This window comes from bacterium SCSIO 12827 (assembly GCA_024397995.1).
Classification (GTDB): Bacteria; Pseudomonadota; Alphaproteobacteria; order Rhodospirillales; family Casp-alpha2; genus UBA1479.
Window position 1 is genome coordinate 972686 of the sequence record CP073746.1, and the last position, 55323, is coordinate 1028008.

Here is a 55323-nt window from a genome sequence, read left to right on the forward strand (position 1 = left end):
TTGATTGGTTGGACATCGCTCGCACGTACCAAGGTTCATTCGGGCAAGAGAATATCCACGTCATTCCCTATAACGCCGAATGCTACCAGTTGGGCACGCCGCCCTATCCTGGGTTCCTCAGCGCCCTTCAAGGGGCGATGGGCATTTCTGATCCTGTCGAAGTGCCGAGAAATCATCTGTTCAATCCAAGTATCAAGACCAACCTTCTGCCCCTGCAACTTGCGGCGAATAAGGTCCTCGCGCCGCCGCTGGCACGCGACGTCAGCAGCCTTCTGCGATCCGGGGTGACGGAGCCTGTCCGTGTCATTCAGTCCGTGCGGCAGAACCGCGGGCGCGAAGACGCCGCGTCGATTCGGGCGGCGCTTGCCGTTGAGGCGGTAAAACAGGCCACCGAGGAAGCGACGCCGTTCAGCGCCGAGGAACAGCGGGCTTATCTGGCAAATTTCAACGCCGGTAACAGAGATCTGTTTGCGCAATTCATGGCGGACTACGACGCCTCGGCATTTCTGGCGACCTAGGGAACGCGGCCGGGGAAGTCGTCCGATCAGGCGGGATTTATGGGCGGCCGGACCGGGCCTGTGCTGGTGGGCAGGGCACGCTTGCGTAGGAACAAAATACGCAGCAGTCGCCCGGTTCCGGCGTCAACAGGCTGCCGCATTCCATGCATTGGTAATAGTAGATGCACTGATCCGTCGGCATGACTTCCGTCGCCGTATGCTCGCACATGGGGCAGGTCAGGGTCGTGATCTGGGAAATGGGGCCGTCGATGCTCATGCCCATGATCCTACGGCAGATAGCCCAGGAAGCGCCACCACAGGTAGCTCAGCGGCAGCAGAAACACGATGGTCAGGGCCGCCAGCAGCAGCGTGAACCGCCCGGCCTGGCGCAGGCTGACGCCGCCCAGCTGTATCGCCACCACCAGGGGCGGGACCTGGTAGGGCAGAAACATGGTCGAATATCCCAGCACGAAGGTCATCAGTACGGTGACCAGGGGAAAGCCCGTGGCCGTGGCCAGATCCTGGGCGAACGGCGGCAGCACGGCGGGCACGCTTGGGGCCGTGGCTAAAATGCCGGTGACCGAACCCAGTCCGATCAGGGTGGCGAAGTTGGTCGCGGGCGTCGTGGGGTCGAGCGGCAGCAGCGGCAGGATGCGGGCCGCCAGTTCCCGGCCGACGCCGGAATCGACGATGATCGCGGCCACGGACAGCACGGCGGCGATATAGATGACCGAGGCCGTGTTGAAGCGGGTCATGAAATCGTCCTTGCTGACCAGATCAACGCCGGGCAGAAGACAGACGACGCCCGCCGACAGGGCGACCCAGGCCGGCGAAATGCCGTGCCAGAAATCGAGCGCCCAAAGGGCCAGGGTGATCACCAGAACATAGGACAAAACCTTTTCGTCCCGGGTCATAGGCGTCGTATGTGCGGTTTGGGCGGTGGATCCTTCCGCGCGGTCGGGAAACAGCATCAGGACGGCGAAATAGATGGCGATGGCCTTGAACACCCCAATGATCGGAAAGTGCAACAGCAGATAAGCGCCGTAAGTGAAATGCAGGCCGTAGAGCGTTTCCGCCGTGCCGGCCAGGACCATGTTGGGCACGTTGGCGGGCAGGATGGCGACAGCGGGCATCCAGGTGCCGCAGGCGACGGCCATGACCAGGCCGAGGCGCCCGTTACGGCCTTCGGTAAAGCCCAGGCGGTCGGCCAGGGCCAGGGCGATCGGCACCAGCAGGATCACCCGCCCCATGGTCGACGGCATGACGAACGACAGCGCCACCCCGACCAGGATCATGGCCGCGACCTGGGCCTTGTAGGTTTCGCCGAACAGGCCCGTCAGACGCGCCGCCAGACGCCCGCCCAGGCCCGTGCGGGTGACCGCGATGCCGACGATCAGGCCGCCGAAGGTCAGCCATAGGGCGGTCGATGACCAGCCGGCAAAGATGATGTCCGCCGGTGCGACGGCGATCAGCGAGGCCACGGCGAAGAAGGCAAGCCCGGTCACGAATTCCGGGATGACGCCGGTGGCGAAGAACCCCATGGCGAACAGGATGAGCGCGGCGCCCCGCAAAACCTTGGGCTCCCAGCCTTCGGGGGTCGGTGCCAACAGAAGGATGACGGCAATGGCGAGTACGGCAAGCGCCGTCCACCGGGGCAGGGTCATTATTCGGCTTGATGCTGGCATGGGTCCTCCGCTGCTCCGAATGAGCGCCCCCGCCATGCTTTTAACGGTCAGGCCGGTGCGGGAAAAGCGCTCAATGCCGGGCAATTGACAGAGCCGACCCGTGGCGCGGATCGACAAAGAGCGATACACTTGTTTCAAACGTCGCCGTCCATTGCTGGAAGCTGACCGCATGACCAAGACATCCAAGAAATCACCGCCCCGCATCGAGGCCAAGGAAGGTGATCAGGCTTCGCCGTTCCCCGACCCGGAAGAGGCGCAGCGCGCGGCCCAGGCGCTGAACGAACGCTGCCAACGCATCATGCGGCGGTTCTGGGACCGCCAGGCGGAACAGCATGGTTTTCAGATTCCGGATCCGTTGGTGGTCGGCAAGGCGTTTTTCGAACTGGGGGCCGCCATGCTGCAGGACCCGGCCAAGCTGGCCGAAGCGCAATCGAAATTGTGGCAGGGCTACGCCGACCTGTTCGATTCTGCGTCCAAGCGCCTGAATGGGGAGGAAGCCGCCCCGGTGGCCGCGCCCGCCCCGGACGACAAGCGGTTCAAGGATGAGGCCTGGTCGGAAAACGTCCTGTTCGACACCCTAAAGCAGTCCTACTTGTTGACGTCGAACTGGATTCGCGAGGCGGTCAGCGACGTTGACGGCCTGGACCCCAAGACGCGGGAGAAGGTCACCTTCTATACCCGGCAATGGGTCAATGCCCTGGCGCCCACCAATTTCGCTGCGACCAATCCCAAGGTCATCCAGCGCACCCTCGACACCAAGGGTGAGAACTTGGTCAAGGGCCTGGACCATTTGTTGACGGATCTGGAGCGCGGCGAGGGCCAGCTGCGTATTTCCATGACCGACGAAACGGCTTTCACCTTGGGGCAAAACATTGCGGTCAGTCCGGGCAAGGTCGTCTACCAGAACGATCTGATGCAGCTGATCCAATACGCGCCGTCGACGGAAAAGGTGTTCAAACGGCCGCTTCTGATCGTGCCGCCCTGGATCAACAAGTTCTATATCCTGGATTTGCAGCCCAAGAATTCGTTCATCAAATGGGCCGTCGACCAGGGCCATACGGTGTTCGTCGTGTCCTGGGTCAATCCCGATGAAAGCCTGGCTGACAAGTCCTTCGAGGACTACATGCTCGAAGGCCCCCTGGCCGCCCTGGACGCAATCCGCGGCGCCACGGGCGAGGACAGCGTCAATGTCATTGGCTATTGCATCGGCGGCACTTTGACGGCGTCGACCCTGGCTTATCTGGCGGCGCAGCCGGAAGGCGCCAAATACACCGCCGACCGTGTCGCCTCCGCCACTTTTTTCACGACCATGACGGATTTTTCGGAACCCGGCGAACTGGGTGTGTTCATCGACGAGGAGCAGTTGGACCTGCTTGAGGAACATATGGCGGAAAAGGGCTACCTCGAAGGCAGCTACATGAGCCAGGTGTTCAACATGATGCGGGACAACGACCTGATCTGGTCTTTTGTCGTCAACAATTACCTGCTGGGCCGCGAGCCGATGGCCTTCGACCTGCTGTACTGGAATTCCGACAACACGCGCATGCCCGCCATGATGCACGGCATGTACCTGCGCAAGATGTATCTGGAAAACCGGCTGGTGAAACCGGGTGGGATCGAACTTGCCGGAACGCCGATCGACCTGACGAAAATCAAGACGCCGGTCTACATGCTGTCGACCTCTGATGACCACATCGCGCCGTGGAAATCGACCTATGCGGCGACCCAGCTTTATGCCGGGCCGGTGCGCTTCGTGCTGTCCGCTTCGGGCCATATCGCGGGTGTGATCAACCCGCCGGCGGCGAACAAGTACTGCCACTGGATCAACACCAAGTCGCCCAAGGATCCGGACGTCTGGTTCAATGCGGCGACCCGACATGAGGGCTCGTGGTGGCCCGATTGGCAAAAGTGGATCGGAAAAAAATCAGGCGGCCAGGTCGCCGCCCGCAGGCCGGGCGACGGTAAGCTGGCGACCATCGAAGATGCGCCCGGGTCTTATGCGGCGGTGCGCCTGGGCTAAGGCGGATCAACCCACGATGCCGATGGAAATCCCGTCATCGGCACGTTTCGATTCCTTCTTCGTGACTGCGATCTGCTGCGCCAGATCATCGGGGGTGATGCCCCCTCGACCCGGTTTCAGGTGCATGACGGCGATGGACACGGATAGCAAGGGGAAGGTCCGCTCGACACCGCTGCGGTCTTTGGCGACGATTCCGCCAGCATCGCGGGCGGCCTTGTCGTAGAAGGTCTCGACCTGATGGCGGAACGACTCGCGCAGGTCCGTCAGACGTTCCCGCGCCTGGTTCAGGCCGATGCCGCGCCAGCCGGCAAAGAAATCGTCGCCGCCGATATGGCCCAGAAAGGCCCCGTCGGCGATGAAGGATTTCTTCAATAACTCCGCGAACAGAAGGATCGCCCGGTCGCCCTGACGGAATCCGTAGGTGTCGTTGAACGGCTTGAAGTTGTCGAAATCGAAATAGGCGATGACCGCTTCGGTTTCGTCGTCGGCGACCAGATCGGTTACGTATTCGACAACCATGTGATTGCCCGGAAGCTTGCTCAAAGGGTTGGCGTCCCGCGCCATGGCCAGATGCTTTTCGTTGACGACCTGAAGCAGCGACGCGGCGGTCAGGAAGCCGACGTAACGCAGGTTCTCGACCACGATGATCCCCTCCTGCGTGCCGGACAGGGAATATTTCTCCAGCACCCGTTCCGCATTGTCATGAATATCGGCCACGGGGCAGGGGCGGATGAATTCGTTGAGATGGCGCTTGTACGACACGTTGGCCAAGAGGTCCTTGCCATAGCGCGAATAGGTGAAGTCCTTCAGGTCTTCCTCGCGGGTGATGCCAAGCGGTTCATCCATGTCGTCGACCACGGGAAAGAAGGTCATGTTCTTGTTTTCGCGAAAATGCTCGAAGGTCGCCATAATGTCGCTGCTGTTGCGGATGGGGGCCGGCATGGACAGTTCCTGGTCGATGAAACGGCGGTCCGTCTCGCCCTTGCGCAGGTCGCGCACGCGTGGATAGGCGTCCCGCAGGTTGGTGCCCATGATCAGTGGCCGTTCGATGAAATAGCCCTGGATCAGGTTGCAGCCCATCTCCTTGCAGGTCAGCAGTTCCTTTTCCGTCTCCACGCCCTCGGCGATCACCGTGATGCCCAGGGTCTGGGCCAGGCTGACGACCTGCGACACGAACAGCTTTTTCATGCGGTCGGTCTCGATCCCGGAAATGAAGAAACGGTCGATCTTGATGTAATCGGGGTTTTGGTCGTACAGCAGCTTCAGCCCCGCGAAGCCGGTCCCAAAATCGTCGATGGCGATGCGGAACTGCCGGCGCCGGTAGATCTGTGCCAGGGTTTCGGTGTTGGAGACGTCACGGTCGATTTGATGGCGTTCGGACACTTCCAGGGTCACGCGCGCGGGTGCCAGGTTTGCTGCCCGGGCGGCCTCGACCGTGTCGACGGCACGATGGTCGTCGGTCAGCAGCACGCGATTGTCGATGTTCAGGAACAGGCGCACGGACGGCCCCAAGTCGAGGGCCGAAAACTGTTTCATGGCGCGTCCGCGCAGCAGGACCTCGACCTCCTGCAGAATGCCCATGCGGAAGGAGAAATCGAAAAAGGCGTGGATCGACGTGAAGTCCAGGTCCTCCTGCCCACGCATCAGAGCCTCGACGCCGTAGAGATACCCCGTGTAGGGATTGATGATCGGCTGAAAGGCGAAGTGGACTTCCTCCCGCGCCCAGGTCAGAAACCGGGCGGTGGGATCTCTGGAGAGGCGGCGGGGTTCGGCAGTGGGGGCGTCGATGGTGGGGTCGGCGGGGTTCATGGCGCTTCCGGTTGGTTGACGGCCCATGATGGTCGGGCGGGATATGGTTGAATGCGTCCCGATTTGTCGATGATTTTCGGCATAGGTCGGGAAATGTCCATGGTAATCACCACCTGAAATCAAAACTTCATACTCCGTTCATGGGGGGGCAGCCCGCATTGCCGTCGATGACCGTGAGGATGGATCCGGAGGGGGAATGCGGCGTCACGACGCAAAAGCATTCACATATTCTGGCATTCGAATATTATAGATTGTATCCGCGTCGCAGGGGATCACCCGCGCTTTGCGTGACGTGGTGAGGCGGTATTTGTATTCATTGGGGGCTCAATGACCAAATTGATCGACTTCAAGAAATTGAGTACGAAGTTCTTTGGGGCGACCGTGCTTCTGTTCGCCATCGCGGGGATCGTGATCGTCGTCATGAGCACGCGCAGCCTTGACCGGCTGAGCGCGATCATTGGCGAGGTCGATACGCTTCTGAGCCGCGAAAGTGCCGCCCTGCAATCTGCCCATGCTGAGCGGTTGAAGGCGGAACAGGCCCGCGACCGAGCGGTGATAACCGCCGAGAACGCGAAAGAATTGGCCGCACGCCAGCAGCAGATCGCCGTCCGCGAAGCGGAACTACAGGGCTATTATCAGGGGGCTTTGCGCATCGTCGCGTCGCAGTTGGAATCCATCCTGTCCCCCATGAGCAAATCCGATCGGGAATTCTTTATTCTCGACGGATCGGTGTTCCTTACAGTGCTTGAGGGCGCCAATTCGATCGGGTTCTATCCGATCAGCGATCTCGACGGCCTGGCCGACCTTGCCGACACGGAAGGGTTCGCGCCCGCGCGGGTCAAGACGTTCGAAAAGGTGATCAGCGACAATCTGGGCGTTGAAACCCCCTTTCTGGCCATCGACCGGGAGGCCGGCCTGATTCGCATCGCAGCCCTCATCGGTCCGACGGCGGAGCGCTTCGGCTTGATCGAAGTCATTCTTCAGGACCGCCTGACCCCCATGAAGACAGAGGCCCGCGAACTGGCTACGTCCTATGCGGCTAAGCTGTCGGAGCAATCGGCGGAACAGGACCGGCAGTTCCAAGCCCGGCTGGCGGAATTGGAAGCGCTGCGCAAGGCCGGTGAGGAAGAGCGTGCCCGGCAGGAGGCCCGGACCGCCGAAGAGGAACGCTCGGCCCGGCGCCTGTTGATCACGGCGGTGGTTCTGTCGTCCCTGTTCGGCGCGGTCGCCATCAGCGTGCTGGTCGTCAGGCTGATCACCCGGCCGCTTGGACGAAACGTCGCGATCATGTCGCGTCTGGCCGGCAATGACACGGATGTAGAGGTATCCGACGCCCACCGTACGGACGAAATCGGCGAAATGGCACAGGCGGTTCAGGTCTTCAAGGACAGTCTGATCGCGGCCGAACAACAGGCGGAGGAGCGGCGGGCCGAACGCGCGGCCCGCGAGGCCCGAGTCCAGAAGATCGAGGCCATGGCTAAGGAATTCGACGCCCAGGTGTCAGGGTCTCTCGACAACGTCAGTACCGCAACACGGGACATGCGGGCAACATCGGAGCAGATGTCTGGGGTCGCCCAGCAGACTGCTGATCAGACTAAATTGGTCACCCAGGCGTCGGAAACGGCGGCGGAAAGTGTGCAGACCGTGGCCACGGCGGCGGACGAGTTGAGCAAATCGATCACCGAGATCGCCGAACAGGCGGCGACATCAAGTCAGGTATCCGAAGCGGCCGCCGGTCAGGCGCGCATGACGGACGAGAGGGTCCGGCGTCTGAACGATGCGGCGCTGAAGATTGGTGAGGTCATTCGCCTGATCACCGACATCGCCGAGCAGACCAACCTTTTGGCCCTCAACGCGACCATCGAGGCGGCGCGTGCCGGAGAGGCTGGCAAGGGCTTCGCCGTGGTGGCGTCCGAGGTCAAGAACCTGGCCAATCAGACAGCCAAGGCGACCGAGGAAATCGCAGCCCAAGTCGCCAACATTCAAACGGAAACCGGCGACACGGTCCGCGCGATTGCGAAAATTTCAGAAAGTGTCGACCGAATGTGCGAAATCGCCGCCGGTATTTCCGCTGCGGTCGAGCAGCAGTCGGCGGCAACCCAGGAAATCGCCCGCAACACGGACGAGGCGACCACCGGTACCCGCCGCGCCAGCGACAGTACGGCCCAGGTCGCCAAGGCGGCGGCCGAAACGGAACAATCAGCCGCCGAAGTGTTGAAATCCGTCGATACCCTCGACCGGGAAGGGGACCGCCTGCGCCGTTATGTTACCGACTTCCTGGATCAGGTGCGCGCTGCCTGATCCTGCCAACGCCAAAAATAGGCTGAAATGCGACCGGACTATTTACCGATGTGATTGAATACGGGCATAGTTCCGGCATGTCTAATGCTCCCGCCCTGAACATCCGCGATGCCGCCGCGGAGGATGCCCGCCGGTTCCAGGCCAACCTGGAGCTGCTGGCCGAGATGTCGCAGGATTTCGCTGCCTCGCGTGATCTGGATGCGGCCTTGCTCAAGGCTGTCGGGCATATCACGGATTCGGTCAATGCGGAGGGCGGGGCTCTGTTCCTGCTCGACGAGAAGGGAGAAAACCTGCGCTGCCATGCCTGCGTCGGGGCGACGGAAATCACAGGCCTGGTAATCGCCGCCGACAAGGGCATCGTCGGGCGTTCCGTGCAGAACAACCTGGGCGAGATCGTCCGCGACGTGTCGAAGGACCCGAATTTCTTCGGCGGCGTCGACGAAAAGACCGGCTATACGACCAAATCCATCCTCTGCGCGCCGCTGACGGTAAAGGGCGAACGGATCGGCGCCATTGAGCTGATCAACAAGCGCGGCGGCGATGGGCTGTTCAGCCCCGACGACCTGCATTTTCTCGAAGCCTTGGCCGCATCGGCGGCGTTGGCCATTCTCAATGCCCGCCAGGCGGACGCGCTGCTGGAACAGGAGCGCATCAAGCGCGAACTGGAACTGGCCCGCGAAATTCAAAGCTCTCTGCTGCCCCGGCAGCCCGGCGATGACGCGCCCATCGGTGGCGTCAATCAGCCCGCGCGCGAGGTTTCCGGTGACTTTTTCGACCACTTCCCGCTTGAAGACGGGCGCATCTGTTTTTGCCTGGGCGACGTCTCGGGCAAGGGTGTGAACGCGGCCCTGCTGATGGCCAAGACCGCCAGCCTCTATCGCTGTCTGGGCAAGGCCATCTTGTCGCCGGGCCGTCTGCTGGCCCTGGTCAACCGCGAGATTTGTGAAACCGCGGCGCGCGGCATGTTCGTGACCATGGTCGGCGGCATCTATGATCCGCGCACGGGTGTGGTGACGTTGTCCAACGCCGGGCACGAGCCGGCACTGCTGCTGACGCCGGAAGGCGATTTTCAGGCTTTCGAGGCCGAGGGCCCACCGCTCGGCATTCTCGCCGATCCGCCGACCAAGGACGGTTATCCGGAAACGGCGGTCGACCTGAAGGGCGGCAGCCTGTGGGTGTTCACCGACGGGGTGACGGAAGGCTATGTTGATGACGCCGGTACGGAACTGGGCGTCGACGGCGTGAAAAGGATTCTTTTGGAAACTCGGGGCCAGACGCTGCGGGCACGGCTGGATGCCGTGGTCGGGGTTATCCAGCCGGGCGACGGCGGCATGCGCGACGACGTCACCCTGTTGGGTGTCAGCGATACGGCGGCCGAGCGGCCGGCGGCCCTGGCCGCCGCCGAGCGGGTGGCCGGCGGGTCGGAATCGATCATGTCCATGCGCCTGCCGGCGCGGGCGGATCGGCTGCGGGTCATCCGCCAGGCCGTGCGCGCGGCCTTGGATTTCCTGACCTGTGAGGATGAAATGACCGAACAGGTCATCCTGGCCGTGGACGAAGCCTGCCAGAACGTGGTGCGCCATGCCTATGGCGGACGCGCCGACGGCGAGATCGCGATCGAACTCCGCCGAGAAGGTGATGATTTCGTGGTCGAACTGCAGGATTTCGCGGCCCCCGTCGATACGGACCAGGTCAAGGGGCGCGATCTCGATGATATCAAGCCAGGCGGGCTCGGCGTTCATTTGATCCGTGAGATCATGGACGACGTTCAGTTCGTGACGCCTCCCGCCGGGGTGGGTAATCTGTTACAACTGCGAAAGCGGCTTCAAACAAAAGCCGGCGCATCTTGAGGGGACTGGACATGAAGCACGAAGTCAAAGACGTGGGCGAATCCGTCGTGATCGCCTTCGAAGGTGACGTCGATCTGCAAACGTCGCCGAAGGCGCGCGAAGCCCTGCTGGCCACCGTCGGCCAAGGCAAGCCCGTGGTCGTCGATCTTGCCAAGGTCGGCTATATCGATTCGTCGGGCGTGGCCTCGCTGGTGGAAGCCTTGCAGACCGCTAAGAAGGGCGGCCAGACCTTGGCCCTGGCGGCGGTCAGCGAAGGGGCGCTTCGGGTGCTCAAGCTGGCGCGCCTCGACGCCGTATTCGCCATCCATGAGAACGTCGACGACGCCGTATAGAGCCTGCCCTAGCCCAGCCGACCGGAGAACCCGCGCGTGACGCCAACCGATGCCCGAAACCCGATCGTTGTAACGACCGAAAAGGTCGGCCGCGCCGCCGTCGCCGGGATCGAGGAAATCGGCCTGGGCGCCATGATGGTGGTGGAAAGCTTCTATTGGTTGATCTTCGGGCGGCGCGAAAAACAGGCCGTGCGCCTGGGCGCCATCGCGGAGCAATGCATGGCCATCGGCATCCAGGCAGTGCCGATCATCGCCCTTCTTGCCGCGACCATCGGCATGATGCTGGCGATTCAAGGTATCCATACGCTGCGTATTTTCGGGGCGGAAAGCCGGGTCACCGTCGGCATTTCTTTTTCCGTGGTGCGTGAATTCGCGCCGCTGATCACCGGCATCGTCATCGCCGGGCGGTCGGGATCGGCGCTGGCCGCGCGCATCGGCACCATGAAGATCAATCAGGAAGTCGATGCCCTTTATGTCATGGGCATCAATCCGGTGCGCTTCCTGGTCGTGCCGGCCATGGTGGCCATGGTGATCATGGTTCCGGCGCTGACGCTGTTTTCCGATTTCGTCGGCCTGTTCTTCGCCGGGGTCTACGTCAATCTGGACCTTGGTATCTCGCTTGCCGCCTATATGGATCAGACCATCGACCTGCTCAGCGTCGATGACCTGATGCACGGGCTCGGCAAAAGCGTCATCTTCTCGGTGCTTATCGCCGTGATCGGCGTGGTCAACGGGGCTTCGGTCCAGGGCGGGGCCGAAGGCGTGGGCAAGGCGACGACGCGCGCCGTGGTGCAATCCATTTCGGCGATTATCGTGACGGACATGCTGTTCGCTTTCGTGGTTACGCGATAAGGACGGGGCCATGACCGACAGCACCGCATCGACGCCCCGCAACGTGATCGAGGTTCGCGATCTGGTCACCCATTACGGCGACCGCATGATCCTCAAGGGCATTTCGATGGACGTCCATGCCGATGAGGTGATGGTTATCATGGGCGGGTCCGGGTCCGGGAAAAGCACACTTTTGCGCCATCTGATGGCGTTGGAACACCATACCTCCGGAACCATGCGCATCCTGGGCGAAGACATCGACAAGCTGTCGGGGGTCGAATTGGTCGAACTGCGCCAGAAGCTTGGCGTGGCGTTTCAGGGCGGGGCCCTGTTCTCGTCCATGACCGTGGGCGAAAACGTCATGTTGCCGCTGTTCGAACATACGGGCCTTGACCGAAAGACCATGGAAATCATGGCCCGCATGAAATTGGAAGTGGTCAGCCTGGGCGGGTTCGAAAACCTGATGCCGTCGGAACTGTCCGGCGGCATGATCAAGCGCGCGGCCTTTGCCCGCGCCATCGTCATGGACCCCAAAATCCTGTTCTGCGACGAACCGTCGGCGGGGCTGGATCCGGTCGTCGCCTCGGCGCTGGACGATCTGATCCTGCTGCTGCGCGACGCCCTGGGTATGACCGTGGTCGTGGTTACCCATGAACTGGAAAGCGCGTTCAAGATCGCTGATCGCATCACCATTCTGGATCGCGGCGAAATTCTGTTCATCGGCACGCCGGACGAGCTGCGTGCCGACCCGTCGCAACGCATCCAGAACCTGTTGAACCGGGTGGCCGAGGACGACACCATGGACGCGGATGCCTACCTGAATCGACTGACGGGCGAACAGCCCGCCTACCGACCCCTTTGAAAACCGACACGGTGAGAGCGAAGACGTGAGAAGCAACAAGATAAACTATCTGCTGGTCGGCACCTTCGTTCTGGCCATGATCGCCGGGTTGATCGTCGCATTGTCCGTGCTGACGGGCCGCACGGGGGCGACGGACGCCTACCACGCTTATTATTCGAACGTCACCGGCGTGAAATTCGGAACCCAGGTCGTTTACGAAGGCTACCCCATCGGTCAGGTCGAGACGGTGACACCGGAGCCGTCCAAGGGCGGCATGCGATTCCGTGTCGATTTCGAGATCAACGAAGGCTGGAAAATCCCCAAGGACAGCAAGGTGGCGATTGCGGCACCTGGCCTGCTCGCGGCGGTGACGCTGAGCATTTCCGCCGGTGCCAGCCCCGATGCCTTGGCGCCGGGATCGGAAGTCGCGGCGGTTGAAGGCGGCGATCTGTTCGCCGTCGTGTCGGGTGTCGCGGAAAAGCTGGGCGGGCTCAGCGACAACAGCATCGAGCCCCTTCTGGCCAGCGTTCAACGGGCGGTGAACAACGCCAACAAGCTTCTGGACAATCACGGCGAGGCCCTGGCCGGCGACCTCAAGGAAATGATCAACGAGGCATCGCAGTTGGTCGCCGACGTCAGCCGCCGCGTTCCCGTGGTCATCGACAACATGGAACTGATCGCGTCGGACGTGAAGTCGTTCAGCGGCGAGCTGAAGGCCGCCGCCACCCCGGCGAACCGCAAGCTGATCGAGGAGACGATCGCCAATCTGAACGGTGCGACCAAGGACGCCCGTGCCGCCATGGCCAACGGCGACAAGCTGATGACGACCCTGACCGACATGGTCGGCAAGAACGACGGTGACCTGCGGCGTACCATCAAGGACGCCCGCTATGTGGTCGAAAGCGTCGCCCGTCGCATTGACGCCATCAACGAAAACCTGGAAGGCATGTCGCGCAATATGTTGGAATTCTCACGCCAGATCAGACAAAGCCCCGGTCTGCTGCTGAACAGCAAGCCGGTCACCGATGAGGCACAGGCGAAATGAGGATGGCCATGATCCGACGATTATCCGCGCTGGCATTGGTTGCCGTCCTGACGGCTTGCGGCGGCAACGCCACGGTGCCGGAAAACCATTTCTACCGGCTTGAGGTCACGCCGCCGGAAGCACCGGGCAAGCGATTGATGGCGGGCGTGCTTGAGGTTGACCGTCTGCTTGCCGCCGGCGAATTGACGCAGCGTTCCATCGTCTATCGCCGCGCCGACAACCCGCATCAGCTTCAGGCCTATCACTATCATTTCTGGAACGAAGCGCCGGGGGTTTTGCTGCAGGCCGAACTGGTCAGCTACCTGCGCGCCGCCGGCATCGCCGGCACGGTAGTGACGCCGGAAATGCGGGCTCGGCCCGACTTCGCGGTCACCGGCCGGGTGGAGAAGCTGGAGAGGGTGATCGACGGATCGAACGCCGGCGTCATCGAGATGAACCTTGTGTTGCGCCGGGTCAACGACGGCACGGTGCTGGTCGCCAAGACCTATACCCGTGAATTCACACCCAAGGACGATGGCTTGACGGCCCTGGTCAAGGGATTCAGCGCGGCCGCCCGCGAGATCTTCAAGGCCTTCGTTAACGACATTGCCGCGCAAATCTGACGCCCATCGGACCCGCCGGGGACGCGCCGGCGGGCGTTCCGGCAGCCGCCGCGGCCATGCCCGCGCGGTTCAGTTCAAGGAACCGGCCCGTGTGACCATCACCGCCCTGGCGGCACAGGGCGACGGCGTGGCGGACACCGCCGACGGACGCCGCCTGTTCATTCCTTTCACCGTTCCGGGTGACGAGATCGACGTTGAGATCGGTCCGCCTCGGGGCGATGGATTCGAGGCCCGCGTGCGGTCCTTCGTCACCAAGGCGCCCCGGGGGGAGGCATTCTGCCGCCATTTCGAAATCTGCGGCGGCTGCGCGGTGCAACACCTGACGGATGCGCATTACATTGAATGGAAAAGCGGCATCCTGATTCAGGCCTTGTCCCGGCGGGGCCTGATGCTCGATGTCCTGGACCTTGCATCCGTGCCCAGGGATGCCCGCCGCCGTGTCACGTTCCAGGCGGAACGCACGGACAAGGGCGTGGTTATCGGTTTCGCCGAACGGCGGGGGCACCGGATCGTCGATATCGACGCCTGTCCTCTGCTATTGCCGGACATCAACGCGCTGCTGCCCCTGCTGCGCGATCTGGTGGTGGCGATGCTGCAAACGGGGGAACGGGCGCGTCTGGCCGTCGCCCGTACGGAAGGCCCCGAGGGTGGGGCGCTTGATCTGGTGGTCGAACGCGATCGCGAACCCGATCTGGCGGCGCGCGAGGCCCTGGCCGATTTCGCGCGCCGGTCGAACGCGGCACGTATTTCCTGGCGCGACGGGGCGGGGATCGTCGAGCCGATCGCGCATATCACGCCAGTCGCCGCCGAATTCGGTCCCGCCGTGGTGGAACTGCCGCCGGGCGGCTTCATGCAGCCGACGACGGCCGGCGAGGAAATCCTGCGCAATGCGATTCTGGCTGGCGCCGAAGGGGCCACGCGCATCGCCGAGCTTTATGCCGGCGCCGGCACGTTCACCTTCGGTCTGGCCAAGATGTGCCGGGTTCATGCGGTCGATGGTGATGCCGCGCTGATGCGTGCGCTCAGCACCGGCGCGGGCCGGTCCGGCCTGGGCGGGCGGGTGACCACGGAAACGCGGGACCTGGCGGCGCGGCCGCTGCTACCCGGTGAATTGAAGGATATCGATACGGTGATCCTGGACCCGCCCCGGGCGGGGGCGTTGCGCCAAGTCGAACAGATCGTCCTGGCGCCGGGCGTGCGCCGCGTGATCATGGTGTCCTGCAACCCACAGACCTTCGCGCGGGATGTCCGGGTGCTGGTTGACGGCGGGTTCGATCCGGGGCCGGTTCTGCCCGTGGATCAATTCCCCTATTCTCACCACCTGGAATGCGTGGCGGTGCTGACGCGCGGCGGCTGACGCCCCCGGTTCCTACATGCCGACGGCGCGCATGTAGATGGTCAGGACTTCTTCCATTTCGTTGCGGTCGCTTTCATCCATTTTACGCAGGCGGATGAGCTGACGCATCACCTTGACGTCGAACCCGGCGGACTTGGCTTCGGAATAGACTTCCTTGATGTCTTCCGCGAGGGCTTTCTTTTCCTCTTCCAGACGTTCGATCCGGTCGATAAGGGCTTTCAGGCGCTCGCTGGCGGCGCCGCCGATTTCGCTTTCGCTCATGCTTGGGTGTCCTTGGGCTGTCCTTGGGATTTGGGGATCATGGAATGTGCGCGCACCATAAGTACCCGGCTCTGTCCGGGCAAGCGGTTGAAAAGCGGGGATAACGGGGTGATGCTTTTTTAACACCAGATATGTTCAGATTTTCCTTTATGCATGTATGATTAAGGGAACATCCTAGTAAGGGGTCAAAAAAAGTGGCGGTTTATAAATTCGACCGCGTATCCGTAATGGTGTGTGAGGATAATGCTTTTGTCCGGCGCACCCTGGAGGATGTGCTGCGGCAATTCGGATTCGAGCGCATCACGCTCCTTAAAAACGGTCAGGAAGCCATCGAAAGCCTGAAGTTGCTGAAGCAGGCGAAGAATCCTGGCCCGGACCTGATCATCGCCGATCTGGTGATGGCGCCGATCAATGGGTTGCTGTTGTGCCGCTGGTGCCGGTCGGCCAAGGAAACGCCGAACCGCATGGTGCCCTTCATCATGCTGTCGGGGGCGGCCGACCAGGATTATGTGGGGTCGGCCCGCGATCTGGGGGCAACGGAATTCCTCGCCAAGCCGTTTTCCGGCGAAACCATCTACAAGAAACTGCTGGAGGTCATCGACTTCCCGCGCCAATTCGTGATGACCCAGAACTATTTCGGGCCAGACCGCCGGCGCAAGAAGGACCCGCCGCCGGACGATAATGAACGGCGTGAAAAGACGGAAGAGGATTGCACGGTCGTCTATTCGGCGGAAAAAATGACCAAACCGAAGTCCGACAGCGACGTCTTCCTGTTCAAGCCGACCAATTACCTGCGGGAGAAATGCGCCGGCGGTAAGATCAACCCGATGGAGCGCGGTGAGATGCCGACGGCGCTCATCGAAGAGGCGGAAAAGAAGCTGGAGCGCGCGACCCTCGACTTTACCAAATGGGCGCAGGATTACCTGGGCCGCCTGTCGGACCTGTGTACTCAGGCATTGCTGGAACCGGGCCGACGCACCCAGCAGTTCGTGGAAATCAACCAGGTCGCGCTGGAACTGCGCGGACAGGGCGGAACCTTCGGTTATCCGCTGATTTCGGTGTTCGGCAAAATGCTGTTTGATTCGACCCGTGACGGTTGCCGGGAGGACGACGCCCAGGTGGAAATCGTCAAGGCCCATGTCGACGCCATGCGGGCGGTGCTGCGTGAAAAGATCGCGGGCGATGGCGGTGAGATCGGCAAGCAGTTGATCGCGGCGCTGCGCGAAGGCATCGAAAAGCAGGAAAAGGCCCGCAAGGCGGCCATCGAGGAAATGAAGCAGCAGGCCGGCGGCTGACGCCCGGCTTGCCGCGCATTACTGTGGATTGTCGGCCCGAGGGCTTGTTTCCGTCAAATGGCGGATGGCGTCCTGTACCGCTGTTTCCGTAATCCGGGACAGGGCGTCCTCCGCGCCGACCCATTCGCGCTTGCGGAAGTGCTTCTCGTCCCAGTTATCAAGCTGCTCGGTGACGAAGAAGGGAAAGATCTCCACCCGATAGATCCGCCCGAACTTGGAATAGAAATATTCCCCCAGGGGCTGGTCGCCCGTTTTCCCCAAAAGTCCCGCTTCCTCAAGCGCTTCCTTGGCCGCCGAGGCGGCAGCGGTCATGTTCGGCTCAACCGTGCCCTTGGGTACGATCCAGCGTCCCGTGTTGCGCGATGTGATGAGAGCGAATTCGATCCTGGTTCCAATCGTCCGATAGGGGACGACGCAGGATTGTTCGACGGGGCGGGGCGTCAGCATGGGTCAGGCTTCCGGCACTTGGGTGGTCTCGAGGATCAGACGGTCGACCACGGCGGCCAGGGCCGCGTCAGGGGTTGCGCCGGCGGCGAGGGCTTCGGCATGGACGGCAAGCTGGCGATGGGCGCCGGTGCCGCGCTCACGGATGGTTTTCAGATGGGTAATCTGGGCGGTGCAGCCCAGGGCCTCCGCATCCTCGGCGATCAGACCCGTGATCTCGTCAAGCAGCAGGCCGAAGGGCACGACGGCGCCCTTGCCGAAATCGACCAGGCCTTCGTCCAGCCCGTAACGCTGGGCGCGCCAGCGGTTTTCCTCCAGCAGCATGGGCGAATAGATGCGCCAGCGCTGATTCTGCAATTTCAGGCGGTACAGCATGCGCAGGATGCAGGTGAACAGGGCCGCGATGGCCAAGGCGTCCTCCATCAGGGGGCAGACGTCGGCGATGCGCATTTCCAGGGTCGGGAATCGGCCGCTCGGCCGCACATCCCACCACAGCTTGGTCGCATCCTCGATCAGGCCGGCATCGATCAAAACCTGGACGTGACGCTGATATTCGCTGAACGACTGGAACTGATTGGGCAGGCCCGTGCGCGGCAATTCATCAAAGATGCTGAGCCGGTAGGATTTCAGCCCCGTATCCTGCCCCCGCCAGAACGGCGACGAGGTCGACAACGCCAGCAGATGCGGCAGGAAGTAACTGATCTGGTTCAAGAGATCGATGCGCAGTTCATCGTCATCGCCCAGCCCGACATGGACATGCATGCCGCAGATCATCAGCCGGTGCGCCGGGGCCTGGATATCGCGGGCGATCTCGTTGTAGCGCGCGCGGTCCGTGTGGTGCTGGGATTCCCATAGGGAGAACGGGTGGGTCGAGGCCGCGATCGGCGCCAGGCCGTAGCCGTCCGCGACGTCGGCGACGGTCGCGCGCAGTTCCGTCAATTCCGCCCGCGCCTGGGTGATATCGGTGCAGACGCTGGTGTTGACCTCAATTTGGGACGACAGGAATTCGTGGGCGACGCGGCCCTTCAGGCGTTTCTCGCATTCCTCGAACAGGCTTTCGGGGGCTTTGTCCGTGACCGCCCGCGTTTCTTTGTCGACGAGAAGGTATTCCTCCTCGATTCCCAGGGTGAAGGGTGGGGCGGCAGTCGCCACCTTAGAAGTACTCCACCTTGAACAGGTCGTCCTCGCGCAGGATGTCGGTCAAGACGTCCGTGAGAATGCCGGCCCAGCGCTGGACCCCGGCGTCGTCCGCGACCTGATCCTGATTGATTTCAAGGACGCAGTTGGCAAGGCCGCAGGCCCCGGCATGGGCATCGATGGTATAGGCCACGTCCTTGCCCGAATAGGGCAGGTTGTCGCCGACATCCAGGCCATGGTCGTGCAGGGCCTTGATCAGCGGCCGGGCGAGGCGTTGGTCGTGGTTCCACAGCACGCCCACGTCCCAGGGCCGGGGGCTGCCGCCGAAGCGGGGCGAAAAACTGTGCACGGCAAACAGCACCGGTGGCCGGTGATGCAGCCAGACATCGGTCATCGTGCGCCGCAGCAGTTGGTGATAGGGCTCGAACAAGGCTTCCAGGCGGGCCGTTATCTGGGCCGGGGTCAGTGCTTGGTTGGCGGGAATCAGGGTTTCGTCCGAAACCTCGGGCATGCTGGTGGGATGGCCCGGCGGGCGGTTGAGGTCGACGACCAGGCGCGAATAGCCCGCCAACACGGCGGTCGCGTCCAGGGATTCGGCCAGCAGGCGGGTCACGCCTTCGGCGCCGATGTCATAGGCGATGTGGCGGTCAAAATGTTCCGGGTTGAGGCCCAGGTCACCCAGCGCGCGGGGCACACGCCGGCTGGCATGGTCGCAGGACAGAACAAGGGCGCTGCTTGCCCCGGCATTGATCCGTTCCGCGGCGGGGGCTTCGTCGGCGGCCAGCAGTGGTTGGCCCGCTTCGATGGGGTCGGGTGCATCCATGCCCCCAATATAGCGTTCTGCCCCGGTTGGGGGAGTCTCTTGTACGGCCCGCGCGGCATCCCTGGACAGACCGCGCCGTCACGGCAATAGTGCCGGCACCTCACCCGCGACCGCGAAGGAACATCCTGCGTGACCGATTCCCGGCAAACCATGAAAGTCCCTGCTGGTTGGATCCTGGCCGCGCTGGTCATCGGTGCCCTGTTCGCAGGATCGTCGACCCTGTTCGTGCGCCTGAACGAACTTGGCCCCATAACCTCGGCGTTCTACCGGGTGTTTCTGGCTTTGCCGGTGTTGTGGTTCGCCATGGGCTGGGAAACGCGAACCGACGCCGCAGCGCCACGCGTCCTGGCGCGGCGCGATTACGGGATGCTCGCCCTGGCCGGACTGTTCTTCGCGGGCGATCTGTTTTTCTGGCACTTGGCGATCATGAACACGGCGGTCGCCAACGCGACCCTGCTGGCGACCCTGTCACCGGTCTATGTCACGGCGATCCTGTTCGTGCTGTTTCGTGAACGGGTGCGGCCCCTGTTCCTGGCCGGCACGGCCCTGGCGGTGGCGGGGGCGGCGTTGTTGATGGGTGACAGTTTCGCGTTCCGGCCCGACCGCCTGTTGGGCGATGTCTATGGCCTGATCACGGGTCTGTTCCTGGCGGGCTACATGGTGACGGTGGGGCGGCTGCGGCGCACGGCCGGGATCGGCACAGGTACCTTGATGTTCTGGTCGACTCTGGCCACGGCGGCGGCGTTGCTGCCTCTTGCCCTGCTGTTGGAAGACCGCATGCTGGCGGCCACGGTCTTCGGTTGGGTGATGCTGGTGGCTCTGGCGTTGATCAGCCATGTTGCAGGCCAAGGTCTGGTCGCCATGGCCATGGCTCATCTGCCGACGGCCTTCGCCTCGGTCGGCCTGATCATGGAGGTCATCGCCGCCGCCGTGCTTGGCTGGGTGTTTCTGAATGAACCGCTCGCCCCCCTGCAATGGCTGGGGGCGGCGGTGGTGGTTGCCGGGGTCGTCGTCGCCCGGGGCGGCAGCCGCAATTGACGGTGCCCTTGACGGTCCCCGGGGGCGATGTGCGAGAAAGGGGGCGCAGGAGACAAAACCGTGACCGAAGCCCCCGTCGATAAAGCCCTATTGGAACAGTTGATCTGTTCCCCCTGTATCAGCGTCTGCGTGGTGGATGAACCCACGGGATTCTGCCAGGGCTGCTGGCGCACCGTGGACGAAATCGCCCAATGGCCCCGCCTGATGCGCCATCAGCGCCTGGAAATTCTCGCGCGATTGGCCGAGCGCCGCGGCGCCACGTCCCTGACCGACCGCGGCCGGGGGCCGATGCTGGCGGCGGACTGAACCGCCGGTCCGGCGTATCGGCCGTGTTCCGGTTTCACGCAAATCTCCGTCGCGAACCGGCTGGTTCGCTCGGGATTTGCGGCTACCAGCTTCCCGTATTCTCCATGGACGCCCAGGGTTCGGCCGGGGCCAGGGCTTCGCCTTCCTGCAGCAGCTCGATGGAGATGCCGTCCGGTGAGCGGACGAAGGCCATGCGCCCGTCGCGCGGCGGACGGTTGATGGTCACGCCGCCGTCCTGCAGGCGCTGGCAGGTCGCGTAGATGTCTTTCACGTTGAAGGCAAGGTGGCCGAAATTGCGTCCGCCCGAATATTCCTCGGGGTCGTAGTTGTAGGTCAGCTCGATCTGGGAATCGGGGTTTTCTTCGGCCGCGACGAAGATCAGCATATAGCCGTGTTCGGGCCGGTCCGAGCGGCGCACTTCCTTGAGGCCCAGAAGGTCGCAGTAAAAGCGCAAGCTGGCGTCCACGTCGGATATCCGCACCATCGTATGCAGGTATCTCATTTGCCTGTTTCTCCCTGAATGTCCTGGCGGTGTAGAGTTGGTCTAACAGATTCCAACACGCAAATCCAAGAGCCCCAGCCGTGACCCCGACGGATTCCGATCCCCCCCATCCGCTGCACCGTCTTCTGCCCTGGTTTATCTGGGGTCTGGGCACCTTCCTGTTCAGCTTTGTGCATTTTCAGCGGGTCGCGCCCGGCGTCATGGTCGATACCCTGATGCGGGAATTCGCCGTGGGCGGCGCCCTGCTGGGCAACCTGTCGGCGATCTATTTCTATTCCTATGCCGTCTTTCAGGTGCCCGCGGGGCTGATCGTCGACGCCTACGGCTCGCGCCGGATCATGGTGTTGTCGGCGTTGCTGATCGCCGCCGGATGTTTCGTGTTCTCCCAGGCCGAGACCGTGCCGGGTGCCTTCGCCGGAAGGCTGCTGATCGGCATCGGCGGCGGCGCGACCTTCGTCGTCGCGCTCAATCTCGCGGCCGTATGGTTTCCGCCAAGCCGGTTTGCCCTGCTTAGCGGCCTGACCGTGGGCGCGGGGGTCGCCGGCGCCGTCGTCGGTCAGGTGCCGCTGGCCTGGGCGGTCGAGGCCGCCGGATGGCGGCCCGCCATGCTGGTGACCGGGGCGGTGGCGCTGGCGGCGGGGATCGGCGCCATTCTGGCCTTGCGCCTGCCCCGGCCAAGGGCGCCGGGGCTGCGTCCGCTCAGCCCCGGCCGGGGCGGCCTGCTTGTCGGGTTTCGCGCCGTATTGGCGCAGCGCGATCTTTGGATCCTGACGGGCGCCGGGTCGGGCAACATGTCGGTGATGCTGGCGTTCGGCGGCCTGTGGGCCGTGCCCTGGCTGGTTCAGGTCCACGGCATGACCCGCGGACAGGCGGCGGTGGCGGTGTCCCTCAACGCCGTCGGCTGGGTTGTCGGCTCGCCGCTGCTCGGCTGGATCGGGCAACGCCTGGGCGGGCGGAAAGTGCCCTTCGTCTGCGCCAATCTGGTGTCACTCGCCTGTTTCGCCGTCCTCATCCTGGTGCCCGGCCATGGTTCGGCGGTGCTGCATGGACTGCTGTTTCTTCAGGGTCTTGCCACGGGGGCCGTGGTGCTGGTGTTCACCACCACCCACGAACGGTTCGCGGGCCAGGAAAGCGTGACCCTCGGCATCGTCAACACAGGGATCATGTTCGCCATCGCCGTGTTCCAGCCCCTGGTCGGCTGGGCCCTGGATCTGAATTGGCACGGCAACATGGTGGACGGGGCCCGGGTCTATGACGCCGCCGCCTATCAAAGCGGGCTCAGCCTGTTGTTGATCGGGGGCGTCGTCGCCGTGCTGTCGGGATTGATGCTGCCGGAGACGGCGAAGGCATCCGGCGGGGCGGATTAGGCGCCTATTCGGCGGGAACGATCTTGGGCGCCCGGCCGCCGACGATGCGGGTCTTCACATGATGGCCGACGGCGCCGCCGGTGACGATCGACGCCAGGGCGATCAGGCTGCCGAGGGACAGGGTGCTCATGCCCGACAGGCCGGCGCCGATGGTGCAGCCCAGGGCCAGCACGCCGCCGAAACCCATCATGGCGGCGCCCAGCACGTAGCGGCCCATATGGCCCGGAGAATCGAAACCCTCTGCCTTGAGCGACCGGGTCGCCGCGGCCCAGGCGAAGGCCCCGGCCAGGGTCCCCGCGATGGCGGTAATGCCGAAGTCGGCGGCCGTGCCCGTATAGGTCATGAGGAATTGCAGCGCGTCGCCCATGGGGGCGGTGAAGGTCAGGCTGACCGGGCGGGTCGGATTGAAGTCGTCGAAGCCGAGCACGCCCGAGACGTACCAGGATGCCGGAATCAGCAGGCCGACGACGAGACCGGCGGCGATCCCGCCAAAGGCGCCCGGCTGATGGCGCAGGCGGAAGGCGGCGAACAGACCGGCGGCCATCAGGCCGGCGGCGATCACCAGGGCGGTCGCCCCCGCACCCTCCGCGCCCGAGATCAGCACCGGCAGGGCCTGCGGCGTGTCGCCCAGGCTGATCGTGCCCGCACCCTCGATCCAGGTGCGGGGCAGGGCCAGGATGCCGCGCAGGGTGGCATAGGCGGTCAGGCCCAGGACCGTGATGACGACCCAGGCCCGCAGGTTGCCGCCCGCCGCCAGAACCAGATGGCGGCCGCCGCAGCCCCGTGTGATGACCATGCCGAACCCGAACAAAAGGCCGCCGACGATCAGCGCCAGCCACGTCACCGAAGTGCCGAGATAGATGCTGTCCTTCAGGTCGATCACGCCGAAATGCGCCAGCACCTGCGTGCCCAGAATGGCCAGCGGCAGGGCGATGGCCCAGGCGGCGGCCTGACGGGCCGGGCGCCGGTCGATGACCTCGATCACGGCCGAGCGCAGGCAGAACCCGGAGGCGCGCGCCACGGTGCCGTAGATGAAGCCGACCGCAAGCGCGCCGGCGAGAAGAAGAAACCTGGGTTCGAGCGAGTCCATATCGTGCCGTTCCTGAGTGTTCCCGGCGAATATCGGTCCTTGGGCCGCGTCCGGTCCCTGTATTTAAACAGCGTTTAGGGGGGAATCAATAATTATATTCACAAAAATATATGTGATTTAATTATATTTCACACAATTTGTGTACAATTGCTGGATCGTGCCGATCCCGGGAATCCGGGGTTTTCCCCTGGGCACATCATGGTACAACCGCGGGTCGCCGGATTTCAGGTTCGGCAGGCCGATCCAGGGGACGTCCATGACCGCCTTCGCCTTTACCGCCGCCGTGTTTCTGACCGCCGCCGGGGCCCTGGTCCTGGAAATCGTGGCCGCGCGCCTGATCGCCCCCTATGTGGGCATGTCGCTATACACCTGGACCGCGATCATCGCCATCGTTCTGGCCGGGCTTTCGATCGGGCATTGGCTGGGCGGGCGTCTGGCCGGGCCGGACGTCGGGCGGGCCGAGGGCGTGCGCCGCACGGCCCTGGCCCTGGCCGCCGCCGCCGTCACCACCCTGGCGTCGCTGCCGCTGCTGCGTCTCGTCTCGGGGCCGTTGTTGTCGGGCGGGTTGGGCGCCGTCACGGCGGTGGTCGTGCTGACGGCGGTTCTGTTCCTGCTGCCGTCCCTGTTCGTCGGCATCGTCTCGCCCCTGGCGACCAAGCTGGCCATCGATGCGGAACCGGACCAGGCGGGGCGGGTGCTGGGCCGCATGTTCGCGGCCGGCGCCGGCGGCAGCATCTTCGGCACCCTGGCCGCCGGATATCTGTTCATTTCCTGGGTCGGGGCGACGGGGACGGTGATCGCCGTCGCCGTGCTGTATGCCACCCTGGCCGCGGCCTTCGGCCTGTGGTCGCGGCGCTGGGCGGCGGTTCTGGCGCTGCTTGTGCTGCCGGGGGGCGGGCTCGCGGCCTGGGGCAACGCGCTCGCGGCCTACCGCTCGCCCTGTCAGGTGGAAAGCGACTATTTCTGCATCCGCTTCGACGACTTCTCCGCGATGAGCGGGCGGCCCAGCCGCCTGATGGTGCTCGACCATCTGGTCCATTCCATCAACGACCGCGACGACCCGACGTTGCTGTACAGCCCCTATGTTCATTTCGTGGACGAGATCGCGGATCTGCGCCTGGCCGGGCACCGCGCGACGCGGGCCTATTTCATCGGCGGCGGCGGCTATACCCTGCCGCGCGCCTGGACTCGCCTGCACCCGGACATGAAGATGACGGTGGCCGAATTGGACCCGGCGGTGACACAGGCGGCGGCGGAGCAAATGTGGCTCAACCCGACCGATCCCAACCTGCACATTCTGCATCAGGACGCGCGCCAAGCGCTCAACCGGCTGGACCCGGCGGAACGCTTTGACGTGGTGTTCGGCGATGCCTTTCACGATATCGCCGTGCCGGCCCATCTGGTGACCCGGGAATTCCATGGTGAATTGGCGGCACGCCTGAGCGAAGGCGGGTTCTATGCGGTCAACGTGGTCGATTTGGGCAGCGATCCGCGATTTCTGTTCGCCCTGGTCAAGACGCTGCGCTTGGACTTTCCCGCCGTCGAGGTTTGGAAGACCCTGGATGAAATGGACGAGACCGGGCGTGTGACCTTCATCGTTCTTGCCTCGGCGCGGCCAACCCGGGAAACGCGCATCGCTTCCCTGCGCGGCTTGGCGCGGGCCTGGGCGCGTTGGCCTGAAAACGACCTGGACCGCCGGCTTGCGGCGGTCGACCCTCCCGTGCTGACCGACGACCACGCGCCGGTTGAACGGTTGTTGTCACGGTTGTTGCGCGCGCCCGACATTTGACCACCCCAAGAGACCTAAAAAAGGGGGCCACAGCTTTTTCTGCGGCCCCCGCTCAGGTCTTGGGGGAGGGAGAGTCTTCAGGAAGAATGTTGGTTACGGCTTGATATAGGTGTAGCCCATCTGCTGCAGATGGGAGAGTTCGGCCACGCCCGACGGGACGATGTCTTCCGGGAAGACTTCCAGAAGGTCGGTCTCGTAGTTGATCTTGCGGCCCTTCAGCGTGTTGTTGCAGACGTTGAATTTGACGTTCTGCGATTTCAGGCTGACGACCTGACCCTTCAGCTTGTCGTTGGACTTGGCGTTCTTCAGCACGCCCAAACCGTTGCCGTGCAGGACGACCTTGATGTCCATGTTTTCCGCGCCGACCGCGTTGATGTGGTTCTGAATGTTGCGCAGGGCGCCGCGGTATTTCTTGTCTGCTTCGCCGCCTTCATAGTTGATGTGATAGACGACCTTCTGCTTGCCGTAAGGATCGGCGGCTTCAGCCTTGGTGAGCCCGACGAGAACGACCCCAAAGACGGCAAGCGCCGTCAACATACTGGTGAGTACCTTCATTATTTCCTCCATGTTTTTGTAGTTTAAGGCGCAACCCTATTCTGGGCATCGACAATGATAGGATTCCACACCTTTCAAACATATTCAATAAATCTTATGTGTTTGAGCGCGTGCTGCGTCAGCCCCAAACGCGACCCATGATGCCGCGCAGCCAAAGCTCCGCCTTATCGGCGCCGGCTTGTAGGTCCTCGGCCGAGGCCCCCCCGGGCGTGCGCTGCATGGTCTTTCCGTCGACGACGACATGCCCGTTTTCCAGGTGGAAATCGGTGCTGGCCTCGAACCCGTGGCCGGGGGCGGCCAGGGAATAACAGCCCGCGTGCCACTGGGGAGCGGCCATGTCGGCCTGGGTCAGGTCGCGAACGATCGCCTGAGCGCAGGTCTCCGCGACGCTGACTGCGGCGGCGGCGGCCTTTGGCAAGGGTGGGGCGAAGGCGGCGTCGCCGATGACATGGACATGGGGAACACGGGTTGAGGCGAAAGTCGCCGGATCGACCGGGCACCAGCCCGTTTCATCGGCGGCACCGGCGGCCAACGCGATGTCGCCGGCACGTTGGCGGGGGATGAAGTTGATCACATCGGCGGGTACGTCGTCGAAGTCCGTGGCCACGGTGCGCGTTTCCGGGTCGATGGCGCGGACGATGCCGTCGCTTTCCGCCAGCCGGTAATCGATCATGCCGGGATAAAGCGCGGCCCAAGCTTCCTCGAACAGGGGCTGCAGGGCGAACTTGGATTTGGCGTCGAATACGATGATCTTGGATTTCGGTTTGGCGGTCTTGAAGTAATGGGCGACCAGACTGACCCGCTCGCCGACCGCGGGCGGGCAGCGCAACGGCCCGACAGGGGCGACCAGGGCGAACACACCGCCGTCGGGCATGGCCTCAAGCTGGCGGCGCAATAGGACCGTCTGCTCACCCGCCTGCCAGGCATGAGGAATCCGGCCCGCCGTGGCAGCGGAAACGCCCTCGACCTCATCCCAAAAAAATCCGATGCCGGGCGACAGCACCAGTTTGTCGTATGGCAGAACCGAGCCGTCGGCGAGGCGCAGAGTCCGCGCGTCCGTATCCACGGCATCGGCCCGGCCGGTGATGATTGTCACGCCGTCCTTGGCCAGGGCGTCATAGCCGACTGTCTGGTCCTCGATGCGACCGAACCCGCTGATCACGGTGTTGCTCCCTGGACAGCAGACAAAGGTCGTATCCCGCGCGACCAGGGTGACATCGATCCCTGGCGCCAACCGCTTGATCGTTCGGGCGGCGGCGCTGCCGCCGAACCCGCCGCCGACGACCACGACGCGCCCGCCCTTGGCCCGCGCAATCCCGGGCAGGGCCAGCGTTGGGGCTGTGGCGATCAGGCCGAGGACGGTGCGCCGGGACCAGCCGGGAGTCATGGAGGATGTCCTTTCAATGCTCACCTCGGCTTGACGCCGGGCCCTGCATCATGGCTCTAATCCCGGCCCATGAAAAGCACCTCACCCGATGGCGCGCGCGCCCCGATTGTCAAATCCGTCGTCCTGGGCGTTCTGGCGACGTTGCTGTTGGCGGGTCTGTTTGCGGGCTCGAAGGCCGCGGCGGCGGAACTGGTGTTGTTCGAAAGCGACACCTGCGAGTGGTGCGAACGGTTCCACAAAGAGATCGGACCCGCCTATCCAAACACGGCCGAGTCCAAATGCGCGCCGTTGCGCCGTATCGACATCGACGACCCGCGGCCGGACGATCTCGCCCATATCAAGGGCATCGTCTTCACGCCGACCTTCGTGTTGATTGAGGACGGCGAGGAAGTCAGCCGCCTGACCGGCTATCCGGGCGAGGATTTTTTCTGGAGCCTGCTCGACCGCGACCTGAAGAAGCTGCGTCATCCCTGTCCTGGTTGAGGGTAGGGTTGGAAATCGCAGATTCCCGCCATCTCTCAGGTGAAGCGTGACCGCCGGCCGATTTTTGGTATTTATAGAGGGCGGGCGGTATTCAAACTTGATACATATATTTTTTTATGAATATGATTGCCGATGAAGAAGGCGAAAACGCCCGTAGAAAGCTAACAGCCGTGATCGGGGCGGCGCAAAACCGCCCCCTGAACCGGCGACAACGTTGGGGAACAGGTATGTCCAAGAAATATACGACACCATTCGTGGCGGCGGTGGTCGGTGGCGCGGTTCTGTCACTGGCGGCGGTCTGTGCCCAGCCGGTATCTGCGGGCACGGTCGAAGTCGCGGCCATGACCGAAATGAAAGACCCGCTGACCAAACAACCCGGCGATGCGGCCAAGGGCAAAGGGATCTTCTCGAACCGCAAGCTCGGCAACTGCCTGGCCTGCCACAAGCTGGAAGCCATGAAGGAACAGCCGTTCCACGGCGAAGTCGGCCCGCCCCTTGATGGCGTCGCCTCGCGCTATTCCGTGGCCGAGCTGCGTCTGCGTTTGGTTGATCCCAAGGCAGTGAACCCGGAAACCATCATGCCCTCCTTCTATAAGTCCGAGGGGTTCCACCGGGTGCTCAAGAAATTTGCCGGCAAGTCGATCCTGGAAGCACAGCAGATCGAAGATCTGCTCGCCTATCTGGCGACCCTTAAGGAATAGGCCGCGCTTGGCGGCACGGCGCCGATATCTTGGTTTTCTGTAACAAGGACTGAAGAAAAATGACTGAAACGCAACTCACCCTCTCGCGGCGGCAGGCACTCAAGGGCGCGTCCGCCTTTGCGCTGACCCTGATGGCCGCGGGGCTTCTGGCCCCGGGCGCGCATGCCGATGCCGCGGCGGTCGACGAAGCCATCAAGAAACTGGTCAAGGGCACGCCGGAAGAAGGAAAGATCAAGCTCGATCTGCCGCAGATCGCCGAGAACGGCAATACCGTTCCCGTCGCTTTCGAGGTCGAAAGCCCGATGACCAAGGACGACTACGTGAAGAACGTCCATCTGTTCGCCGAAGGCAATCCGACGCCGAGCGTGGCCAGCTTCCACTTCACGCCGCAGTCCGGCATCGCGCGGGCGTCCACCCGCATGCGCATGGCGGGCACGCAGAACGTGGTCGTGGTCGCGGAAATGAGCAACGGCAAGGTCTATATGGCCAAGCAGCAGGTCAAGGTCACCATCGGCGGCTGCGGCGGCTGATCAGAGCATCGGAGAAAGAAAATGTCAGACGTTAAACCGCGCGTGCGAATCCCGAAATCGGCCAAAAAGGGCGAGGTCGTGGAGATCAAGTCTCTGATTGAGCACAAGATGGAAACCGGCCAGCGCAAGGGCAAGGACGGCAACAAGATTCCACGCAAGATCATCAATCGATTCGAATGCAAGTTCAACGGCGCGACGGTGTTCGCCTCGGACTGGCATCCGGCGGTTTCGGCCAACCCCTACCTGGCGTTCCATTTCCGCGCCGAGGAAAGCGGTGAGTTCGAATTCAAATGGATTGAAGACGGCGGCGCCGAATACACGAAGAAGGCAAAGATCACGGTCTCCTGACGCATCAATAACAACAATGTCAGGAGCGCGGAGAAAGGGATCCGAGTAATGGGAATCAATCTAAGCAGATACGCGCTCTTCGGTCTGGCGCTTGCCTTGACCGCCGGCGTGGCGGCGAATGCCGTTGCCGACGAGAAAAAGAACTGGGGGGCCTATCAGGTCGAGGACCGGCGGTCCGGCTATACCTACGCGGCGCCGGAAACGCGCGCCATGCAGGACGACAACTTCCAGAACCCCGGTATGCTCTGGGCCGAAATCGGCGAGGAACTGTGGAACAAGGTTGACGGAGAGGCGGGCAAGTCCTGCGCGTCCTGCCACAAGGGCCCGGAAAGTATGAAGGGTGTTGCCGTCAGCTATCCGAAGTATGTGGCCGAGAAGAAGAATCTGGAAAACCTGGAGCAGCGCATCAACCGCTGCCGCACGGACAACATGAAGGCCAAGGAGTGGAAGTACGAATCCAAGGAACTCCTGGGCATGACCGTGTTCGTGCGCCATCAGTCCCTGGGCATGCCCATGAACGTCAAGGTCGACGGCGAAGCCGCCCCCTTCTTCAAGAAGGGTGAGGAGTTCTACAACCAGCGCCGCGGCCAGCTCGACATGGCCTGCAAGCACTGCCACGAGGACTTCCCCGGCGCCCAGCTGCGCGCCAACGTCCTCAGCGAAGGGCAGGGCAACGGGTTCCCCGTGTATCGCCTGAAATGGAACGGCGTCGGCTCGCTGCACCGTCGTTTCCGCGGCTGTAACAAGCAGGTGCGCTCGTCTGCCTATGGTTATGGCAGCGATGAGTATCTGGCACTCGAACTTTACGTCATGTGGCGGGGCCGGGGTTTGCCGGTCGAAACGCCCGCCGTGCGTAACTGATATCACGCAGGTTCAACGTCCGGAGGAACGGTGTCCCCCGATCCTCCGGGCGTTTTTTTTCTTTAATCGATTTTCGACCCCTATCTGAACATCAGTAAGCGGAGACGAACGTGTTAAGTCGGCGTGAATTCTTTCATCTGGCCGCCGCGACGGCGGCCCTGCCCGCAACGGCGCTGAACTTCCGGTCGGCCATGGCCAAGCAGAAGGTCATGCAACAGGACCTGTTGCAGTTCGACAGCCTTGGCCAAGTTACTTTGCTGCATTTCACCGACATGCACGCGCAGCTCGTCCCCATCTATTTTCGCGAGCCGACCGTCAACCTGGGCGTCGGCGAGGTCCGTGGCCTGCCGCCGCACATCACGGGCAAGGATTTCCTGCACAAGTACGGCATCGGGCCCGGCACGCCGGAAGCCTATGCCCTGACCGATCAGGACTTCACCTCGATGGCCAAGTCCTACGGCAAGGTCGGCGGGGTCGACCGCATGGCGACCCTGGTCAAGGCGATCCGCGCTGAACGCCCCGATAACACCCTGTTGCTGGACGGCGGCGATACCTGGCAGGGCTCCTATACGTCGTTGAAGACCGGCGGCGCCGACATGGTCGACGTGCAGAACGCACTGGGCATCGACGCGATGACCGCGCATTGGGAATTCACCTATGGCGTGGATCGGGTGAAGGAACTGCAGGACAGCCTGAATTTCCCGTTCCTGGCGTCCAACGTGCGCGACACGGAATGGCAGGAAGACGTGTTCGAGGCGATCAAGTATTTCGATAAGGGCGGGGTGAAAGTCGCCGTGATCGGCCAAGCCTTCCCCTATACGCCGATCGCCAACCCGCGGTACCTCATGCCCAATTGGTCCTTCGGCATTAACGAGGACAACATGAAAAAACGGGTCGCCGACGCCCAGGCGGCGGGGGCGGACCTGATCGTTCTGCTGTCCCACAACGGTTTCGACGTGGACCGCAAGCTGGCATCCCGCGTGACCGGCATCGACGTGATCCTGACCGGTCATACCCACGATGCCCTGCCGGCGCCGGTGAAGGTCGGCAATACCCTGTTGATCGCCTCGGGCAGCCACGGCAAGTTCCTGTCGCGCCTGGACCTCAAGGTCGAGGGCAAGAAGGTGACGGATTACAATTTCCGTCTGATCCCCGTGTTCTCCGACGTCATCGATCCGGACAAGGACATGGCGGCGTTGGTGCAGAAGATCCGCGAACCTCACATGGCGGAAATCAGCCGCGAACTGGGCCATACGGAAGACCTTCTGTACCGCCGCGGCAATTTCAACGGCACCTTCGACGACGTCATCTGTCAGGCGTTGTTGGCCGAACGGGACGCGGAAATCGCGTTGTCCCCGGGCTTCCGCTGGGGGGCTTCGTTGCTGCCGGGACAGGCGATCACGGTCGATGACGTGCATCACCACACGTCCATCACCTATCCCAATGTCTATCGCACGGAGATGACGGGCGAGTTCTTGAAGACGATCCTGGAAGATGTCGCCGACAACCTGTTCAATGCCGATCCCTATTATCAGCAGGGTGGCGACATGGTGCGCGTTGGCGGCATGTCCTACACCATCGACATCAACAAGAAGATCGGCTCGCGCATTTCCAACATGACCTCGCTGAAAACCGCCACGGCCATTGATCCGTCGAAAAAGTACGTGGTCGCCGGCTGGGCCTCGGTCAACGAAGGCACGGAAGGCCCGCCTGCCTACGATCTGGTCGCGGGCTACATTCAGAACCAGAAGGTCGTCAAGGTGCCCGACAACCAGACGGTCAAGGTCGTCGGCGCCTGACCAGCGGCAGACGGATGACCAACAAGGATTGAACGACGGCCATGGACGTTTCCTACGGTGGCGCCTTTCTGGCGGGATTGCTGAGTTTCCTGTCGCCCTGCGTGTTGCCGCTGGTGCCGCCTTATCTGTGTTTCCTGGCCGGGACCACGTTCCAGGCTCTGGAGGCCCAGGGGGCGGGGGCCGACCGCGCGGCGCTGGCCCGCGTGCGTTGGACCGCGCTGGCTTTCGTTCTGGGGTTCTCGACCGTGTTCGTCGGCATGGGGGCGACGGCGTCTGCCGTCGGCCAACTGATCGCCGAGTATCACGCGACCTTTTCCAAGATCGCGGGCGGAATCATCATCCTTCTGGGGCTGCAGTTTCTGGGGGTGTTCCGCCTTGGTTTCCTGCAGCGCGACGCCAGGTTCGAAGGCCCCAAGAAACCCATGGGCGTGGTCGGCGCCTATCTGGTGGGGCTTGCCTTCGCCTTCGGCTGGACGCCCTGTGTCGGACCCGTTCTGGCGGCGATTTTGATGGTTGCTGCGGGCGGTGACGGGCCGTGGTCGGGGGCATCGTTGCTGGCCATCTATTCGGCGGGCATCGGCCTGCCGTTCCTGGCGGCCGCCTTTGCGGTCGGGCCGTTCCTGGGTTTCATGAAACGCTTCCGTCGCCATATGGGCATGGTGGAAAAGGCCATGGGCCTGTTCCTGGTGGTGACCGGGGTGCTGTTCCTGACGGGCAGTGTGTCGGAAATCGCCAACTGGCTTCTCAACACCTTCCCCAGCCTGGGCAAGATCGGCTAGCCGCCATCGCCCGGCCGCTTACCCCAGCTTGAAGAACAGAATACGGTCGAAGGACCGCAGTTCGCGCAGGATGTTGACCACGCCGAGCGGGTCCTTCCTTTCGACCGCTGCCGGCATCGACGAGATTGAGGCGTCGGCGCCGTCGTAAATGCGTTTGAAGTCGGCGGCTTTTTGGTAGTGGGCGGGGGCCATGGCGCGGCAGGTGCGCAGGATGTCGCGGTATTTCAGAGCGGCCTGCATGACGGTGTCGGCGGTCCCGGGAACCGTGAAGTCCGGCCGGTCGTGGCGCCATTTAAACAGAAAATCCATGTGCCGGTTCAGGTCGGTGACGCATTCGGAATAGCCCTTGCGCCCGGCCCGGTCCCGCAACCCATAGATCAGGTCGCGCACGGGGGCCAGTTCCTGGCGGGCTTCCTTGCCCTTTTCCTCATCCAGCAGATCGGCGCCTTTGGAAATGCGGGCTGTGATGTTCTTCAGATCGTCCGCGAACCGGCTGTCCTTGGCATAGGGCGGGGGCGGAGTGGTGCCGTATTTGGCGAAAATCTCATCCCACACGGCTTGGGCCTGGCGCAGTTCGATCCCGGCCAGGGCTGCGTTGCCGGTGCGGGCATAGAACAGCGCGGCGCGGTAGCCGCCTTGGGCTTCGTCGATCAGGGAATCGAATTCCCCGGCATCCGCCGCCAGGGCCGGCCTGGGCGCGGCCAGCAACAGGCAGAACGCCGCGACGATAAAACTTATTCTTGAAATCACGGTTATGGTTTCCTTCCTATAGCGTCTTGCCAGACCACGGCCCATGCGGTCAATATGCATTCAACAAAACGAATGTGAGGTGCCGCCTTGGCATCAAGACAAGAGGACATCCGATCAGTGACTACCCGGCGACGTTTCAACGGATGGACCATGGGCGTTATCGGCGCCTTGGCCCTGACCTGTCTGACCTTGGGTGGGGCGCGTCCGGCCGCCGCCGCGACCATCGGCGCCGACGGCCTGATGACCGAGCCCTGGTTCCTCAATTCCTTCATGATCCTGAAGGAAGACCTGGAAGAAGCGGCCCAGGCGGGCAAGCGGTTCGCCGTCATCTTTTCTCTCGAAGGCTGTCCCTATTGCCGGGAAATGCACGAGGTCAATTTCGCCCGCAAGGACATCAGCGATTTCGTGCGCGCCAATTTCAACATCCTGCAGATCAACATCATCGGCTCGCGCATGGTGACCGATTTCGACGGCGAGGAGTTGTCGGAAAAGAAACTGGCCGAGAAATGGGGCGTGCGTTTCACACCGACCACCATCTTTTTTCCTACGCTCGACAAATTGCCGGCGGGGGTGTCGGGCAAGAAGGCCGAGATCGCCCGCATGCCCGGTTACATGAAACCGTTCCACTTTATGTCCATGTACCAGTTCGTCCAGGAACAGGCCTATCTGAACGGTAAGTTCGGGCCCTATGTGCGGAAAAAGATCAACGTCCTGAAAAGCGCCGGGAAATCGCCGGAAAATTGGTGATTTTCCCAAAGTTTTTCACCGCCTCGCCCTGGACAACATATTCATAAAATATATAATGTGAATTCCATCATTGAGCAGGTGACGCCGCCATTCGGGCGGGGCCGCCCCATAATTCTTGGAGCGCGCATTAATGAACAAGACCAAACCGCCGGCAAAGCCGGGGAACATCCAAATCCCATCCATCGATCAGCCGACCGATACCGGCCGCCGCAGGGCGCTTCTGGCCGGGCTTGGGGCCGCCGGCGGGGCCGCTGCCGCGGGCCTGATGACGCCCAGCCGCGCGTTGGCCGACCCGGCCAACCTGCCGCCGAATGTGGCCGATTGGTCGAAGGTCCTGGGGCCGGGCGTCGATGTTGCGCCTTACGGCATGCCTTCCAAGTTCGAAAAGACCGTCATTCGCCGTTATGTCGACTGGCTGACCGCGACCCCGGAAAGTTCCATCAACTTCACGCCGCTTTACGCCCTGGACGGCATGGTCACACCGAATGGATTGTGTTTCGAACGCCACCACGGCGGCGTCGCCGAGGTCATCCCCGACGACTACCGCCTGATGATCCACGGCATGGTCGACCGGCCCCTGGTCTTTACCTATCAGGATCTCAAGCGTTTCCCGCCGCAAAGCCGGTTCTATTTTCTGGAGTGCGCCGCCAACGGCGGTATGGAATGGCGCGGCGCGCAGTTGAACGGCGTGCAATTCACCCATGGCATGGTTCATTGCGTGCAATACACGGGCGTGCCGCTGCGCACTCTGCTGGAAGAAGCCGGCATCAAGCCCAAGGCCAAATGGCTGCTGGTCGAAGGCGGGGATTCGGCGGGGATGAACCGCTCCCTGCCGCTGGACAAGGCCTTGGACGACTGCATGGTCGTCTATTCCATGAATGGCGAGCGCCTGCGCGCCGAACAGGGTTATCCCATCCGCCTTGTGGTGCCCGGGTTTGAAGGCAACATGTGGGTGAAATGGTTGCGCCGCATCGAAGTCGGTGACGGCGCCTGGATGGCCCGCGAGGAAACGTCGAAGTACACCGACCTCATGCCCGACGGCCGGGCGCGGCGGTTTACCTGGGAAATGGACGCCAAGTCGGTGATTACCAGCCCGTGTCCCGAACTGCCGTGCAAGCAGAAGGGCCCGCAGGTCATCAAGGGCATCGCCTGGTCGGGACGTGGCAAGATCGCCCGTGTCGACGTCACCGTGGACGGCGGTCGCAACTGGCATCAGGCACGTTTGGAAGACCCGATCCTGCCGAAATGCCTGACCCGCTTTTACCTCGACGGTTGGTCGTGGGACGGGAACCCGGCCTACCTGCAAAGCCGCGCCATCGACGAAACCGGTTATGTGCAGCCGGAAATGGCGGCGCTTCAGGCCGTGCGCGGGGTGAATTCCATCTACCACAACAACGCCATCCAGACGTGGCGCATCAATCCGACCGGGGAGGTGGAAAATGTCCGCTTGGCGTAACCTTACCCTCACCACCGTCGCAACGGCCGGGCTTCTCGCCCTGTCGACGGTCCCGGGCCATGCGGCCGACCGCAAGTTTCCCCAATTGGGCGCCCCCGCGACCCCGGAACAGATCCAGGCCTGGGACATCGACGTTCGTCCCGACGGGCTGGGGGCTCCTCCGGGATCGGGCACGGCGCCCCAGGGCGAAAAGGTCTACATCGAAAAATGCGCCGCCTGTCACGGCGATTTCGGCGAAGCGCGGGGTCGCTACCCGGTGTTGGTCGGCGGCCATGGCACGATGAAGGACGACCGTCCGGAAAAGACCGTGGGCAGCTACTGGCCCTATGCCTCGACCATTTTCGATTACATCAAGCGGGCCATGCCTTTCGGTGAAGCCCAGACTCTGACCAATGACGAGGTTTATGCCCTGACCGCGTTTCTGCTCAACATGAACGACGTGGTTGACTCATCGTTCGTGCTCGATGCCTCCAACATCGGCAAGATCGAGATGCCCAACGCCAAGAACTTCTTTGACGACCCGCGCCCCGACGGCCAGACCGTCAAGGTGGCGGCTCTGTGCATGAAGGACTGCAAGCCCGAGGTGAAAGTCATCGGCCGCGCCAAGGTCATCGATGTGACGCCGGATAAGGGCGGTGTGGCGGCCATGGCCGCAGCCGCGCCGGCGGCGAAAACGGAAGCGACGCAGGTCGCGGCATCTGCCCAACCTGCGGGCGATCCTGATGCCGGCAAGAAGGTGTTCCGCAAATGCGCCGCCTGCCATGTCATCGACAGTGCGGCGAACAAGATGGGCCCGTCGTTGAAGGGCATTCTGGGCCGCACGGCGGGTTCCGTCGACGGCTTCAAGTATTCCAAGGCGTTTCAGGCGGCCAACGACAAAGGCCTGAAATGGACCGACGACGCCCTCAAGGCTTTCGTCGCGGACCCCAAGGACTTCGTGAAGGACCGGATCGGTGCTGACAAGGGCCGCACCCGCATGGCCTTCCCAGGCCTGCGCAAGGAACAGGATGTCGAAGACCTGCTGGCCTTCATGAAGGCCGCCGGCGGCGAATAATCCGCATGGAAAACCCCCGGGCGGTCCGCCGCTCGGGGGCTTCATCTTAATCGGGAATGGTCCGTCAGGCGGCGGAGCGGGATGCAGCCTTGATCAGGCGGCGGCGCTCCATGGCTTCATCCGAACAGAATAGGCCGTACATAAGTTCCAGCGTCTTGCCCGCTTCGTTGCTGGCCAGGCTGTAATAGATCGTTTTGCCCTCGCGCCGGGTCGCAACAAGGTCGTCGGCGCGCAGCCGCGCCAACTGCTGTGACAAGGTCGGCTGACGCAGATCAAGCGCCTGCTCCAGTTCGGTGACTGATTTTTCGCCGTCGCCCAGCATGCAGAGGATGAGCAGGCGGTTTTCATTGGCCAGCGCCTTCAGAAACTGTGCCGCTTCCTTGGCGCCTTCAAGTACGTCTTCTTCTTTCATGCGAGTCCGATCTCTCCAGGTTTGCCGCCGCAACACGGCGGGCATTCCTCCCTGGACCTTTTTTCGGCTTCGGCCTTCCGGCCAGGCCTTGAATTCTAAAACGCTGCCGATCTCCCCACCGACGATTGGCCAAGTTTACGCCAACTGACAACGGTTCTCAATAACCCTGCCCGCCAGCCAGTAAAATGACCTACGGCATCAATTTGGAAATACGGATTAAACTACAGCTTACGAAGACAATTTAATTTAATCGAATATATCGCACAACGGGAAAGTGGCAGCCACCGATACGGGGCCGACACGGTCTTAATGGAATTATTTGGGGAATCTGAGAAATGGTGCCGCCGGAGTGAATTGAACACTCGACCTCTCCCTTACCAAGGGAGTGCTCTACCCCTGAGCTACGGCGGCATCCGGGAGGTGAAGAGGGGCGGACAATAGTATAGGGTTTCCCCAATGACAAGTGTCCCTGAGCCCTTTATTTCATGGGCGGCAAAGACCCTGTTCAAGGCCGAATCGGAGGCAGCATGACCCCGTCTGACGATGCGAAGAAACGCCCGGGCCAAAGCGGCGCCGGGGCCGAGGCTGAAGCGGCGCGCAAAGCGCGCCAGGCCGAGCAACTGCGCGCCAACCTGGCCAAACGCAAGGCCCAGCAACGCAAACGGGACACGGTCCCTTCCGGCAAAGAGGGCGCCTAGGGGCGCCGGCATGGCCAGGGCCGGCCGGGCCCGGAAATAATCCCATTCCCGCCATGACAGGGCCCCATTTCTTCTGTTAATCAACGGTGATGGACAGTATTCGCATCCGGGGCAGCCGCCCCTTGAACGGCACCATCGCCATCGGGGGGGCAAAGAACGCGGCCCTGCCCTTGATGGCCGTCTCCCTGTTGACCGAGGACCCGATCGAGTTCACCAACATGCCCACCCTCGCCGATCTGGCGACCATGGGCAGTCTGTTGGGTGAACTGGGCGTCGAATTGACGCGTACGGTCGACGACACCAGCAACGAACCCGTGGTGCGCCTGCAGGCGCGCAAGATCACCGCGACGGAAGCCCCCTACGACCTGGTGCGCAAGATGCGGGCTTCGGTCGTCGTCATGGGCCCGCTGCTGGCCCGCGCCGGAAAGGCCCGCGTGTCCATGCCGGGCGGTTGCGCCATCGGCACCCGGCCCGTGGACCTGCACCTGAAGGCGCTAGAGGCCCTGGGCGCCGAGATCGAGCTGAAGGAAGGCTACATCCAGGCGACCGCGCCGAACGGTCTGAGCGGCGGGCATATCCTGTTTCCCAAGGTTTCCGTCGGGGCGACGGAAAACGCCCTGATGGCCGCAACCCTGGCGAAGGGCGACACGGTGATTGCCAACGCGGCGCGCGAGCCCGAAATCACGGATTTGGCCAATTGCCTGACGGAAATGGGGGCGAAGATCACTGGTATCGGTACGGACACCCTGCGGATCACCGGCGTGGACCAGCTGTCCGGGACCCGCCACCGGGTCCTGCCCGACCGGATCGAAACCGGCACCTATGCCGCCGCCGCCGCCATCACCGGGGGTGAGCTGACCCTGACCAACACCCGCGCCGACCTGATCGAAAGCGTGATCGACCTTCTGGAACGCGCCGGGGTCGAGGTGACGGAAACCAAGGATGGGCTCAAGGTCAATCGCGCCAATTGCGAACTGCGCGGCGTCGACAGCATGACCGAACCCTATCCCGGCTTTCCCACCGATATGCAGGCCCAGATCATGGCCATGATGACCGTGGCCACCGGGGCCGCCATGATCACGGAAACCATTTTCGAAAACCGCTTCATGCATGTGCCTGAACTGTGCCGCATGGGCGCCGACATCAACGTGCACGGAGCATCCGCCATCGTGCGGGGCGTCAAGAAATTGTCGGGGGCGCCCGTCATGGCGACGGACCTGCGGGCGTCGGTGTCGCTGGTCTTGGCGGGATTGGCGGCGGAGGGTGAAACCCAGGTCAACCGGGTCTATCACCTGGATCGCGGGTATGAGCGGCTGGAGGAAAAGCTGGCCGCCTGCGGCGCCGACATCGCCCGGGTGGCGGGGGTCTAAGGCTTTTAGTATCCTTCCCGGAAAATCGGGAGGATACGCCATGGTGAAGGTCCTGAGTCCAGAGGCCCTGCGACAATTCAAGGATGACGGCTATTACACGCCCGTCGACGTGTTGTCGGCGGCGGAGGCACATGATCTGCGTGCGAGGATCGAAGCCTTCGAGGCGTCCCAAGGCGCGCCCCTCAACGGCCTGCAGCGCAACAAGACACATCTTCTGTTCAAATGGCTGGACGATCTGGTCCATGACGCGCGTATCGTCGACATGATGGAGGACATCCTGGGGCCCGACATCCTGTGTTGGAACACCCTCAGCTGGACCAAGGAAGCCGGTTCCGGGCAATACGTTTCCTGGCATCAGGATTCCAACTACTGGGGTTTGGCCGGTGGTGAAGTGGTGACGGCCTGGCTGGCGCTGTCGGAAGCGAGCGAGCAAGCGGGCTGTATGCGCGTCCTGCCCGGCACCCATCTGGGCCCGCCTTTGAAGCACGAAGATCTCTACCACGAGAACAACATGCTGACCCGTGGCCAGGAGATCACCCAGGGCATCGACGAGAGCAAGGCGGTGGCCATGCCGCTCAGGCCCGGACAGATGTCTCTCCACAATATCCGCTTGGCTCATGCCTCCGGCCCGAACCTGTCCGGGGATCGGCGGATCGGCATTTCGTTCCATTACATGCCGGCCAAGGCCATGCAGAGTGTCGGGCAGTGGGATTCCGCCGCCCTGGTACGCGGCCGGGACAACTTCAACCATTTCGAACACACGCCCCGGGTCAAGGCGGACATGGACCCGGAAACCGTCGCCTATCACGCCCGCGCGGCCGAAGCCGTGCGCCAGGTGCTGTACCACGGCGCGGATCAGATGACCGGCAAGCTGTAGGGCAATCTGTCGGAATAAGGGGGAGCGGTCGGGGCTCAGCCGTCGTTGGGCGACAGGTCCTGCAACACCCAGGTGCCGGCCGCCGTGCGCGCCGCAGCCAGTTCGTACACCGGAATGGTGATCAGGAAAGTAACGCCCGCGTGCGGCAGGTTTTCAAAGCTGATCTTGCCTTTGTGGCGTTCCAGGATGGATTGCGCCGCCTGCAGGGTGATGGCGGCACCTTCGCGGTCCGGATCGATGGCCGATGGGTCGATGCCGTAGGCATCGAACAGCCGTTTGCCGATGCGCGACGAGATATGCGGCCCGGCGTCGGTGATGCGCACGATCAGGCTCAGGCGGTCGCCCATGACCTCGACCAAGATGCGCCCGCCCTTGGGGCTGCGCGAAACGGCGTTCAGCAGAACTTCGACCAGGGCCTTGATCAGACGGTCGGACTGCCCCTTGACGATGCGCCGAGCGACCATGCCGGGGGCGAAGTGGATGCGGATGCCGCGTGCGGTGCCCGGGGGGGAGATGCTTTCGATCACCGTTTCCAGCATGTCGATCAGGTTGATCGGCTCCCAATTGGTGATCAGCGCATTGCGCTGCATGGCGTTGGCCCGCTCCAGATCTGCGATCAGGGTATAAACGCCGTTCACGCTGCGGACCGCATCGTCGATCAGAAGCCGCGCCTCATTGTCATTCAGATTGGCGATCTGCGAACGCAGGATGCCCAGCTTGTCCCGCATGTTGCCGGCGGTTTCCGTTAGGTCCTGGATGGTGCGCTGATACAGCTCGGTCTTGGCGTCGTTCGCCAGTTCGGCATTCTCCCGCGCCAGGGCGGCCTCGTCGCGGGCGATCTCCATGGCATGGGCATGGGCGCGCAAAACCCGCCGCGTGACCGTGCGTTGGCTGCGCAGGACCGTCTGCAATATCCACAAGGCATAAGCCATGCCGGCAAGGGCGCAGACCACGATGGCGGCCAGGATATTGCCCAGGCTCCATTCTTCGAACCGGTGCACGAAGGTGTGAATGCCGCCGAACAGGTCATAATGGATCGTGGCGCCTGCCAGGATGGCGGCCGCACAGCCGGTCAATACCGCGTTCCCCACGCGGCGGCGGATGGGCGTTCGCATTGCTTTCCATCCATGTCCTCAGGGTCCCCGCGCTAGGCGCGTGAACCGTTTCCCCATGGTTAGAGTGTGCGGGGGCGGCCTGCCTGTAAGTGATATCCATCACAGGAAACCGGGCGGCTGCGGTAGCCTGTTGAAATTCCACCGCGAATCCCTGGAACGCCGGGAATACCTGGGTTAGGCTGACGGCCCGACCGTGATGCAGGCTGTCTCCCGTGACCGATAAAATCCGATACTTCGACGCCGCCGGTCAGCGCCTGGAGTATGCTTGGTGGGGCGGGCCGCCGGCGTCTGGGGAGATGGCGCTCGTGTTTCTGCACGAAGGCCTCGGCTGCGTCGACATGTGGCGCGATGTGCCCGAAACCCTTGCTGGTCTGACCGGATTGCCCGCCTTGGCATATTCGCGGGCGGGCTACGGACGGTCTGAGGGCATCACCTTGCCGCGGACCGTCGATTACCACGCGCCGGAGGCGTATGAGGTTCTTCCTGCCGTGTTGGACGCCGCCGGTATTGAGGCGGCAGTGCTGATCGGCCATTCCGACGGCGGCACCATTGCCTTGATGGCGGCGGGCCGTGATGTGCGCATCCGCGGGGTGGTTACCATGGCGGCCCATGTGTTCAACGAGGATGTGACGATCCGTGGCATTCAGGATGCGCGTGCGTCCTGGCAGGAAACAGATCTGCGGGATCGGCTTCGCCGCTATCACGGCGACAACGTGGATGGGGCCTTTTTCGGCTGGAACGACACCTGGCTGACCGACGGTTTCCGCGCCTGGAACGTGGAGGACTGTTTGCCGTCGGTAACCTGCCCCGTGCTGGTGGTTCAGGGTGCAAATGACCAATACGGAACGGAAGCACAGGTTTCCGCCATCACCGACGGCATTTCCGGACCGGCCGAGCATCTGGTCATTACCGGCTGCGGCCACAGCCCGCACTTGGAAGCACCGGACATTCTGTTCCCGGAGGCCGCCCGTTTCATCGCCAATCTGACGTGAAACGGGCAACCGGCCCGGTTCCGGGAATGGCCAAACGAAACGCCCCAAAATAAGGTGACGCCGTTGGCGGGAGGTTACCCCGCTTTCGGTTCTTGTGCCGGTGTCGGTACTTGCCGGGTGGTGTCGGTCAGGCGACCGAATGGTGAAATGCCTGCTTTGGCCATTTCCTGGCGCGCGCGGCAGTTGAAGGCGTGCCAGATGATTTTGGCGGCCACCGCGCAAACGACGGGCCCGGCCAAGACCGCCAATTCGTTGTTCATGCCGATCCGTATCAGACTGTCGACCTCCAGGCCGATGGCGACGAGGATGGCTGTCCCGACGGTGACGGCCAGCAAGGTGTCGATGTTATCGCGCTTCAACCAGGCGGCACGATTGGCGTATTGCATGAGAAGGACGGTGGCTTGAACCAGAGCCAGTGATGCGATCATGGCGATGGTTTCCAGTGCAAATGAAAAGATCGGGGACATGGTGATTCTCTCATACATCGTGATCGCATGACGATGGGCGGACCGGCCACTGTTTAGGCGCGGCGCCGCGACTTAGCGCGGGCCGTTTCCGGATGATTGCGCTGGACCATCGCCACAGGCGATGACCCATGACACGGTCGCTTCTCGTCATGCTGAGGGCGGCCTAAGCGGCCGCCGGCTGTAAGGGGGCGTTATGCGGCGTATGCCGCAGGAAGGTCAGACGCCTTGCGGCGGCGCGCGTGACTGAAACCCGTCTGTCGGCGAACGCCGGTGTGTTCGCCGGCTGATGGCCGCTACCACAGGGGCGCGGCTGTCCGTCAGCGCAATGGCCGGCACTGTGGCGGAAAGCGCTTGGGGGCCATCCAGATCGGCCAGTGATTGCGGGGGCTGGGCGGTTGTTGCGAGGTTACCCAGCGCACGGCGAAGCAGGGCCTCGCGTTTTTCCCTGACGTTCAGGTCCGGGGTTCCCGGCAGGGACAGGGGGGCGCTGGTCTGGACGGTCCCGCCGTTCCAGGGTGCGGCATTTGCAACCGCCGACAACCATAAAATAACCGCCGCGAAACAAAGGCCCGCCACTAGGAAGTCCTGTGTGGCCCGGAATGTCGATGACCTGGACATGACGGTAATCTACCATGTCTTTGTTCCCGCGGGGAACGGCGCTTTTCGTGCCGCTGGCGGCGGAGGGTGATCGTCCGTCCTGATGGGTTCGAACAAGCGAGAACCGGGGATTTCCGGGGTTTGTTTCCTGGCATCCTGGCGCGAATGGCATTATGTATGCGCCGCAACAACCCGATTGACCGCGACGGAAAACGATCATGAACGCCAATGAAAAGCTCGTCCTGGCCCTGCCCAAAGGGCGCATCCTTGAAGAAGTGATGCCGCTGGTCCGTCATGCGGGGATTGAGCCGGAACCAGCCTTTGATGACAGCAAAAGCCGCCAACTCCGCTTCACCACCAATGTGCCGGAATTGGACATCATCCGGGTGCGCTCATTCGACGTCGCGACCTTCGTCGCCTTTGGCGCCGCCCACCTGGGCGTTGCCGGTAATGATGTGCTGATGGAATTCGATTATTCGGAAATCTACGCGCCCGTGGATCTGGGCATCGGGTATTGCCGCTTAGCCGTGGCGGAACCGGCGGAAATGGTTAAAAGCGACGATCCCCAGCAGTGGTCGTCGATCCGCGTCGCCACCAAATATCCTACCCTGACGCGCCGTCACTTTGCCCGGCGCGGCGTCCATGCCGAATGCATCAAATTGAACGGCGCCATGGAACTGGCACCGACCCTGGGCCTGTGCCGGCGTATCGTCGACTTGGTCTCGACCGGGGCGACGATGAAGGCCAACGGCTTGGTCGAAGTTGAAACCATCGCCGAAATCACCTCGCGGCTGGCGGTCAATCGTGCCGCTTGGAAAACCCGGCCCAAGGAAATCGGCGGCTGGGTCACCAAGTTCAAGGAGGCCGTCGATGCCCTTGCGGCTTGATTCCCGAGATCCCGGTTTCGAAGACGCGTTCAAGGACCTTCTGGGCGCCAAGCGCGAGAGCGAAGCCGATGTGAACGACGTCGTCACGGCCATCCTGGCCGACGTGCGGGCGCGCGGTGATGCGGCTGTTCTGGACTATACCAAGCGGTTCGACCGCTTCGATCTGACCGTCGGAACCATGGCGATCACGCCCGAAGAAGTGGACGCCGCGCGCGGCCAGTGCACCCCGGAAACGCTGTCGGCCCTGGCCACGGCGGCCGGGCGCATCCGCGCGTTCCATGAAAAGCAATTGCCCGAAGACCTGGACTTCACGGATGCCGCGGGTCTTCGCCTGGGCTACCGCTGGCAGGCGGTCGAAGCGGCGGGCCTTTACGTGCCCGGCGGCACCGCAGCCTATCCGTCGTCCGTGCTGATGAACGCGATCCCGGCCAAGGTCGCGGGCGTGGATCGACTGGTTATGGTCGTACCGACGCCGGATGGTGTGCTCAACCCCTTGGTCCTGGCGGCGGCGGCGATCGCCGGCGTCGATGAAATCTACCGCATCGGCGGGGCACAGGCCGTGGGGGCGCTGGCCTACGGCACCGAGACGATCCGCCCGGTCGACAAGATCGTCGGCCCCGGCAACGCCTATGTGGCGGCGGCCAAGCGCCTGGTGTTCGGAACCGTCGGCATCGATATGATCGCGGGGCCGTCGGAAATTTTGGTGTTGGCCGACGGGGCCAACGATCCTACCTGGATCGCTGCCGATTTGTTGAGCCAGGCCGAACACGACACCGCCGCCCAGGCCATCCTGATCACTGATGATGCGTCCTTCGCCGACGCCGTCGAGCACGCCGTCGAAGGCCATCTGAAAACCCTGCCGCGCACGGGCACGGCCGGGGAAAGCTGGGCGACTTACGGCGCCATCATCACCGTGCCGGACCTGGCGGGCGCCATTCCCCTGGTCGACCGCATCGCGCCGGAACATCTGGAAATCGCCACCGATAACGCCGATGCCCTGGGCCGCAAGGTGCGCAACGCGGGCGCCATCTTCATGGGCCGTTACGTGCCGGAAGCCATCGGTGATTATATCGCCGGGCCCAACCATGTGCTGCCGACGTCGCGCAGTGCGCGGTTTTCGTCGGGCCTTGGGGTGCTGGATTTCATGAAGCGATCGTCCTTGATCGAATGCGATGCCGAGGGCCTGCGCGCTATCGGTCCCGAAGCCGTGGCCTTGGCCCGGGCCGAAGGCCTGGACGCCCACGCGCTTTCCATTTCCATCCGCCTGAACACGCCGGCGGGGGACTAGGCCGGAGCAGCCGATCATGAGTGGCGACACGCATCGCATTGTCCACATCGAACTGGATGAAAAAAGCGTCGTCAGCCGCAGTCCGCAGGTCGACCATGAACGCAAGGTCGCGATCTACGACCTGCTTGAAGAAAACAACTTCCACCCGCTAGAGATCGATCACGACGGACCTTATGCCCTGCGCCTGTCGATCCAGGACAACCGCCTTGTCTTCGATGTGGATGATGAGGGTGGTACCCATCTGGTCAAGATCTCCCTGCCGATCAGCGTCATGAAGCGCATCGTGCGTGACTATTTCATGATCTGTGACAGCTATTTCAAGGCAATCAAGACCATGTCGCCGAACCAGATCGAAGCCATCGACATGGGCCGCCGGGGGTTGCACAACGAAGGGGCTGAAATTCTGCGCATGCGGCTTGAAGACCGAGTCGAAATGAACCTGCGCACGGCCCGACGGCTGTTCACGCTGGTCTGCGTGCTTCATATCAAGGCTTAGGGGGACGGCGAATTTGGCTGACCTTCCCTCTGCGGTCCTGTTCTCCTGCACCATGAATTCCATCCGCTCTCCCATGGCGGAGGGCATCCTGAAGTTTCTCCACGGTCATCGGATTTATGTCGACAGTGCAGGGGCCCGCGAAGGACAGATCGATGGCTTCACCATCGCGGTTATGGACGAGATCGGCATCGACATGTCGAAACACAGGTCGAAGACCTTCGACGACCTGGAAGACGACTTCTTCGATCTGGTCATCACCCTGTCGCCCGAAGCCCAACACAAAGCCATGGAACTGACGCGAATCATGGCTTGCGACGTTGAGTTCTGGAACACCTTCGACCCGTCGATTATCGAGACCGACAATCGTGAGGAAAAGTTGCAGGCCTACCGCATGGTGCGCGACCAACTGATGGATCGTATCAAGGCACGGTTTCCCGTACATGCGGTCGTCGATACGTAAGGAATCAGGCCGGGAAGGGCGGGTTTCAAATGGCCCCAAGGCCCGCCGCCGGGTCGGACAGGGTGTCGAACATTTCCGTCCAATGTCCGGCGTTGGAGCGCCAGTCGGCGAAGGAAATGACGCCCGATACGGTCCGCCCGTCGTTGGCAAGCGGTAAGCGCAAGGTTTCCTGAAATTTGGAAGTCTGGGCAAAACCCGGGCGGATATCGTGAACGAAGGCCTTGGGTTTCGCGGTGTCGGCGACGGTCCGGTATTCGTCGTTGATCATGCGCCCGTAATCAGCCGGTGCGTGATCTCGGGGGGAGCGGCCGGTGTAATCGTAACCCTTCACATCGATATGGCCTGTGCCCCAATATCGGTAACGGAATTCCCCATCCTTGGTCAGATCGACGACGCTGATGAACGGGATGGCCGCGTGCGGGTAGCGCAGCATGTCGGTAACCCGCCAGGGCGGCCCCATGGCGTCGCCGCGTAGCGCGTCCCATACGGCGAGGACGTCCGCGAACAAGGGGTTACGCAGATCCTCAATGGTGACCTCGCGCTGAAAAAAGCGGTATGCCGACTCGGATGCGGTATTCATGACCCCTCCCCCAAGGCATCCCAAAAACACACAAATTCACCTCGGCGCGTGTCGTATATCACCGCGCCGATCCATGAATCAGCATGCACTTTAATGGTTAAAAGTGATTTGATTGTATGCACTGTTGCCGCAGGAGAATGTGACGGTTGTCACGCGGGTGGTGAAATACGGACTCCAGGCTCGCTCTGGCGGGTTGCTACGGTAAAATGGCCTGAAGAGGGCCGATCGGCACTCGGAGAATGAAATAAGGAGACTGGATGTCGCGCTCATACCGGGCCTTTCGGTCCAAAACCGTGCTCATGGCGAGCGTGTTCTTGCCCCTAGCGGTTGGAGGGGCTCCCGTGGCGGCCCTGGCGCAGGCCGGGGATCTGTTCGACGGCTTGGCGGCGCAGCCGGTGACGCTGATGGACGCCGGGATCAAGCGCGTACGCGCCGGCGCGCAGACGGCGGCAGCCCGTCTGACGACGGCGGTCGGACCACCGGCCCAGTACAGGGTTACTTTTGATAACGCCTTGCGCCGTCTCAATGTCCGGTTCGACGTCGCGGTCGCGCCGGAAAAGGTCAACGAGGGGTTCTGCTGGGCGCGGCGCGGTATCGCGATCCGCGAGATGTTCGGCGTCGGCGCAATCCGCTATTCCCTGAAACTGTCCGACGAAGAACGGGTCAAGCGCCGACTGGGCGTGATGTTTTCGCGCGAACCTGAAACCACGGAGCGCGAAATCGTGGCCCTGGGGCAACGCCTGGCGGAATCCACTTACGTCGAGTTGAACCTGCTGACGCCGGCCAGTGATGCGTCCACGGCCTGCCGCGCCGTCGTCCACCGCCTGGAATGGCGGTAGCCGGCGGACGCGTCAAACCCAGGCCGAAGCGGCAGATTCCGGGATTAGCGGAACAGCAGCCCGTAGAGATACAGGGCGAACGGTGACACGACACCACCGACCACGATGACCATGAACAGGGCAAATCCCGTAATGTCATCGGCGCGTTGCCAGAACGACCGGGCGTCGGGGGCAGGGACGTTCTGCGGCATGCCGGAAGGGGCCGGAGATGGGATGGAGGGCTGCGTCAACATGGCGTTTGCCTTTCTGAAAAGGGGCCATACGTGGGAGGGCGGTTTGGCCGATTGATTGCGATAGAACGAATTCGGTAGACCTAGGCGCAGGCTGGAAAGTTCAAGAAACGCTGCCTGGAGAGGCGTTTTGCCGATGGTGCGGCGCTCGGGAACGGGGGGTGCGTCAGTGCCGGCCTTATGCGAGGGGCAGGGCTTTTAAGCCTGTCGTCGACCGCTCCCGGTCCCGATGACGCCCTCCCAGGCGCGTTCCTGCAGGGGCGGGCAGACGCCCGTCCCCGCATTCCTCGATCAGTTGGTGCGGATGGAAATCTTGCCGCCGCGGATCACGGCGACCTGGTCGCCCTGCACGCTGACGGCTTCGTCACCCAGCACGAGTTTGCATTTTTCGCAGAGGTTCGGGATGGTTTCGCCGGCGGCGATGTTGACCATTTCGGAGCCTTCGGAATCGGAAACCGTGAGCTGAATTTCGGTTTCCTGTTCATTGGTCACGTCCACGGCCTTGGCCGGTGCCGCAAGAGCAAGCGCGATCGCGGCGGCGCCAATGAAGGGCAGAACTTTCATGTATTCCTCCAAAAAGGGGTATCTGTCCATGATTGGACGAGGCAACTTTCGGAGAAAATCAGCCATTTCTCAAACGAAATAAAATTATGGTTTATATCAAAATTATCGATGTATAATTCATGCAGGATCACCCCCGGATTTCCTTCGGAAACGCCCCATGGACATCAATCTTGCGCGTACCTTTCTTGCCATTTGCGAGGTCGGAAATTTCGTCAAGGCGTCGGAACGCCTCTATGTCACGCAGTCGACCGTAAGTACCCGGGTCAAGCTGCTGGAAGACCTGTTGGGGCAGCCGCTGTTCGTGCGCACCAAGGCGGGGGCGTCGTTGACGGCGGCGGGCGCGCAGTTCCGCCCGTTCGCGGAAAAGCTGCTGCAGACCTGGGAGCAGGCACGCCACAATGTCGGTCTGCCGACGGAATATTCCGCCCTTCTGACCGTCGGTGCCGAATTCACCCTGTGGGAACGCATGATGGTGAGTTGGATGTCCTGGGTCCGCCAGGCCCTGCCCGAGGTCGCCCTGCGCGCCGAGGTCGGCACCTCCGACACCTTGATGAGTCAAGTCGTCGAAGGCTTCATCGATCTCGCGGTCAGCTATACGCCGCAGCACCGTTCGGGCTTGGTGGTCGAGAAACTGGCCCAGGACAGCCTGGTTCTGGTCTCGACGGAGCCGACGACCCGCGGTCCCTGGGACGCCAGTTACGTGTTCGTCGACTGGGGTGCGGAATTCCGCATGGAACATTTGGATGCTTTCCCTGATCTGGCGGCCCCGGCGCTGGCGGTCAGCTACGGGCCGCTTGCCCAACAGCACATCCTGCGCGCCGGTGGGTCGGCCTACTTGCCGCTGCGCGCCGTGCGTCCGCGCCTGGAGGAAGGTGTGTTTCACCTGGTCGAAGAGGCCCCCGTTTTCCGCCGGCCGATCTTCATTGTGCATTTGGAAGGGGTCGATAATCCGCTGTTTCAGACGGCTGTCGAGGGCCTGCGCAGCGCCGCCCGCGACGAAGCCGGCGACGATGGCGACATCTGATTGGGCACCCGGATTGGGGTGATATCGGCAAATCCCCGCAATCCCTTGATTTTTACCCGGCTAGACGTCATGTTCTGGGGCGTTTCGGCCAAATTATTGGAGTGCTAATGGCGAAAGAAGACGTTTTGGAGTTTACGGGCACGGTGACGGAACTGCTGCCCAACGCCATGTTCCGGGTCAAACTGGACAACGAACACGAAATCCTCGCCCATACGGCGGGCAAAATGCGCAAGCACCGGATCCGGGTGCTTGCTGGCGATCGCGTCAATGTTGAGATGACGCCATACGATCTGACCAAGGGCCGGATCACCTTTCGTTTCAAATAAAGTTTGGCGGACATGCCCATGGCTGGCCGCTTGATTCTCGCCTCGGCGTCGCCCAGGCGGCTGGATCTGCTGTCCCAGGTCGGGATCGCGCCCGCCGCTGTGGTGCCCGCCGACATCGACGAGACGCCGCGCGCGGGCGAGGCGCCGCGTGCGTTGGCGCGCCGTCTGGCCGGGGAAAAGGCCGCCGCCGTGGCGCGCGCCCATCCGGGCGATTTCGTCCTGGGCGCGGACACGGTCGTCGCCTGTGGCCGTCGCTCGCTGCCCAAGCCCGCCGACGAAGCGGAAGCCCGGCGCTGCCTGGACCTGTTGTCCGGGCGCCGGCATCGGGTCATCGGCGGCGTCGCCCTGGTTTGCCCCGGGGGGCGGGTTGTGGTCCGCGATTCGGTGACGGCCGTGCAGTTCAAGCGCCTCAGCCGGGCCGAGGTGGATATGTATCTCGCCTCCGGCGAATGGCGGGACAAGGCCGGCGGCTACGCCATTCAGGGACTTGCCGCGCTGTTCGTCACGGCGATCAACGGTGATTACAACAATGTGGTCGGCTTGCCGCTCGCCCTTACGGCGGCGCTGCTGACCGGCGCCGGGGCATGGTCCCCGGCGGGGAAAGGATAGCCATGCGCGCCGACACGATCCTGATCAATGCCGGGCCGGGCGAGATGCGCGTGGCGCTACTCGCCAAGGGCACGGTGGTCCAGGTTCTGTTCGAACGGGACAGCGACGAAGGCGTCGAAGGGGCGGTGTTCGTCGGTCGCGTGACCGCCATCAACCGCGACCTCAACGCCGCCTTCGTCGATATCGACGGCGACGATCCCGGGTTCCTCGCCGCCGGTGACGCCCGGCAGTCGGGCGACCAGCGCATCAAATCCATCACCGAAGCCGTTGGCGAAGGGGACAAGGTCCTGGTCCAGGCCGACCGCGAAGCCATGGACGGCAAGGGCCCACGCCTGACCTGCCGTTTGGCGCTGACCGGCCGCTTCGTGACCCTGCACCTGGGCGGCGAGGGCATGAAGTTTTCCCGCTTTCTCGCCCCGGCCGAACGCAAGGAACTGGAAATACTTGAGGAAATCCTACCCGGCGATTGCGGACTGACCTTCACCCCCGCCGCCGGCGGGGCCGATATTTCCCAAATCTCCGCCGACCTGGACCGCTTGCTGGCCCTGCGCGACGACGTCGATGCCGCCTTCGAGGATACGGTCAAGGCGCCGGAAGCCCTGTTGGCGCCGCCCGATGCCATCGAACGCGCCCTGACCCTGGCCGGGCCGCGCTGCCGCGTTATTTCCGACGATCCGGAGGCCCTGCGCCTGGTCCGGGAACTGGCCCCCGGCGTAAAGGCCGAGGCCTGGTCCGGCACGGCGCCGCTGTTCGAGGAATTCGGTGTCGAGGAAGCCCTCGACGGTGTGCTGTCGCCGGTGGTGCCCCTGCCCTCAGGCGGCCGGGTGATCATCAGCGAAACCCCGGCGCTCACGGCCATTGACGTCGACACCGGCCAGACCAAGGGCGGGCCGCTTGGTTCCGGCTCGCCTCAGCGCCTGGCGGCCAAGGCCAACCGCGAGGCCGTGACCGCCATCGCCCGCGAACTGCGCCTGCGCAACCTGGCGGGACAGATCGTCATCGATTTCCTGGCCATGAAGGGCAAGAAGGAACGCCTGGAAGTGCTCGCCCAATTGCGCAGCGCGCTTGCCGGCGATCCGGTCGAATGCCATGTCCTGGGCTACACGGGGTTGGGTTTGGTGGAATTGACGCGCCGCCGCCGCGGCCCGTCCCTGACCCGCCTGCTGGCCCGCCCGGGGGGGCTGACGGCCGACCCCACGGCGGCGGGTCTCGCGGCGCTGCGCCGCGCCATCGCGGTGCGGGGGGCGGTGATCCGCATCGCCTGCGCCGCCGACGTGGCCGATGCGCTGGCCGGGCCGCTCAAGGATGCGCTGGACGATGCCAATGCCCGGACCGGCGGGGCAATCCGGGTGGAACGCGACGGCGCTCTCGGCCCCGGCCGGTTCGAGGTTACGGAGGGCTAACGCCATGAGCGAGACGACGGGCGCCAAGGTCGTGCCCCTGAAGCGCAAACCCTGCCCGATCTGCAAGAAGCCGCCAGTCACCGAATTCCTGCCGTTCTGCTCCAAACGCTGTGCCGATATCGACCTCGGCCAATGGCTCGGCGGCGGCTACCGCATTCCGACCAACGAAGGGCCCGAGGATCTGGATGCCGAAGGCGAGTATACCGAGGATTAAACCCTGCGCCCGGCGGCCTGGCGGCGGGGACGCAAGGCCGGAAATACTTGGAAATCCGCGTGAAAATTCCCCACGCACCCGCGCTGGACAGGGCCTCTGATTTCTTCTATAAGCCACGTCTTGCCAACGGGCGGTGGCCTTTCAGGCCGTCGCCGACGCACGGTTTGCCCAGGTAGCTCAGTTGGTAGAGCATCGCACTGAAAATGCGGGTGTCGGTGGTTCAAATCCGCCCCTGGGCACCATTCCCCCCTCAATATATTGATTTATCATTGCGTTTTCGGCGCAGGGCCTCTCCGCGTGCCGCCCGTTATGGGCGCGGGACACGGATAGAACGCCACCTCTGCGCGGTCCGCTAAGGTTAGCGGATCACGCGAGGCGTCATCGTTGGCAAGGTGGTGAGGTTCAGGCCGCCTTGGCCAAGTCGTCGAACAGCTGCGCGTTCGGGCAGAACCAATGATAGTCCTGCGCCCCGTCCAGGCCGGCCAGCCAGGAAAAGCAGGCGTCGGCGTTTTCGCAGGTTCGGCAGCGCGCATTGGCCAGCCGCATGCGTTCTTGCGGCACATGGGCGTCGTTGATGTTGAGGGTTTTCAACGCTTCCACCAGAAGGGGGGATCGGGCGGCCGCGTCGCTTTCAAGAAGATGAACCATGATGATGCTCCTCATCGTTCAGGGTGGTCACTGGGGCCACCCTAGCGACTTGGCATCGGCCCGCATTGATCCAGGTCATCCGCGCCGCCGGTCCGCGCGGCGGGATGAGCTGGGATCGGATGATCGCGTCAGGCGGTGGGCAGCGTCGCCCGCACGGTCGCCGAACGGTCCCACAGGTTCGGCACGCTGGTCGAGGAATAGCCCGAGACGAAGGGTTTGATCTCATTCGTTTCCGGCTTGAACACATGGCGTGAGACCGCGCCGATGTTGGCGCCGTAGACGTGGATGCTGATCGACGGCTTGTCGGCGAAGGAGTTTTCGACGACGTGGATATCGCCGATGGTCGGCGACACGGCCTCGACCTGACCGGGGGTCAGTTCGGCCCAGCCCCCCACTTGGTGCAGTTTGCCTTGGGCGTCCTGTTCGAAGCGGACTTCCTTTTCCGCCCCTCGCAGCATGCCGATCAGGCCCCAGACCATATGGTCGTGGACGGGCGTCTTCTGCCCCGGGCCCCAGACGAAGCTGACGACGGAAAACCGTTCCAGCGGGTCGGCGTGCAAAAGGTACTGCTGATAAAACTCGGGATGGGGCTGGGCAAATGCCTCGGGCAGCCAGTCGTCGCGGGACACCAGCGTGCTCAGCAGCTTGCGGCCTTCGGCGAGCAGGGTTTCTTCGGCGTCGGTCTTGGAAACAAGGTTCGTCATGGCGATGACGAAATCGCGCAGCGGCGCGATGGAGTCGGGGGAAGAGGTCATTCGGATGCCTTCCGTTTTTCTTTCTCTTGGTGGATGGGGCGGCCGGGGGCCAGGGGAATGGATGAAGCGGTGGCACCGATGGCGCAGGGATCGATCGGTGCCGGCGGCGACGGATCGCCGGCCAGGGCGCGTTCGACGGCCTCCGCGGCCTTGGTGACCTCAACACCCAACGCTTTGAAGCGGCCGGGGCGCAGGCGTTCCGCCGGGCCCGAAACACCAATGGCGGCGATCACGCCGCCGGCCGGATCGTGGATCGGGGCGGCCACGCCGCAGACCGTTTCCTGCCACTCACCGGTGTTGACGGCGTAGCCGCGCGTGCGGATGCCCGCCATTTCCTGAAGGAAGGCATCGGCGTCGGTGATGCTTTTCGGCGTGTGGGCGTGCAAGTTCTCGGCCAGCGCGCCGAGCGCCGCCTCACCCAAGGCGGCCAGCATAGCCTTGCCCGTGGCGACGCAGCGCGCGGGGGCGCGGCCGCCGATCGCGGAATAGGCGCGGACCGGCTCGGGGCTTTCCAATTTGTGCAGATAGACCACCTCGTCCCCGTCGAGGACCGAGAGATGGACGCTTTCCCGAGTCCGCGCGAGCAGGGCCTCCATGGCCGGCAGGGCCAGTTGGCGGAGGTCCAGATGATTGAGCATGGCCGTGCCCAGTTCCCACAGGCGGATCGCCGCCGCGTAGGTGCCGGTGGCGGCGTCGCGGCGGACGTAGCCCAGTTCCGTCAGGGTCTGCAACAGGCGGTGGGCGTTGCTTTTTCCCAGATCGACCCGCGCCGCCAGTTCCGACACGCCGAGCGCGCGGTCGCTATGGGCCAGCACCTCCAACAGCGCCATGCCGTTGACCAGGGTGTTGTTCATGCGACCACCCCGCCGGCGCGCCATTCGGCGATGTCTTCGGCGCTGAACCCGGCTTCGGCCAGGATCTCGTCGGAATGTTCGCCGACATGGGGCGGTGCGTGGTCGACGGCGCCGCTGCCGTGGGCCAGCTTGAACCCCGGCCCGACCAGGCGCAGGGGACCGTAGGGCGAGTCCACTTCCTGCAAAAGGCCGCGTTCCACGACCTGGGGATGGTCGGCGATTTCGTCGATGCCCTTCACCGTGGCGCAGGGCACGTCGGCTTCGGTCAGACGCTGTTCCCAGGAATCAGGATCCCCTTCGCGCATCGCGCCTTCGATCACGTCGCGCAGGGCGCCTGCGTTTTCCGTCCGCGCCGCCCAATCGACGAAGCGCGGATCGGTGAGCGCGTCTTCCCGGCCCAGCGCCTTCATCAGATTGACGAACTGCTTTTCCAACAGGATCGCCAGGATGATGTAGCCGTTGCCGCAGCGGAAGCGGTCGGCGGTCACCTTGCGGGTGACCGACAGGTTGCCGTACTGGCGCTGCACGAAACCGGCGACGGTGTATTCGGTCACGTGCTGGGCCAGGAAATTGAGGGTCGAATCCAGCATGGCGACGTCGACGAACTGGCCCTTTCCGGTCTGCGTGCGCTGGTGCAGGGCGGCGGAAACGGCGAAGGCGCCGGTCATCCCGCCGATCAGGTCGCAGGCGGCGAAGCCCGCGCGCATGGGGCCGCCCTCGGCCTCGCCGGTGATCGACATGATGCCGGACATCGCCTGAATCTTGCCGTCGAAGGCCGCCTTGGCGCTTTCCGGCCCGCTGTGGCCGAACCCGGACACCGCGCAATAGATCAGTTTCGGATTGATCGCCTTGAGCGTTTCGTAGCCCAGGCCGAAGCGGTCCATCACGCCGGGGCGGAAATTTTCCCAGACGATGTCGGCGTCCTGAACCAGGCGTTTGACGATCT

At 63.2% G+C, this 55323-nt stretch carries 61 protein-coding genes and 2 tRNA genes (2 of these 63 only partly in view); 40 read left to right on the plus strand and 23 right to left on the minus strand.

Annotated elements, in window-relative coordinates; translation table 11 throughout:
- A protein-coding gene (locus KFF05_04600; GenBank protein UTW52651.1) for a hypothetical protein crosses the window boundary here: on the plus strand, positions 1-518 show its 3' portion. It extends 355 nt beyond the left edge of the window; the window shows 518 of its 873 coding nt (coding positions 356-873); its start codon lies beyond the left edge, outside the window; it ends in the stop codon at positions 516-518.
- A gap of 37 nt (positions 519-555) precedes the next feature.
- On the opposite strand, the gene KFF05_04605 is transcribed toward KFF05_04600, so the two are convergent.
- Together KFF05_04605 and KFF05_04610 are read right to left on the minus strand one after the other, a co-directional pair.
- Positions 556-774 (minus strand): hypothetical protein, encoded by a 219-nt coding sequence (locus KFF05_04605; GenBank protein UTW52652.1) that lies wholly within the window; start codon positions 772-774, stop codon positions 556-558.
- A gap of 10 nt (positions 775-784) precedes the next feature.
- Positions 785-2161: an anion permease gene (locus tag KFF05_04610; GenBank protein ID UTW52653.1), complete on the minus strand. Its 1377-nt coding sequence runs from the start codon at positions 2159-2161 to the stop codon at positions 785-787.
- Between the two features lie 190 nt (positions 2162-2351).
- Between KFF05_04610 and phaC the strand changes: the two genes are divergently transcribed.
- On the plus strand, positions 2352-4202 hold the full coding sequence (gene phaC, locus KFF05_04615; protein ID UTW52654.1) for a class I poly(R)-hydroxyalkanoic acid synthase: 1851 nt from the start codon (positions 2352-2354) through the stop codon (positions 4200-4202).
- Between the two features lie 6 nt (positions 4203-4208).
- Here phaC and KFF05_04620 read toward each other — a convergent pair whose 3' ends face one another.
- Positions 4209-6011, minus strand: a complete 1803-nt coding sequence (locus KFF05_04620) for a GGDEF domain-containing protein (protein UTW52655.1) — start codon at positions 6009-6011, stop codon at positions 4209-4211.
- Positions 6012-6338: 327 nt separating this feature from the next.
- Between KFF05_04620 and KFF05_04625 the strand changes: the two genes are divergently transcribed.
- The 8 genes from KFF05_04625 to KFF05_04660 all read left to right on the plus strand — a co-directional run bounded on the left by KFF05_04625 (position 6339) and on the right by KFF05_04660 (position 15170).
- Positions 6339-8312 (plus strand): HAMP domain-containing protein, encoded by a 1974-nt coding sequence (locus KFF05_04625; GenBank protein ID UTW52656.1) that lies wholly within the window; start codon positions 6339-6341, stop codon positions 8310-8312.
- 77 nt (positions 8313-8389) lie between these two features.
- On the plus strand, positions 8390-10162 hold the full coding sequence (locus KFF05_04630; protein UTW52657.1) for a SpoIIE family protein phosphatase: 1773 nt from the start codon (positions 8390-8392) through the stop codon (positions 10160-10162).
- 11 nt (positions 10163-10173) lie between these two features.
- Positions 10174-10494 (plus strand): STAS domain-containing protein, encoded by a 321-nt coding sequence (locus tag KFF05_04635; protein UTW52658.1) that lies wholly within the window; start codon positions 10174-10176, stop codon positions 10492-10494.
- A 132-nt stretch (positions 10495-10626) separates the two neighbouring features.
- The gene (locus KFF05_04640) at positions 10627-11346 is read left to right on the plus strand and encodes an ABC transporter permease (GenBank protein UTW53585.1); all 720 of its coding nucleotides are present in this window, start codon (positions 10627-10629) and stop codon (positions 11344-11346) included.
- 10 nt (positions 11347-11356) lie between these two features.
- Positions 11357-12187 carry an ATP-binding cassette domain-containing protein gene (locus tag KFF05_04645; protein ID UTW52659.1) on the plus strand — a complete coding sequence of 277 codons (831 nt, stop codon included), beginning with the start codon at positions 11357-11359 and terminating at the stop codon, positions 12185-12187.
- Positions 12188-12212: 25 nt separating this feature from the next.
- Positions 12213-13211 carry an MCE family protein gene (locus KFF05_04650; GenBank protein ID UTW52660.1) on the plus strand — a complete coding sequence of 333 codons (999 nt, stop codon included), beginning with the start codon at positions 12213-12215 and terminating at the stop codon, positions 13209-13211.
- A 2-nt stretch (positions 13212-13213) separates the two neighbouring features.
- Positions 13214-13813, plus strand: a complete 600-nt coding sequence (locus KFF05_04655) for a membrane integrity-associated transporter subunit PqiC (GenBank protein ID UTW52661.1) — start codon at positions 13214-13216, stop codon at positions 13811-13813.
- Between the two features lie 91 nt (positions 13814-13904).
- Positions 13905-15170 (plus strand): class I SAM-dependent RNA methyltransferase, encoded by a 1266-nt coding sequence (locus KFF05_04660; protein ID UTW52662.1) that lies wholly within the window; start codon positions 13905-13907, stop codon positions 15168-15170.
- 12 nt (positions 15171-15182) lie between these two features.
- Here KFF05_04660 and KFF05_04665 read toward each other — a convergent pair whose 3' ends face one another.
- Positions 15183-15431: a DUF2312 domain-containing protein gene (locus KFF05_04665; GenBank protein ID UTW52663.1), complete on the minus strand. Its 249-nt coding sequence runs from the start codon at positions 15429-15431 to the stop codon at positions 15183-15185.
- Between the two features lie 194 nt (positions 15432-15625).
- On the opposite strand from KFF05_04665, the gene KFF05_04670 reads away from it, so the two are divergent.
- On the plus strand, positions 15626-16726 hold the full coding sequence (locus KFF05_04670; protein ID UTW52664.1) for a response regulator: 1101 nt from the start codon (positions 15626-15628) through the stop codon (positions 16724-16726).
- Positions 16727-16744: 18 nt separating this feature from the next.
- Here the strand turns inward: KFF05_04670 and KFF05_04675 are convergent, their stop codons facing one another.
- From KFF05_04675 to KFF05_04685, 3 genes are read right to left on the minus strand one after another with little or no spacing between them, the layout of a single operon-like run.
- A complete protein-coding gene (locus tag KFF05_04675; protein ID UTW52665.1) occupies positions 16745-17173 on the minus strand; it encodes an NUDIX hydrolase in 429 nt (142 codons plus the stop codon).
- A 3-nt stretch (positions 17174-17176) separates the two neighbouring features.
- Positions 17177-18322 carry a carboxylate-amine ligase gene (locus KFF05_04680; GenBank protein UTW52666.1) on the minus strand — a complete coding sequence of 382 codons (1146 nt, stop codon included), beginning with the start codon at positions 18320-18322 and terminating at the stop codon, positions 17177-17179.
- Between the two features lies 1 nt (position 18323).
- Positions 18324-19130, minus strand: a complete 807-nt coding sequence (locus KFF05_04685) for an N-formylglutamate amidohydrolase (GenBank protein UTW52667.1) — start codon at positions 19128-19130, stop codon at positions 18324-18326.
- Between the two features lie 150 nt (positions 19131-19280).
- Here KFF05_04685 and KFF05_04690 point away from each other — a divergent pair, with 150 nt between their 5' ends.
- A complete protein-coding gene (locus tag KFF05_04690) occupies positions 19281-20168 on the plus strand; it encodes a DMT family transporter (GenBank protein UTW53586.1) in 888 nt (295 codons plus the stop codon).
- Positions 20169-20195: 27 nt separating this feature from the next.
- On the plus strand, positions 20196-20474 hold the full coding sequence (locus KFF05_04695; protein UTW52668.1) for a DUF1289 domain-containing protein: 279 nt from the start codon (positions 20196-20198) through the stop codon (positions 20472-20474).
- Positions 20475-20556: 82 nt separating this feature from the next.
- On the opposite strand, the gene KFF05_04700 is transcribed toward KFF05_04695, so the two are convergent.
- The gene (locus KFF05_04700) at positions 20557-20976 is read right to left on the minus strand and encodes a VOC family protein (GenBank protein UTW52669.1); all 420 of its coding nucleotides are present in this window, start codon (positions 20974-20976) and stop codon (positions 20557-20559) included.
- 80 nt (positions 20977-21056) lie between these two features.
- Here KFF05_04700 and KFF05_04705 point away from each other — a divergent pair, with 80 nt between their 5' ends.
- Positions 21057-22343, plus strand: a complete 1287-nt coding sequence (locus tag KFF05_04705; protein UTW52670.1) for an MFS transporter — start codon at positions 21057-21059, stop codon at positions 22341-22343.
- Between the two features lie 4 nt (positions 22344-22347).
- Here the strand turns inward: KFF05_04705 and KFF05_04710 are convergent, their stop codons facing one another.
- On the minus strand, positions 22348-23433 hold the full coding sequence (locus tag KFF05_04710; GenBank protein ID UTW52671.1) for a YeeE/YedE family protein: 1086 nt from the start codon (positions 23431-23433) through the stop codon (positions 22348-22350).
- Between the two features lie 256 nt (positions 23434-23689).
- Between KFF05_04710 and KFF05_04715 the strand changes: the two genes are divergently transcribed.
- On the plus strand, positions 23690-25222 hold the full coding sequence (locus tag KFF05_04715; protein ID UTW52672.1) for a fused MFS/spermidine synthase: 1533 nt from the start codon (positions 23690-23692) through the stop codon (positions 25220-25222).
- 93 nt (positions 25223-25315) lie between these two features.
- Here KFF05_04715 and KFF05_04720 read toward each other — a convergent pair whose 3' ends face one another.
- Both KFF05_04720 and KFF05_04725 read right to left on the minus strand, forming a co-directional pair.
- Positions 25316-25777 (minus strand): DsrE family protein, encoded by a 462-nt coding sequence (locus KFF05_04720; GenBank protein UTW52673.1) that lies wholly within the window; start codon positions 25775-25777, stop codon positions 25316-25318.
- A gap of 118 nt (positions 25778-25895) precedes the next feature.
- On the minus strand, positions 25896-27164 hold the full coding sequence (locus KFF05_04725) for an FAD-dependent oxidoreductase (GenBank protein ID UTW52674.1): 1269 nt from the start codon (positions 27162-27164) through the stop codon (positions 25896-25898).
- 123 nt (positions 27165-27287) lie between these two features.
- Between KFF05_04725 and KFF05_04730 the strand changes: the two genes are divergently transcribed.
- The 7 genes from KFF05_04730 (at position 27288) to KFF05_04760 (ending at position 32665) form a co-directional block, all read left to right on the plus strand.
- Positions 27288-27647 carry a thioredoxin fold domain-containing protein gene (locus tag KFF05_04730; protein ID UTW53587.1) on the plus strand — a complete coding sequence of 120 codons (360 nt, stop codon included), beginning with the start codon at positions 27288-27290 and terminating at the stop codon, positions 27645-27647.
- Positions 27648-27874: 227 nt separating this feature from the next.
- On the plus strand, positions 27875-28348 hold the full coding sequence (gene soxX, locus KFF05_04735; GenBank protein ID UTW52675.1) for a sulfur oxidation c-type cytochrome SoxX: 474 nt from the start codon (positions 27875-27877) through the stop codon (positions 28346-28348).
- Between the two features lie 59 nt (positions 28349-28407).
- Positions 28408-28878, plus strand: a complete 471-nt coding sequence (soxY, locus tag KFF05_04740) for a thiosulfate oxidation carrier protein SoxY (protein ID UTW52676.1) — start codon at positions 28408-28410, stop codon at positions 28876-28878.
- A 21-nt stretch (positions 28879-28899) separates the two neighbouring features.
- Positions 28900-29226, plus strand: coding sequence for a thiosulfate oxidation carrier complex protein SoxZ (gene soxZ, locus KFF05_04745; GenBank protein ID UTW52677.1), 327 nt, complete (start codon positions 28900-28902; stop codon positions 29224-29226).
- Between the two features lie 48 nt (positions 29227-29274).
- Positions 29275-30087 (plus strand): sulfur oxidation c-type cytochrome SoxA, encoded by an 813-nt coding sequence (gene soxA, locus KFF05_04750; protein ID UTW52678.1) that lies wholly within the window; start codon positions 29275-29277, stop codon positions 30085-30087.
- 110 nt (positions 30088-30197) lie between these two features.
- Positions 30198-31886, plus strand: coding sequence for a thiosulfohydrolase SoxB (gene soxB / locus KFF05_04755; GenBank protein ID UTW52679.1), 1689 nt, complete (start codon positions 30198-30200; stop codon positions 31884-31886).
- Positions 31887-31927: 41 nt separating this feature from the next.
- The gene (locus KFF05_04760; GenBank protein UTW52680.1) at positions 31928-32665 is read left to right on the plus strand and encodes a cytochrome c biogenesis protein CcdA; all 738 of its coding nucleotides are present in this window, start codon (positions 31928-31930) and stop codon (positions 32663-32665) included.
- Between the two features lie 18 nt (positions 32666-32683).
- On the opposite strand, the gene KFF05_04765 is transcribed toward KFF05_04760, so the two are convergent.
- Positions 32684-33415: a hypothetical protein gene (locus KFF05_04765; GenBank protein UTW52681.1), complete on the minus strand. Its 732-nt coding sequence runs from the start codon at positions 33413-33415 to the stop codon at positions 32684-32686.
- A gap of 150 nt (positions 33416-33565) precedes the next feature.
- Between KFF05_04765 and KFF05_04770 the strand changes: the two genes are divergently transcribed.
- The 3 genes from KFF05_04770 (at position 33566) to KFF05_04780 (ending at position 36672) form a co-directional block, all read left to right on the plus strand.
- Positions 33566-34162 (plus strand): thioredoxin family protein, encoded by a 597-nt coding sequence (locus tag KFF05_04770; GenBank protein UTW53588.1) that lies wholly within the window; start codon positions 33566-33568, stop codon positions 34160-34162.
- A gap of 130 nt (positions 34163-34292) precedes the next feature.
- Positions 34293-35618: a sulfite dehydrogenase gene (gene soxC / locus KFF05_04775; protein UTW52682.1), complete on the plus strand. Its 1326-nt coding sequence runs from the start codon at positions 34293-34295 to the stop codon at positions 35616-35618.
- Positions 35602-36672, plus strand: coding sequence for a c-type cytochrome (locus tag KFF05_04780; GenBank protein UTW52683.1), 1071 nt, complete (start codon positions 35602-35604; stop codon positions 36670-36672). The genes soxC and KFF05_04780 overlap by 17 nt, the downstream gene beginning before the upstream one ends.
- 64 nt (positions 36673-36736) lie before the next feature.
- On the opposite strand, the gene KFF05_04785 is transcribed toward KFF05_04780, so the two are convergent.
- Positions 36737-37084 carry a winged helix-turn-helix transcriptional regulator gene (locus tag KFF05_04785; GenBank protein UTW52684.1) on the minus strand — a complete coding sequence of 116 codons (348 nt, stop codon included), beginning with the start codon at positions 37082-37084 and terminating at the stop codon, positions 36737-36739.
- Between the two features lie 336 nt (positions 37085-37420).
- Positions 37421-37495, minus strand: a tRNA-Thr gene (locus KFF05_04790).
- Between the two features lie 116 nt (positions 37496-37611).
- Between KFF05_04790 and KFF05_04795 the strand changes: the two genes are divergently transcribed.
- From KFF05_04795 to KFF05_04805, 3 genes are all read left to right on the plus strand, one after another.
- Complete coding sequence (locus KFF05_04795) at positions 37612-37782, plus strand: hypothetical protein (GenBank protein ID UTW52685.1); 171 nt, start codon at positions 37612-37614, stop codon at positions 37780-37782.
- An 89-nt stretch (positions 37783-37871) separates the two neighbouring features.
- Complete coding sequence (gene murA / locus KFF05_04800) at positions 37872-39152, plus strand: UDP-N-acetylglucosamine 1-carboxyvinyltransferase (GenBank protein ID UTW52686.1); 1281 nt, start codon at positions 37872-37874, stop codon at positions 39150-39152.
- Positions 39153-39192: 40 nt separating this feature from the next.
- Positions 39193-40029: a phytanoyl-CoA dioxygenase family protein gene (locus KFF05_04805; protein UTW52687.1), complete on the plus strand. Its 837-nt coding sequence runs from the start codon at positions 39193-39195 to the stop codon at positions 40027-40029.
- Positions 40030-40064: 35 nt separating this feature from the next.
- Here the strand turns inward: KFF05_04805 and KFF05_04810 are convergent, their stop codons facing one another.
- Positions 40065-41144, minus strand: a complete 1080-nt coding sequence (locus KFF05_04810; GenBank protein UTW52688.1) for a HAMP domain-containing histidine kinase — start codon at positions 41142-41144, stop codon at positions 40065-40067.
- A gap of 296 nt (positions 41145-41440) precedes the next feature.
- Here KFF05_04810 and KFF05_04815 point away from each other — a divergent pair, with 296 nt between their 5' ends.
- Entirely contained in the window at positions 41441-42136 is a 696-nt protein-coding gene (locus KFF05_04815; protein ID UTW53589.1) for an alpha/beta hydrolase, read from the plus strand.
- Between the two features lie 74 nt (positions 42137-42210).
- Here KFF05_04815 and KFF05_04820 read toward each other — a convergent pair whose 3' ends face one another.
- Positions 42211-42603: a hypothetical protein gene (locus KFF05_04820; protein ID UTW52689.1), complete on the minus strand. Its 393-nt coding sequence runs from the start codon at positions 42601-42603 to the stop codon at positions 42211-42213.
- A gap of 815 nt (positions 42604-43418) precedes the next feature.
- On the opposite strand from KFF05_04820, the gene KFF05_04825 reads away from it, so the two are divergent.
- The 4 genes from KFF05_04825 to KFF05_04840 are packed head-to-tail and all read left to right on the plus strand — an operon-like array spanning position 43419 to position 46331.
- Positions 43419-44087, plus strand: a complete 669-nt coding sequence (locus KFF05_04825; GenBank protein ID UTW52690.1) for an ATP phosphoribosyltransferase — start codon at positions 43419-43421, stop codon at positions 44085-44087.
- Positions 44071-45375, plus strand: a complete 1305-nt coding sequence (gene hisD / locus KFF05_04830; GenBank protein UTW52691.1) for a histidinol dehydrogenase — start codon at positions 44071-44073, stop codon at positions 45373-45375. The genes KFF05_04825 and hisD overlap by 17 nt, the downstream gene beginning before the upstream one ends.
- Before the next feature lie 16 nt (positions 45376-45391).
- On the plus strand, positions 45392-45871 hold the full coding sequence (locus KFF05_04835; GenBank protein UTW52692.1) for a UPF0262 family protein: 480 nt from the start codon (positions 45392-45394) through the stop codon (positions 45869-45871).
- A 13-nt stretch (positions 45872-45884) separates the two neighbouring features.
- Positions 45885-46331 carry a low molecular weight phosphatase family protein gene (locus tag KFF05_04840; protein UTW52693.1) on the plus strand — a complete coding sequence of 149 codons (447 nt, stop codon included), beginning with the start codon at positions 45885-45887 and terminating at the stop codon, positions 46329-46331.
- 25 nt (positions 46332-46356) lie between these two features.
- On the opposite strand, the gene KFF05_04845 is transcribed toward KFF05_04840, so the two are convergent.
- Complete coding sequence (locus KFF05_04845) at positions 46357-46911, minus strand: hypothetical protein (GenBank protein UTW52694.1); 555 nt, start codon at positions 46909-46911, stop codon at positions 46357-46359.
- Positions 46912-47252: 341 nt separating this feature from the next.
- Between KFF05_04845 and KFF05_04850 the strand changes: the two genes are divergently transcribed.
- A complete protein-coding gene (locus KFF05_04850) occupies positions 47253-47750 on the plus strand; it encodes a hypothetical protein (protein UTW52695.1) in 498 nt (165 codons plus the stop codon).
- A gap of 44 nt (positions 47751-47794) precedes the next feature.
- Here KFF05_04850 and KFF05_04855 read toward each other — a convergent pair whose 3' ends face one another.
- Both KFF05_04855 and KFF05_04860 read right to left on the minus strand, forming a co-directional pair.
- Positions 47795-47983: a hypothetical protein gene (locus KFF05_04855; protein UTW52696.1), complete on the minus strand. Its 189-nt coding sequence runs from the start codon at positions 47981-47983 to the stop codon at positions 47795-47797.
- Between the two features lie 288 nt (positions 47984-48271).
- On the minus strand, positions 48272-48544 hold the full coding sequence (locus KFF05_04860; GenBank protein UTW52697.1) for a hypothetical protein: 273 nt from the start codon (positions 48542-48544) through the stop codon (positions 48272-48274).
- 157 nt (positions 48545-48701) lie between these two features.
- On the opposite strand from KFF05_04860, the gene KFF05_04865 reads away from it, so the two are divergent.
- The 6 genes from KFF05_04865 (at position 48702) to KFF05_04890 (ending at position 52362) form a co-directional block, all read left to right on the plus strand.
- Positions 48702-49568: a LysR family transcriptional regulator gene (locus KFF05_04865; GenBank protein UTW52698.1), complete on the plus strand. Its 867-nt coding sequence runs from the start codon at positions 48702-48704 to the stop codon at positions 49566-49568.
- A 107-nt stretch (positions 49569-49675) separates the two neighbouring features.
- Positions 49676-49894 carry a translation initiation factor IF-1 gene (gene infA / locus KFF05_04870; GenBank protein UTW52699.1) on the plus strand — a complete coding sequence of 73 codons (219 nt, stop codon included), beginning with the start codon at positions 49676-49678 and terminating at the stop codon, positions 49892-49894.
- A gap of 12 nt (positions 49895-49906) precedes the next feature.
- Entirely contained in the window at positions 49907-50503 is a 597-nt protein-coding gene (maf, locus tag KFF05_04875; protein ID UTW52700.1) for a septum formation protein Maf, read from the plus strand.
- Between the two features lie 2 nt (positions 50504-50505).
- Positions 50506-51906: a ribonuclease E/G gene (locus KFF05_04880; GenBank protein UTW52701.1), complete on the plus strand. Its 1401-nt coding sequence runs from the start codon at positions 50506-50508 to the stop codon at positions 51904-51906.
- Positions 51907-51910: 4 nt separating this feature from the next.
- Positions 51911-52120, plus strand: a complete 210-nt coding sequence (gene yacG / locus KFF05_04885; protein ID UTW52702.1) for a DNA gyrase inhibitor YacG — start codon at positions 51911-51913, stop codon at positions 52118-52120.
- A 166-nt stretch (positions 52121-52286) separates the two neighbouring features.
- A tRNA-Phe gene (locus KFF05_04890) sits at positions 52287-52362 on the plus strand.
- Positions 52363-52522: 160 nt separating this feature from the next.
- On the opposite strand, the gene KFF05_04895 is transcribed toward KFF05_04890, so the two are convergent.
- The 4 genes from KFF05_04895 to KFF05_04910 all read right to left on the minus strand — a co-directional run.
- A complete protein-coding gene (locus tag KFF05_04895) occupies positions 52523-52768 on the minus strand; it encodes a hypothetical protein (protein ID UTW52703.1) in 246 nt (81 codons plus the stop codon).
- A gap of 128 nt (positions 52769-52896) precedes the next feature.
- Entirely contained in the window at positions 52897-53523 is a 627-nt protein-coding gene (locus tag KFF05_04900) for a cysteine dioxygenase (GenBank protein UTW52704.1), read from the minus strand.
- Entirely contained in the window at positions 53520-54377 is an 858-nt protein-coding gene (locus KFF05_04905) for an IclR family transcriptional regulator (GenBank protein UTW52705.1), read from the minus strand. The genes KFF05_04900 and KFF05_04905 overlap by 4 nt, the downstream gene beginning before the upstream one ends.
- A protein-coding gene (locus KFF05_04910; GenBank protein ID UTW52706.1) for a CoA transferase crosses the window boundary here: on the minus strand, positions 54374-55323 show its 3' portion. The gene runs 259 nt beyond the window's last position; the window shows 950 of its 1209 coding nt (coding positions 260-1209); the start codon falls outside the window, past its right edge; its stop codon occupies positions 54374-54376. The genes KFF05_04905 and KFF05_04910 overlap by 4 nt, the downstream gene beginning before the upstream one ends.

What these genes read in the sequence shown, in the direction of transcription:
- KFF05_04605 (UTW52652.1), bottom strand. Translation starts at nt 774, where the DNA reads ATGAGCATCGACGGCCCCATTTCCCAGATCACGACCCTGACCTGCCCC.
- KFF05_04610 (UTW52653.1), bottom strand. Translation starts at nt 2,161, where the DNA reads ATGACCCTGCCCCGGTGGACGGCGCTTGCCGTACTCGCCATTGCCGTC.
- phaC (UTW52654.1), top strand. Translation starts at nt 2,352, where the DNA reads ATGACCAAGACATCCAAGAAATCACCGCCCCGCATCGAGGCCAAGGAA.
- KFF05_04620 (UTW52655.1), bottom strand. Translation starts at nt 6,011, where the DNA reads ATGAACCCCGCCGACCCCACCATCGACGCCCCCACTGCCGAACCCCGC.
- KFF05_04625 (UTW52656.1), top strand. Translation starts at nt 6,339, where the DNA reads ATGACCAAATTGATCGACTTCAAGAAATTGAGTACGAAGTTCTTTGGG.
- KFF05_04630 (UTW52657.1), top strand. Translation starts at nt 8,390, where the DNA reads ATGTCTAATGCTCCCGCCCTGAACATCCGCGATGCCGCCGCGGAGGAT.
- KFF05_04635 (UTW52658.1), top strand. Translation starts at nt 10,174, where the DNA reads ATGAAGCACGAAGTCAAAGACGTGGGCGAATCCGTCGTGATCGCCTTC.
- KFF05_04640 (UTW53585.1), top strand. Translation starts at nt 10,627, where the DNA reads ATGATGGTGGTGGAAAGCTTCTATTGGTTGATCTTCGGGCGGCGCGAA.
- KFF05_04645 (UTW52659.1), top strand. Translation starts at nt 11,357, where the DNA reads ATGACCGACAGCACCGCATCGACGCCCCGCAACGTGATCGAGGTTCGC.
- KFF05_04655 (UTW52661.1), top strand. Translation starts at nt 13,214, where the DNA reads ATGGCCATGATCCGACGATTATCCGCGCTGGCATTGGTTGCCGTCCTG.
- KFF05_04665 (UTW52663.1), bottom strand. Translation starts at nt 15,431, where the DNA reads ATGAGCGAAAGCGAAATCGGCGGCGCCGCCAGCGAGCGCCTGAAAGCC.
- KFF05_04675 (UTW52665.1), bottom strand. Translation starts at nt 17,173, where the DNA reads ATGCTGACGCCCCGCCCCGTCGAACAATCCTGCGTCGTCCCCTATCGG.
- KFF05_04685 (UTW52667.1), bottom strand. Translation starts at nt 19,130, where the DNA reads ATGGATGCACCCGACCCCATCGAAGCGGGCCAACCACTGCTGGCCGCC.
- KFF05_04690 (UTW53586.1), top strand. Translation starts at nt 19,281, where the DNA reads ATGAAAGTCCCTGCTGGTTGGATCCTGGCCGCGCTGGTCATCGGTGCC.
- KFF05_04695 (UTW52668.1), top strand. Translation starts at nt 20,196, where the DNA reads ATGTGCGAGAAAGGGGGCGCAGGAGACAAAACCGTGACCGAAGCCCCC.
- KFF05_04700 (UTW52669.1), bottom strand. Translation starts at nt 20,976, where the DNA reads ATGAGATACCTGCATACGATGGTGCGGATATCCGACGTGGACGCCAGC.
- KFF05_04710 (UTW52671.1), bottom strand. Translation starts at nt 23,433, where the DNA reads ATGGACTCGCTCGAACCCAGGTTTCTTCTTCTCGCCGGCGCGCTTGCG.
- KFF05_04715 (UTW52672.1), top strand. Translation starts at nt 23,690, where the DNA reads ATGACCGCCTTCGCCTTTACCGCCGCCGTGTTTCTGACCGCCGCCGGG.
- KFF05_04720 (UTW52673.1), bottom strand. Translation starts at nt 25,777, where the DNA reads ATGAAGGTACTCACCAGTATGTTGACGGCGCTTGCCGTCTTTGGGGTC.
- KFF05_04725 (UTW52674.1), bottom strand. Translation starts at nt 27,164, where the DNA reads ATGACTCCCGGCTGGTCCCGGCGCACCGTCCTCGGCCTGATCGCCACA.
- soxX (UTW52675.1), top strand. Translation starts at nt 27,875, where the DNA reads ATGTCCAAGAAATATACGACACCATTCGTGGCGGCGGTGGTCGGTGGC.
- soxY (UTW52676.1), top strand. Translation starts at nt 28,408, where the DNA reads ATGACTGAAACGCAACTCACCCTCTCGCGGCGGCAGGCACTCAAGGGC.
- soxZ (UTW52677.1), top strand. Translation starts at nt 28,900, where the DNA reads ATGTCAGACGTTAAACCGCGCGTGCGAATCCCGAAATCGGCCAAAAAG.
- soxA (UTW52678.1), top strand. Translation starts at nt 29,275, where the DNA reads ATGGGAATCAATCTAAGCAGATACGCGCTCTTCGGTCTGGCGCTTGCC.
- KFF05_04760 (UTW52680.1), top strand. Translation starts at nt 31,928, where the DNA reads ATGGACGTTTCCTACGGTGGCGCCTTTCTGGCGGGATTGCTGAGTTTC.
- KFF05_04770 (UTW53588.1), top strand. Translation starts at nt 33,566, where the DNA reads ATGGGCGTTATCGGCGCCTTGGCCCTGACCTGTCTGACCTTGGGTGGG.
- soxC (UTW52682.1), top strand. Translation starts at nt 34,293, where the DNA reads ATGAACAAGACCAAACCGCCGGCAAAGCCGGGGAACATCCAAATCCCA.
- KFF05_04780 (UTW52683.1), top strand. Translation starts at nt 35,602, where the DNA reads ATGTCCGCTTGGCGTAACCTTACCCTCACCACCGTCGCAACGGCCGGG.
- KFF05_04785 (UTW52684.1), bottom strand. Translation starts at nt 37,084, where the DNA reads ATGAAAGAAGAAGACGTACTTGAAGGCGCCAAGGAAGCGGCACAGTTT.
- KFF05_04795 (UTW52685.1), top strand. Translation starts at nt 37,612, where the DNA reads ATGACCCCGTCTGACGATGCGAAGAAACGCCCGGGCCAAAGCGGCGCC.
- murA (UTW52686.1), top strand. Translation starts at nt 37,872, where the DNA reads ATGGACAGTATTCGCATCCGGGGCAGCCGCCCCTTGAACGGCACCATC.
- KFF05_04805 (UTW52687.1), top strand. Translation starts at nt 39,193, where the DNA reads ATGGTGAAGGTCCTGAGTCCAGAGGCCCTGCGACAATTCAAGGATGAC.
- KFF05_04810 (UTW52688.1), bottom strand. Translation starts at nt 41,144, where the DNA reads ATGCGAACGCCCATCCGCCGCCGCGTGGGGAACGCGGTATTGACCGGC.
- KFF05_04815 (UTW53589.1), top strand. Translation starts at nt 41,441, where the DNA reads ATGGCGCTCGTGTTTCTGCACGAAGGCCTCGGCTGCGTCGACATGTGG.
- KFF05_04820 (UTW52689.1), bottom strand. Translation starts at nt 42,603, where the DNA reads ATGTCCCCGATCTTTTCATTTGCACTGGAAACCATCGCCATGATCGCA.
- KFF05_04825 (UTW52690.1), top strand. Translation starts at nt 43,419, where the DNA reads ATGAACGCCAATGAAAAGCTCGTCCTGGCCCTGCCCAAAGGGCGCATC.
- hisD (UTW52691.1), top strand. Translation starts at nt 44,071, where the DNA reads ATGCCCTTGCGGCTTGATTCCCGAGATCCCGGTTTCGAAGACGCGTTC.
- KFF05_04835 (UTW52692.1), top strand. Translation starts at nt 45,392, where the DNA reads ATGAGTGGCGACACGCATCGCATTGTCCACATCGAACTGGATGAAAAA.
- KFF05_04845 (UTW52694.1), bottom strand. Translation starts at nt 46,911, where the DNA reads ATGAATACCGCATCCGAGTCGGCATACCGCTTTTTTCAGCGCGAGGTC.
- KFF05_04855 (UTW52696.1), bottom strand. Translation starts at nt 47,983, where the DNA reads ATGTTGACGCAGCCCTCCATCCCATCTCCGGCCCCTTCCGGCATGCCG.
- KFF05_04860 (UTW52697.1), bottom strand. Translation starts at nt 48,544, where the DNA reads ATGAAAGTTCTGCCCTTCATTGGCGCCGCCGCGATCGCGCTTGCTCTT.
- KFF05_04865 (UTW52698.1), top strand. Translation starts at nt 48,702, where the DNA reads ATGGACATCAATCTTGCGCGTACCTTTCTTGCCATTTGCGAGGTCGGA.
- infA (UTW52699.1), top strand. Translation starts at nt 49,676, where the DNA reads ATGGCGAAAGAAGACGTTTTGGAGTTTACGGGCACGGTGACGGAACTG.
- maf (UTW52700.1), top strand. Translation starts at nt 49,907, where the DNA reads ATGCCCATGGCTGGCCGCTTGATTCTCGCCTCGGCGTCGCCCAGGCGG.
- KFF05_04880 (UTW52701.1), top strand. Translation starts at nt 50,506, where the DNA reads ATGCGCGCCGACACGATCCTGATCAATGCCGGGCCGGGCGAGATGCGC.
- yacG (UTW52702.1), top strand. Translation starts at nt 51,911, where the DNA reads ATGAGCGAGACGACGGGCGCCAAGGTCGTGCCCCTGAAGCGCAAACCC.
- KFF05_04895 (UTW52703.1), bottom strand. Translation starts at nt 52,768, where the DNA reads ATGGTTCATCTTCTTGAAAGCGACGCGGCCGCCCGATCCCCCCTTCTG.
- KFF05_04900 (UTW52704.1), bottom strand. Translation starts at nt 53,523, where the DNA reads ATGACCTCTTCCCCCGACTCCATCGCGCCGCTGCGCGATTTCGTCATC.
- KFF05_04905 (UTW52705.1), bottom strand. Translation starts at nt 54,377, where the DNA reads ATGAACAACACCCTGGTCAACGGCATGGCGCTGTTGGAGGTGCTGGCC.